Source organism: Pseudomonas sp. BF-R-26, assembly GCF_019947395.1.
Taxonomy (GTDB): Bacteria; Pseudomonadota; Gammaproteobacteria; order Pseudomonadales; family Pseudomonadaceae; genus Aquipseudomonas; species Aquipseudomonas farris.
The window spans coordinates 172,175-229,318 of the sequence record NZ_JAGYGK010000004.1; the positions used below are offsets into that span (position 1 = coordinate 172,175).

Consider the following 57,144-nt stretch of genomic DNA (forward strand, 5'->3'; position numbering starts at 1 on the left):
TGATCAGGGCAATCACCAGGCCCACGAAAGAGGCCTTCCAGACTTGAGTATAAAACTCGGCCTGCATGTCATCGATGTATACGCCCGAACCGATCACCCAACCCCAAGGCTCGAACAGTTTCACGTAGGAGGTTTTTTCCACCGGCGCACTGGCGCCCGGTTTTGGCCAGCGATAGTCGACCATGCCGGCACCCTTGGCCTTGGCGATGGCGACCATCTCGTTGAACAGCGCAAAACCGTCCGGGTCGCGGATCGTCGAGAGATTCTGGCCTTCAAGTTTCGGATTGGTCGGGTGCATGACCATGATGGGCGTCAGATCGTTGATCCAGAAATAATCGTTCTGATCGTAGCGCAAACCGCGCACGGCGGTCAGTGCCTGCTTTTGCGCGGCGTCGCGGGTGAGGGTGCCGGCAGTTTCCAGGCCGTGATAGTAGGTGAGGATGCCACTGGCAGTCTGCACCACGTGCTGGGTCTTTTGGGCCTTGGCCTGATAGAGGTCGTCGTGAATCTGCTTGAGCATCAACACGCCCAACGTCAATAGCATCACCACGGCCACGATCAAGATGAGCCACAAGCGTCGGCTGATCGACACACTGCGCAAGCTGTTCATAACGCTGTTACTCCGGTTTCTTGTTCTTGTAATAAACGATCGCCAGCATCCAACCACACTTTGCCGATCGGGCCTATGCGACTCAGGTCCTATTACGCGGCAGCATAAATGAGGCGTGTCTGATAGGATTTCGGCCCCGCAAGGAAAAACCTGAGCCCAAGTCTTTTTTCACGCAATTTTTACGGTTTTGCGTGGATCTTGTGCGCGCGGGGATTCAGCTAAGGTTGATCGCAGTTAACGCTTATAAATTATTAACGGAGCATGCCTGGGGGCATTGCTTCTTGGGGGATTGATGGATCTTTGGACGGCCTTTCAGGCATTGATTTTAGGCGTTGTAGAAGGGCTGACGGAGTTCTTGCCCATTTCCAGTACCGGGCACCAGATTATTGTGGCGGACTTGCTCAACTTTGGGGGCGAGCGGGCCATGGCCTTCAATATCATCATTCAGCTCGGCGCGATCCTGGCGGTGGTCTGGGAGTTTCGCCGCAAGATCTTCGACGTGGTCATCGGTTTGCCGACACAACCCAGCGCTCGACGCTTTACCGCGAACCTGTTGATTGCCTTCTTGCCGGCCGTGGTATTGGGGGTGATTTTCGCCGACTTGATTCACGAGTACCTGTTCAACCCGATTACCGTGGCCACCGCATTGGTCGTGGGCGGTATCGTCATGTTGTGGGCCGAACGCCGTCAGCATGAAGTGCATGCTGAAAGCGTCGATGACATCACCTGGAAAGACGCCTTGAAAGTCGGCTTTGCCCAGTGCCTGGCGATGATTCCGGGGACCTCGCGTTCCGGCTCGACGATCATTGGCGGTTTGCTGTTCGGGTTGTCGCGCAAGACGGCCACCGAGTTCTCGTTCTTCCTCGCCATGCCAACCATGGTCGGCGCGGCGGTGTACTCGGGCTACAAATACCGCAATCTGTTTGTGCCGGCTGATTTTCCGGTATTCGCCATTGGCTTCGTTACTGCGTTTATCTTTGCGATGATTGCCGTTCGGGCTCTGCTGATATTCATTGCCAGCCACAGCTACGCGACATTCGCCTGGTATCGCATTGCGTTCGGTCTGGTGATCCTGGCCACTTGGCAATTCGGCTGGGTCGACTGGACAGCGGTCAAACCATGAGTGACTCCGCCGCACGCAACAACCCCGGGCGCAAGTCCGGGGGAGCCATTCAAAACCTGCGGCTGAAACTGCTGGCGTTCGCTGTGCTGTGCGCAGTGCCATTGTTTGGCTCGATGTCGCTGTGGCTGCGCGGGGTGTCGGTGATTCCCCTGGCGGCCTACGGCATCGTCAGCGTGCTGGCGTTTTTCCTGTACTGGAGCGACAAGCACAAGGCCCGCGCCGACAGTTGGCGCACTCCGGAGAACGTCTTGCATGCGGTGGAGCTGGCGGGCGGTTGGCCGGGCGCTTTGCTGGCCCAGCAAGCGTTTCGGCACAAGACCCGCAAAGTCTCGTTTCAGTTGGTGTTCTGGCTCATCGTGCTGATGCATCAGGTGTTCTGGATCGATCAGCTGTTTCTTGGCGCTAACCTGTTTGCGTTGTTTTAACTCACTTTAAAGCAGCAAGCCGACCTGCGTGCGCTTGGGCAATTTGCTCACCACCAATTGGTGGGAACGTTGCAGCAAGCCTTGAAGCTCTTCGGTGCCCAGCGGGTAGGGCGTTTCCATGATGACCCACTGGGCCCGGGCCAGATACGGCGCCGGGTGAATGCCCGGCCGGTCGCAATGGCCCAGGAACAGGTCCTTGTCGACCTTGAAAGCCAGGGACTGTCCCCGCAGGTTCTGCAAAGCGAACATCTTGTTCCCGGCAATCGAAAACACCCGCACGCCACCCCACTTGTAATCCTCCCGCGCACCGGGCAGTGCCAGGCAGAATTGCGCGACGTCCTCTTCGCTCATTAGTCCCGCTTTCATAACAGTCTGTCCCCACAAGCATTGAATGATTCGATCAAATGGTCGATCCAGGCGCGTACTGCCGGCATCACCCCGCGTCGATGGGGGTAGACCGCTTGCAGCCAGCCGCCCGGCAATGACCAGTCGGGTAGCAGTTGCACCAGCTCGCCGTTTTTTAGCTCTTGCTCGCAATGCATCATGGGCAGCATGGTAAAACCCTGGCCACTGAGGGTGCACGCTTTGCGCACAATGAAATCGTCGATCCCCAATCGCGCTTCCAGGCTCAGATCATAGCTTTTGCCCTGTTGATCAAGCATGCGGATGTGCACCATGCGGTCGGCTTCCAGAGCGCCGAGCACGGGCAGGTTTTTCAGGTCTTCAGGATGATTTATTTCACGGCCGAGCAAAAAAGCGGGGCTGGCAACCATCAGCATCTGAGCCTGACGCAGGCGGCGGGTGACCAGCAATGGATCTTCATCACCCAGATCCCGCACTCTCAAGGCGACGTCGACGCCCTCGTTGATCAGGTCAACCCGTCGGTTGAGCAACATCATCTCCAGCTGAACCTGAGGGAATTTCTCCAGGAAGTTACTGATCACCCCGGGCAGGATTTCGTGGGCCAATCCGACGGGGCACGACACTCGCAAGCGCCCCCGGGGCTCGCTGGACATGCTGGCCACCGCTTCGTCGGCCATCTCGGCCTCCAGCAGCATCGCCTGACAATGGCGCAAGTAACGCTCGCCCACGGCGGTCAGGTTGAGTTGGCGGGTGGTGCGTTGCAGCAGGCGTGCGCCCAGGCGTTCTTCCAGCTCGGCGATGCGTCGCGACAACCGCGATTTGGGAATCCCCATCAAACGCCCGGCCGCCGCGAAACCACCGGCTTCGACCACCTTGGCGAAGTAGTAGAGGTCGTTGAGATCTTGCATGGTTTAAGCTCGACTGTTCTATCAGTGGGACAAACTATCGCATTGTTGCCGACTAATCATCTATTGGTTTCGTCGGTAGGATTGTCTCCATCAGATCGCCCGGTGGCGATCCTCACCTTGGAGATCCCACATGAAATTACTGCATATCGATTCGAGCATTCTGGGTGACAACTCGGCTTCCCGTCAGCTGAGCGGCGAAGTCGTCAAAACCTGGCAAGCCGCCGAGCCTGGCGTTGTGGTGACTTACCGCGACCTGGCTGCCGATGCCATCAGCCATTTCTCCGCCACCACCCTGGTCGCTGCCGGCACCGCCGCTGAGCTGCGCAACGCCGCACAACAGCACGAAGCCGATCTGAGCGCGCAGGCGTTGGCCGAATTCATCGCCGCCGATGCCGTCGTGATTGCCGCGCCGATGTACAACTTCACCATCCCGACCCAACTCAAGGCCTGGATCGACCGCATCGCCGTGGCCGGTCAGACTTTCCGCTACACCGAAGCCGGCCCTGAAGGCCTGTGCGGCGGCAAGAAAGTCGTGATCGTCTCGACTGCCGGTGGTCTGCATGCCGGTCAAGCAACCGGTGTTGCGCACGAAGATTATTTGAAAGTGCTGTTCGGCTTCCTCGGCATCACCGACATCGAGTTCGTCCGCGCCCATGGCCTGTCCTACGGTGATGAAGTGCGCACCAAAGCCATGAGCGACGCTCAGGCGCACATCAGCGAGCAATTGTTCGCTGCCGCGTAAGGCTTGCGTAAAGTCGTAAACAGCTCGGGCAATACCCCTGAAACTCTGTATTCTGGTCATCGTGATGGCCAGGTACGGAGTTTTTTGTTTCTGGCGGTTATCAGTTTCTGGCCCAGGTTATGCAGTCGAGGGTTAACATCTGCGGTCAGGTAATAAGGTGGGGCATCCCATGGTGCGTCTTTGTGCAACGCTACTGATTTGTCTGCTAGGCAGTCTGAGTTTGGTGCACGCCGCTTCTGCGCCGCATCCTCACTGGAGCGTCGGTTTCCATGAGATGACCTTCCTTGATCCGCTGGACTTGCAGCCGATGCGTGCCATCGCCTTTTACCCGTCCAGTGAAAAGGAACATTCCAGTACGCTCGAGGGCTACTCGGTCGAAGCCGGTGAAGACACCAAAGTCGCCATCGGGCGTTTCCCGATGCTGATGCTGTCCCACGGCAACACCGGAACTCCGCTGGCCCTGCACGACCTCGCCACCTCATTGGCACGCAAGGGCTTTGTGGTGGTGGCGGTGATCCATCCCGGCGACAACTCCAAGGACCACAGCCGCCTCGGCACCTTGAGCAACCTTTATGGTCGGCCGATCCAGATTTCCGAAGCCATTACCGCGACACTCAGCGACCGGATGCTCGCGCCCTTCGTCAATGCCGAGCAGGTCGGGGTGATTGGCTATTCGGCGGGCGGTGAGACCGCGTTGATCCTGTCCGGTGCCACCCCGGATCTGGATCGCCTGCGCCGTTATTGCCAGGAGCGCCCGGATGATCACGATGCCTGCAACACGCAAGGCGAACTGATCGTCGATCGTGATGATTTGCAGCCAGTGGCAGACCCGCGCGTGCATGCCTTGCTGCTGATGGCGCCGCTGAGCCTGAAGTTCGGCCGCCATACCCTGGCCGATGTGCATGTGCCGGTGCTGCTGTACAGCGGTGATGGCGACAAGCTGGTGGCGTTCGACAAAAACGCCGCAGCGCTTGCGCGCAAACTGCCGACCGCACCGGACTTCAAATTGCTGGCCGGGGCTGGGCACTTCGTGTTCCTGGCGCCGTGCAACGAAGAACAGATCGCCGCCATGCCGGCGCTGTGCACCGATGCCGACGGCGTCGACCGCAAGGACATTCATCGCAACATGATTTCCGAAGCAGGACGGTTCTTCGCCCATGCCTTGGGCAAACCCACCCGCGCCGGCATGCAGACAGCGGATCAATAATGTGGGAGCGAGCCTGCTCGCGATAGCGGTTTGACTGGCGACTGATTTGTTGAGTGTCCTGCCGCCATCGCGAGCAGGGGATTGCAGGTGTCAGGCCATCGCCCGGCGTTTCAGCAGCAGGGTCAAACCGAGTCCGGTTATCGACAACAACGCCGCACTAAAGAAAATCCACGAATACCCCAGATTCAACGCCACTGCGCCCATCAGCGGCCCGGCAATCGCCAGCGCCAGATCGAAAAACACCGCATAAGCACTCAATCCCGCTCCGCGACTGGAATTGGGCACTTGCTTGATCGCTTCCACTCCCAGCGCCGGATACACCAGCGACAGGCCGAACCCGGTCAGCCCCGCGCCGATCAAGGCATAACCCGTCGAGGGCGCCAGCCACAGCAGGACCAGCCCGACGGTTTCAATGGTCATGCAGGCAATGGCGGAGGTGAAGCCGCCGAAACGGCTGATGCTGGAGATGAACAACAGTCGCGCCAGAATGAAACAGACCCCGAATACCGTCAGGCAATAAGCCGCGCCGGTCCAGCCAAGGCTGACGTAATACAGGGTAATAAAAGTGGTGAGTGTGCCGTAACCGATGGACGCCAGGCTCAGGCTCGCGCCGAAGGGCGCAATTCGCCCGAACACCGCCCAGAACGGCAGGCGCTCGCCGCGAATCACCGGCACCGAAGGTTTGTTGCGGATCAACAGCAGCGCCAGCAGGGCCAGTAACGACAGCGCGATCCCGAGGCTGGCGAACCCCAGTTCAGCGACCATCACCACGCCCAGCGGCGCGCCGATAGCGATGGCGCCGTATGAGGCGATGCCGTTCCAGGAAATCGAACGCGCCGTGTGCTCGGCACCGACCTGGCCCATGCACCAACTGATTGTGCCTACTCCGATCAACCCCTGAGCGATGCCCAGCAACAAGCGGCCAGCGATCAGGATGATCAGGCTCAACAACGGCACACTTTGCAGCAGGGTCGACAGCAATGTCAGCACGCCGCTCAATGCAATCCCCGACAACCCGTAAACAATCGCCCGTTTTGTGCCAATGCTGTCAGACATGCGGCCGGCCATGGGCCGACTGAGCAGGGTAGCCAGGTATTGGGAGCCAATGGTCAGCCCCGCCACGATGGCGCTGAACCCCAACTGCTCATGGACATACCCCGGCAACACCGCAATTGGCAGGCCAATGCAGAGGAAGGCAATAAAGGTATAGAAAACGATGGAGACGATCTGCAGGGTGATCGCCATTGAGCTTTGCGGAGGCAGTTGCTGCACAGACATGAGAGCTCGTTCGCGGGCGGCGGTAGGAGAACTGCATCATGGCGTGGGAGGGGAATAAAAGGAAGCAGGCTAACTATGTGGATTGCAGGTCAGCATAGGCCTTCAGCATTTACATCGCCTGCTCGCGATGGTCTCAGCACCAAGACGTTTTGGATTTGAAATAAAAAAAGCCCCGTCACAAGGACAGGGCTTTTCACTTGAAGCTTGCAGCCGTCTTACATCAAAACACCCTGACTACGCAGGTAGTCGTCATAGGTGCCGCTGAAGTCGATCACGCCATCGGCGCTCAACTCGATGATGCGGGTGGCCAGGGACGATACGAACTCACGGTCGTGGCTGACGAAGATCAGCGTGCCCGGGTAGTTCTCCAGCGCCAGGTTCAGCGCCTCGATGGATTCCATGTCCAAGTGGTTGGTCGGTTCGTCCATGATCAGCACGTTCGGCTTTTGCAGAATCAGCTTGCCGAACAGCATGCGACCTTGCTCACCACCGGAGATGACCTTGACCGACTTGAGGATCTCGTCGTTGGAGAACAGCATGCGACCGAGGGTGCCGCGAACGATTTGCTCGCCACCTTGGGTCCATTGGCCCATCCAGTCGAACAGGTTGCAGTCGTCTTCGAAGTCGTGAGCGTGATCCTGGGCGTAGTAGCCCAGCTCCGCGGCATCGGTCCATTTCACGGTACCGGCATCCGGAGTCAATTCGTTGACCAGGGTACGCAGCAGGGTGGTTTTACCGATACCGTTCGGGCCGATGATCGCCACGCGCTCGCCGGCTTCAACCTGGAAGCTGAAGTCCTTGAACAGCGGCTTGCCGTCGAAGCCTTTGGCCATGCGCTCGACGATGACCGCCTGACGGTGCAGCTTCTTGGTTTGTTCGAAACGGATGAACGGGCTCACACGGCTCGAAGGCTTGACTTCGGCCAGCTGGATCTTGTCGATCGCCTTGGCGCGGGAGGTCGCTTGCTTGGCTTTCGAGGCGTTGGCCGAGAAGCGGCTGACGAACGATTGCAGCTCGGAAATCTGCGCCTTCTTCTTGGCGTTGTCCGACAGCAGTTGCTCGCGGGACTGGGTCGCCACGGTCATGTACTCGTCGTAGTTGCCCGGGAACAGGCGCAGCTCGCCGTAGTCCAGGTCAGCCATGTGGGTGCACACGCTGTTCAGGAAGTGACGGTCGTGGGAGATGATGATCATCAGGCTGGAGCGCTGGGTCAGAATGTTTTCCAGCCAGCGGATGGTGTTGATGTCCAGGTGGTTGGTCGGTTCGTCGAGCAACAGCACTTCAGGATCGGAGAACAGTGCCTGCGCCAGCAATACGCGCAGTTTCCAGCCCGGGGACACTTCGCTCATCGGGCCGAAGTGCTGCTCGATGCCGATACCCAGGCCCAGCAACAGCTCGCCGGCACGGGATTCGGCGGTGTAGCCGTCCATTTCAGCGAATTCGGTTTCCAGCTCGGCCACGGCCATGCCGTCTTCTTCGGTCATTTCCGGCAGCGAGTAGATGCGGTCGCGCTCGGCCTTGACCTTCCACAGCTCTTCGTGACCCATGATCACGGTGTCGATCACGGTAAATTCTTCGTAGGCGAACTGGTCCTGGCGCAATTTACCCAGACGCACGTTCGGCTCGAGCATGACCTGGCCGCCGGACGGCTCGAGGTCGTTACCGAGGATTTTCATGAAGGTCGACTTGCCGCAACCGTTGGCACCGATCAGGCCGTAGCGGTTACCGGCGCCGAATTTGACCGAAACGTTTTCGAATAGCGGCTTGGCGCCGAACTGCATCGTGATGTTAGCTGTGGAGATCAATTACTTTACCTATCAATGGGTTGCGAGCTGCGCATTTGGCGCTTGGGCCATTCCTGGGACATTCTGGAGATTCACTCCATCTCTCCCCAGTCACCGCTAGAGTTCAACCAGCGCGCATAAGTCGAGAGCAGCATCTGGACGCTGTGTCCAAGCTGTTGGGCAAAAAGGCGGGATTCATGCCAGACATTGCGCATATTGTCGCATAAGTGTGACGGCAGTTGTACGGTGGGCGATAACGTGTCGCACGCTTCTTTGAGGTTCGGCCACGGTTTGTGCAGAACCGGGGTCTGTCTGAGGAGGGCTCATCCTGGATAGGCCGGGAAACTCAGAGGCCACCTCAATGTTATTTTTGTTCAGTGTTGTGTTCGGGACACTTGGCGTGGCTCTGGGTAAAGTCAGCACCGCTTGCCCGGCCTCGTGTGTTTCAGATGGATTGCTGAATGGCCAGCACTTGGTCAGGGTGGGCACCAATTCAGACTCGTCTCTCCATGCCATGCGTGACAGCAGAAGGTGGGGAGGGGGCTATTCTTCTTCGTCAGGGGCCGGATTTCCGGGCGCGCTGGCGTTTCCTTGTCATGACCGCTAACCATCACCTGATCGATAGCGGCTCGCAGATACTCCCATGACCCAAGGCGCGCTTCTTACCCGCCATCTCCCGCTGTGAGTGGATAAATGGGTTACGCTGGAAAGCAGGCAACGTGAGAACGCAAACAGTCTCTCATCATGGATGGGATCAAAATGAAACTGATTTTGGTGATGCTTGTTGTTGGTCTGTTGGCTTGGAAGCTTTCCCCTGAACTACAGTCCTGGGCTGCGGTTCAACTATCGAATCCCAAAGAAGTCTCTAAAGAAGTCTCTATAGTCGTGACTGCGCCGAAGCCTGTTTCAGCGCCATTCAAATGTGATGGGCGAAAATATTGTTCGCAGATGACCTCGTGCGCAGAGGCCAAAAACTTTCTGAAAAATTGCCCAGGAATGAAAATGGACGGCGACAACGACGCAATCCCCTGTGAGTCGCAGTGGTGCCAATGACTATTTGTCGCTCAGCGGGAAAGTCTGGCTTTGCCGCACGTTGAACGGCGTGCGACAAGCCGGCGACTGACCAGGTCGAGACTCAGAGCAAGTAGCCAGCGGCTTGTCCGAGATGGTTGTCCTGCCCTCCAGTAATGAGGTGCAGTGGAATGTGTTGTTGTTCATCGATAGATGGGATTTCGAAACTTCCCACTATTTGAAGGTGCCGCTCATTCAGTCCGGTCGACTCTTCTTCTTTTGCCTTAGCCATTCTCGCGTGGTTCGCTGCGATTTCATTGAGAGTTGACACGTTACATCTCCGGTGACTGACCAAGCGTATCGCTGGAGTCCTTAAGTGTTAATTTAATTGCCGCCGCGTCAGAATTACGTCGTTCCGGGGCTGCTACGTCCGACCGGTGCAAAGCCTACGCCAGACATGTTGCGTATTCCGCACCAGATTTTCATATGCGACGAATGGTGGCGTGGCAGGTGGCTACTATCGGGTGGGCGGTTCGCGTTACTGTGCATTCCCATGTTGGGTCGTCGGCGCTTTGGCGGTATCCGTGGACACATTTTCACAGTTGAAGGTTAACTATTAGTTACAAAGTGTGGCTAAAATGCCATCTTTCGACCCCATGCCGACCGCCGGCATTGACTCAAGAACGCGCCATCGGGACCCAGTTTGTTCATTTCTGACGTGTGACGATTTTCGTGAAACTTATCATTGCCGCTATTTATGTCATCTCCATCGCGTATGTTCACTTGCGCGGTAAGGTGCGCCACAAATTTGGCCGTCAACTGAGCGACCACTCGACGTTTCTGGCACCGATCAATTGCTTCCTTTATCTGTTTTCGAAAACACCCAATAAGCCTTATCTCAATCCGGCAGACTTTCCCGACTTGAGCCCTTTGCAGGCTCATTGGGAAGAGATTCGCGCCGAAGGCCTGAATCTGCTCAAGGCTGGGGAGATCAAGCGTTCAAATCAGTACGACGACGTTGGTTTCAACTCGTTTTTCAAAAGTGGCTGGAAACGTTTCTATCTCAAATGGTACGGCGACAGTCACCCGTCGGCCGCAAAGCTCTGCCCGCGCACGACTGAACTGGTGCAAAGCATCGGCTCGATCAAGGCCGCGATGTTCGCCGAACTGCCACCGGGTTCGAAACTGGTCCGTCACCGCGATCCGTATGCCGGTTCGTACCGTTATCACTTGGGGCTGGAAACGCCGAACGATGCCGGTTGCTACATTAACGTCGACGGTGAGAATTATCATTGGCGTGATGGCGAAGCGGTGATGTTTGATGAGACCTTCATTCATTACGCCGAAAACACGACTGAGCAGAACCGCATCATCCTGTTCTGTGACATTGAGCGGCCGATGAAGTATCGCTGGGCGACGGCGTTCAACCGCTGGTTCAGCCGCACGGTGATGGCGGCTGCGGGAGCGCCGAACGATGCCGGCGACAAGGTCGGTGGTATCAACCGCTTGTTCGCCAAAATCTACAAGATTCGCCTGCGCGGCAAAGCGCTCAAGAAGCGTAACCGCACTCGCTACTACCTGGAGAAGTGGGCGATTTTTGGTGGGTTGCTGGCGATTTTTGTTTTGATCTGAGTTTTGCGTTGTGGCGCATGATTCCATCGCGGGCAAGCCCGCTCCCACAGTATCCGAGTCGAATACAAATTCAGCGAACGCCGCCGAACCTGTGGGAGCGGGCTTGCCCGCGAAGAGGCCTGTATTTTCACTGCATAATTTAGGAATGCTACTGTGATCGGTCAGCCACTAGACCGTTTCGTAGGTTTTTTCTCTGCAGTAGATTTGGCTTTGGTGGCCGGTTTACTGGTCGCTTTACCGCTACCCTTGCCACCAAGACTGCGTTTGAGCAGTTCGGTCAGATCGATAACATCCGCCGTCTTGCGCTCCTCTTCACCGGTAACGGTTTCGACATCTTCGATCTTGCCTTCATTCGCCTTCTTCTCCACCAGCGCCATGATCTTGTCTTCAAAGCTGTCGCGGTACTCCTCGGGTGTCCAGTCGGCACTCATGTCCTCCACCAGCCGTTTGGCCATCTCCAGCTCACCTTTGGCCAGATCCGGCTTGGTCACTTCACTGCCCAGTTCCAGTTGATCAAGGCTGCGCACTTCGGCGGGCCAGCGCAGCATCACCAGCACCATGGCTGATTCCAGCGGCATGAGGGCCGCCAAGTGCTGGCGCGAATGCAACACAACGCGAGCCAGGGCGACCTTGTCGGTTTTACTGAGGGTTTCGCGCAACAGCGCATAGACCTTGCCGCCGCGTTTGTCCGGCGCCAGGTAGTAGGGCGTGTCGATGTTTTGCAGGGGGATCTGCTCACTGCCGACAAAGGCAAAAATGTCGATGGTTTGGGTCGACAGTGGATGAGCCGAGCGAATCTCCTCTTCACTGAGCACCACGTAACGTCCCTTTTCGTACTCGATTCCCTTGACGATGTGCTCTTGGGTGACTTCCTTGCCGGTGACCTTGTTGATGCGCTTGTAGCCGACCGGGTCCATGCTGCGGCGGTCGAGCCAGTTGAAATCGATCCCGCGCGAAGACGTCGCCGAAACCAGCGCCACGGGGATGTGCACCAGACCGAAACTGATTGCGCCTTTCCAGATTGCCCGTGCCATCGTCGTGATCTCGTCGATTGATGTTCTGGTGACCTGTGGCCAAGGGCAAAAGTTTCAGCCAGCGGCGGCCCGGTCCTGCGGGCGGATCGGCGGTGCGGTTAACTCGTGTTACATCTTGTGGAGGAGGTTTTAGTTAACAAATCCGAACCCTGGGCGTAGCGTGGCTTCATTCATCCATGAAGCGTGGCACGCTCATTTAGAGAGGTCCTCATGAACCGATGTGTGCTCGGCGTCATCGCGATGGCATTGAGTGGCGTGCTAAGTCCTTTGGCTCTGGCAGACGCCGCATCGCCGTCCTCGCCCTTGCTGCTGGCGCAGAACCTGCCGGGCAGCACCAACAACAATCCCTACAACAGCCCGATTCGCCGGGCCAATCCCAACAGCATGCAAGGCACCCAGCCGAGCATCCCGGTGATTCGCGGCCCAAACACGGTGCCTGTGCCACGACCGCCAACGCTGGATAACGGTGGGATCGGCAACCGCTATCCGCAAGATCGACCGGCGCCCACCAGCCAACCGAAGTTCATTCCCAATCCACCGCCCCGGGACTCGAACCGCAACTACCGTTGAACGGCAGGACAGAGGTCTTGCCAGCCATTTTGACGACAAAAGGAATCGTGCATGTTGCGTAAAACCCTCTTGGCCACCTTCTGCGCCAGCGCGTTGTTGACAGCCACTGCGCCCGTTTTCGCGGCGCCGACACAGGATATAAAAAGTGAGCAGGGCACCCTTGAGCTCACGCCGATCGTTAAAGGCCTGGAGCATCCTTGGGCGCTGGCGTTTCTGCCCGACCGCCAAGGGATGCTGGTGACCGAGCGGCCTGGCAACCTGCGGCTGGTCAGCGCAGACGGCAAACTCTCGGGTCCGCTCAATGGCGTGCCTCAGGTCTGGGCCAAGGGGCAGGGCGGATTGCTCGACGTGGTGTTGTCACCCGATTTCAAGCAAGACCGCATGGTCTATCTGTCTTACGCCGAAGGGGGCGGTGAAGGCGGCAAGGCCGGCACGGCGGTTGGCCGCGGACGGTTGTCGGAAGACCTGACGGCGATCAAGGATTTCCGGGTGATCTTCCGTCAGGAGCCCAAGCTCTCGGTCGGCAATCACTTCGGCTCGCGACTGGTGTTCGACCGCGACGGTTATCTGTTCATCACCTTGGGCGAGAACAACGACCGGCCCACGGCGCAGGATCTCGACAAACTGCAAGGCAAGATCGTGCGGCTCTACCCGGACGGCAAAGTGCCGAAGGACAATCCTTTTGTCGGGCAAAAAGGCGTTCGCCCGGAAATCTGGTCCTACGGCCAACGCAACCCGCAAGGCGCGGCCCTCAACCCCTGGAGCGGCACACTCTGGGAAAACGAGCACGGCCCTCGGGGCGGCGACGAGATCAACATCATTGAACGAGGCAAAAATTACGGCTGGCCGATGGCAACCCACGGCATCAACTATTCCGGCCTGCCGATCCCGGAAGCCAAAGGCGAAACCGCCGAAGGCACTGTGGGCCCGCACCATGTCTGGGAAAAATCCCCGGGCCTGAGCGGCATGGCCTTCTACGATAGCGATCGCTTCAAGGCCTGGCGGCACAACGTATTTATCGGGGCGCTGGTGAGTCAGGAGCTGATTCGCCTGCAGTTCGAAGGCGACAAAGTTGTTCACGAAGAGCGGTTGTTGGGTGAGCTCAATAAACGAATTCGCGATGTGCGGCAGGGGCCGGATGGTTATTTGTATGTACTGACCGATGAAGATGACGGGGGGCTGTACAAGCTTGGCCTGAAGTAACTAACCCCCCTGTAGCAGCTGGCGAAGCCTGCGTTCGGCTGCGCAGCAGTCGTCAATCCTGGCCTCGGTCTACCTGAGCCACCGCGGTGGATGATTTTACGACTGCTGCGCAGCCGAACGCAGGCTTCGCCAGCTGCTACAGGGGGGGTCACCGGGGAGCATAGAGAATCACCGCCGCCCGCAGCTTGCCTCGCCCAAAACTGCACATTTTGTCGAATTCCCCATGGCTGACCGGCAAGTGCTGGCAGTCCATCGGCTGACGATGCTGGCTGTGATCCACATCCGGATCGTGCAAGTAGACGAACTCTTCATCGCAATCGGTGACGATCACCCAATGCGGTGCCTTGGAACGGGTCAGGCGATAGCTGCTGATCAATACCAGCGGTTGTCCGCCATCGTGCAGTAACCGTGGCAGATCCAGTGGTCCGCCGATCATTCGCTCCACGTCGGTGGCTTGCAACTGCGCCGTGAACTCCTCGTGTACCAGGCGCATTACGTCTTTTTTATGCGCATCGCGCACACCGTCGAGGAACAGCGGCCCGGCCATGCTCAGCTGCAGTCGCACCCGAAAGCCACGCCGCCACGCTGCCAGCGCCAGGCCTTGAGGGCTGCAGCCACCGTGGCCAGACGTCATGAACACCGTGGTCGCCTCGCGCCAGATTTGCAGCTCTTCGCCACGCTCCAGCGCTCGATCGTCTTGCAGCGCGCCCATGGCCATCAGCAGGCAGGCCGGGCCACAGGTGAACTCGGTGGTCTGCGGGTAGTAAGGCACCTTGATGTTGCGTGAATCGCGGTGCTGGAGGATACGTTTTTCCAATCGCAGCGCGTCGGCATGGTCCTGGTAATAGTCGTGAATCAGCGCGAAACGCCGATAGCCGTTGCGCTCATACAGAGCAATCGCCGACGGATTGTCGATGCGCACTTCCAGCCGCAGGTAGGCGCAATCATGCTCAATGGCGCAGGCCTCGACACGTTCGAGCAATTGCTTGCCCAGTCCACTGCCGCGAGCATCAAGGACTATCGCAATCGAGTACAGGCGCGCCAATGAAGTACCCCGGTGAAACAGCACCACCGCATAGCCCACTAATTGCTCGCCACGTTGGGCCACCAGCAGTTGCCCGTGAGCCCGAGTGATCATCCATTGAAAACTGCGACTGTTGAGCCGGTCCGTGGTGAAACATTGCTGTTCAAGTGCCAGCAGTGCCGGTATGTCTTCAACTATCGCCAAGCGAAAAACAGGATTCATTTGACCGCCGTAAAAGTTGCGTAACGAAACGGGACTTTCGAAAAAGTTCGTGCTTAATAGGAAAGGTCTTGTTCTTCAATGGATCAATCACTATGTCAGCGGTACAAGGTCATTGGCGCGAAGTATCTGAGCAAACGTTACCCACAGCAATAACTTCTGCAAACTATTTAAATGGCGCGATCAGAACTTCCAGCCAGTTGATGATCATCGTCGAACGCAAGGAAGACTGGGCCTCCTACTTCCCCAGTGAAGACATCGTCACCGCCCAGGAATACCTCGAACAGACCCGTGACAACGAGCAGGGCAAGCGGGTTCAGGTGATCAACCTGTGCCGCAGCTACAAGTACCTCGGGCACGGTTATTACTGCTCGCTGCTGGCAGAAGCGCGGGGGCACAAGGTTATTCCGTCGGTGCGGACCATCAGCGAACTGACCCGAAAATCCCTGTATGGCCTGGCCCTGGATGATCTGGATAAAACCCTGGAAAAGGCCCTCAGCAATCACCTTTACAGCGATACCGAAGGGTTTACCCTGACACTGTACTTCGGAAAAACCACTATCGAGCCATTACAGGATCTGGCTCGACAATTGTTCGAAGCCTTTCCTTGTCCGATATTGCTAGTTGAGTTTCGTCGAACTAACGGTTGGCACATCGAAGGTGTAAAGTTTGGCACCTTGCATAAGTTGCGTGACGATCAGGAAGATCAGTTCGCTAATGCGCTCGACAGTTTCAGTCGCAAGATCTGGCGCATGCCGCGCTCCAGGCGATTGGCCCGTTATGACCTGGCCATTCTGCACGATCCGCAAGAAGCATTGCCGCCCTCCAATCCCAAGGCTTTGGACAACTTCATCAGGGTCGGCAGGACACTAGGCATCGACGTCGAGTTGATTGAACGCAAGGACTACGCACGAATCGCCGAATACGACGGGCTCCTGATCCGCGAGACAACGAGCGTCGATAACCACACCTACCGCTTCGCCAAAAAAGCCGAGAGCGAAGGTTTAGTGGTGATGGATGACCCGGCGTCGATCCTGCGCTGCACCAACAAGGTTTATCTGACTGATTTGCTCAAGAGCCATCAGCTGGGTATGCCCGCCACTGAAATCCTCTACAAGGAACGACCGGAAGATTTCGAGCGGGTAGGCGAGCGTCTGGGATTTCCACTGGTGCTGAAGATACCCGACGGTTGTTTCTCAAAGGGCGTCATCAAGGTCGAAAGCCAGCAAGCCTTGCTCGAGGCGACTGCCGAACTGTTCGAGCACTCGGTGTTGCTGCTCGCCCAGGAATTCTTCTACACCGAATACGACTGGCGCATTGGCGTGCTCAACCGCAAACCGATCTTTGCCTGCCAGTACTTCATGTCCAAGGGCCATTGGCAGATCTACAACCACAAAGCCAAAGGCCAGGACATCAACGGCGAATGCCGCACCCTGGCGGTTCACGAAGCGCCGCGAGCGGTGGTTGAACTGGCGGTGAAAACCGCGAATCTCATTGGCGACGGCCTCTACGGCGTCGACCTCAAGCAGTCCGGCGACAAAGTGGTGGTGATCGAAGTCAACGACAACCCGAACATGGACGCCGGCATCGAAGACGCCTACTTGCAGGACGATTTGTATTCCTTGGTGCTGGAAGAGTTTGTCCGTCGGCTGGAGCTCAAGCGCCGCGGCCAGGCCTGGTGAGCGGCCGATGATCAAGAGCTTTGATCTGAGCCACGGCGGCTTGCAAGCGGTCGAACGGCTAGACGCCGAGGTGATGCTATTCAGTAACCCCGATGCGGCCGAACGGGATCTGTTGCACAGCCATTTCAAGCTCGATGAACACGCTCTGGCCTCGGCCCTGGACCCCGACGAGGTGTCGCGCATCGAGTTTCACCCCGACAACCTGTTCCTGATCTGGAAGCGCCCGGAAAACTACTCCGGCGGCGGCAGCCTGGCCTTCGAGGTGTCGTCCTGCGGCTTGCTGTTTTCCCCAGGGCGTCTGCTGGTTATCGCCACCGACGACTCGCCGCTCAGCGGCCTCGGCACGCGGCAGTCACTGAAGACGCCACTGGATGTGTTGCTCGACCTGTTGTTCAACAACATTCACCACTATCTGGGGCACCTCAAGGTGATCAAGATGGTTGCCCGGGAGTTGCAGCAGAAATTCAATGCCTCGATGCAGAACCAGCATCTGATCCAGATGTTCAACCTCAGCGAAAGCCTGATCTATTACATCAACGCCATTCACAGCAACGGCGCGGTCCTGACCCGGCTGCGTAATCATGCGGCAAAGGAACACTTCAGCGTTGAAGCCATTGGTTTGATTGACGATCTGATCATCGAAAACAACCAGTGCTACAAACAGGCGGAAATCTACTCCACGGTGTTCTCCGGGCTGATCGATGCGCGGGGCAATCTGATGAACAACAGCATGAATAACCTGCTGCGCAAACTGACGTTGATCAACGTGGTGTTTCTGCCGTTGAACCTGATTGCGAGCATTGGCGGCATGTCCGAGTTCAGCATGATGACCGCCGGCACGCCGTGGTGGATTTCCTATCCGTTGTTTCTGACGGTGATGATGCTGGGGGCGGGAGTGATGGTGATTGGCCTCAAGCGCCTGGCGAGGTGACTTCGGCGGCTGTCAGATCGCCTTCGCGAGCAGGCTCGCTCCCACATTTTGATCTGGGGAGCCCAACTTTCGAGTCCGGCACAGCCCCCTGTGGGAGCGAGCCTGCTCGCGATAGCCATCTCAAAATCAGACCAAATCCGGATCATGCTTGTTGAGTGGCATCGATGGAGTTCTTGCGGCGTTGAAGCCCCCGCACCACCAGGTACAACAACGGCCCGACAGACACAAAAATCGCCGTCACCAACAGATAGGGAACCACCGACAACCCCGACTGCCCACGCTTGCGCGCATCCTTGTACATCCAGATACCGGCAAGCGTCGCCAACAGGTACAAATCGATCACCACCTGCGCGGTATCTGGCCGCGACATCAGGCTGATGCCGAAGTCGAGCAACGACTGCTCGGCCTGCAGCATCACCGAAACGGTGTAGCCGGCGAAAGCGATCAAGGCAATGAGGGGCAGGGCGACAGACTTCATGGTTTCCTTCCTTGGGACAATGAGCAGATCGCCAGCCTACAGCGGCCCTTGAAAATTGGCCATTGACTTGCCATCAGCGTCCGGCTAATTTCCAGCCATGACTTCCACCGTATTGCGCTGCCAGCCAAGCATTATTACCGCCATTCCTTATTTGGCGGGCTAGCTCACGACTGCAGCACCCAACCCGCCCTAGAGGCGGGTTTTTACTTTCTGTCTCTTGGGTTTGAGCTTACCGGGCACACGCAACCGGTGTAGGAGCTGCCGAAGGCTGCGATCTTTTGATCTTGAAACGCAAAGATCGCAGCCTTCGGCAGCTCCTACGCCGACCGCGTAAACCCGGATACCGTAAAGGAGACGACCATGAGCAGCACCCCCGCCCAGCAGAGCTTGCTTGAGCACTACGTGAAAAAAATCCTCGCCGCGCCGGTTTATGAACTCGCCGTGCGCACGCCATTGCAAGCGGCACCAGCCTTGTCCGAGGCATGGAGCAATCAGATCCTGCTCAAGCGCGAAGACTTGCAACCGACGTTTTCCTTCAAGATCCGCGGTGCCTACAACAAACTGGTGAACCTGAGCGACGAACAGAAAGCTCGTGGCGTGATCACGGCCTCGGCAGGCAATCATGCCCAAGGCGTAGCGTTGGCGGCCCGTGAGTTGGGGATTGCCGCAACCATTGTCATGCCCTGCACGACACCGGAATTGAAGGTGCACGGGGTTCGCAGCCGAGGTGCCGATGCAGTGCTGCATGGCGAGAGTTTTCCGTTTGCCCTGGAGTACGCGCTGAGCCTGGCACGGCAAACCGGTGGCACCTTTGTCTCGCCCTTCGACGATCCGGACGTGATCGCGGGGCAGGGCACCGTCGCCATGGAAATCCTACGGCAACACCAAGGGCCGCTGGACGCGATCTTCGTTCCGGTGGGCGGAGGTGGCTTGATCGCCGGGATTGCCGCATACGTCAAATACCTGCGTCCTGAAGTCCGCATCATCGGCGTCGAGTCGGAACATTCCGCCTGCTTGCAGGCTGCATTACAGGCCGGCGAACGGGTGGTGCTGCCAACCGTCGGCACCTTCGCCGATGGCGTGGCCGTTGCAGAGATCGGCGCCCATGGTTTCGAGGTCTGCCGGTTCTGCGTCGATGAGGTAATGACCGTCAGCAACGACGAACTCTGCGCCGCCATCAAGAACATCTACGACGATACCCGCTCGATCACCGAACCTTCCGGCGCACTGGCCGTGGCCGGGATCAAGCAGTACGTGGCACGAACCGGCGCCCGGGGTCAGACCCTGGTGGCCATTGATTCCGGAGCGAACATCAATTTCGACAGTTTGCGGCACGTGGCGGAGCGCGCCGCGTTGAGCGGCGCCCCGGCGTGAGGGACGGGCCGGTTATTCCTGAACAGCTTTCTCGACATGACTCGACGCCGACCAGATCCGGTAGCGTACTTCGACGTCCTTGGGCACGTAGAGAACGATTGGCAGCTTGCTGTTGTAGCGCAGCCTGAAACCGTCACCGACCACCGGCACGAAGTCCTTTTTGCTCTTGCCATCCGGGCAGGCCATGAGCGTGCTCATCGGGCCGGTGACTTTTTCCAGCCGGTAATACGGGTAACCCCAGCCCTCAAGGTTTTTTTCCTCAAGCCTGCCGCCCAGGTGCTGACGGTTGCAGTCCACGGTCAGAGTCTTGCCGGCCAGAATCTCGACCTGATAGCCGTCTTCCTGGTGTTGCGGGGCGAGGTGAATGACCTGGCGGGTAAAACCGCTCTCAGGCTTGGGATATGGCGCGACGTTTTCGAGGGTTGCGGCGTGGGCTACGGACGACAAAACGGCAACTATCAGCCCGACGGTCGTGTTAAGCGGCAAAGCACCCATGATGCCTCCTTGCGTGTGTGTGGGGTCAGCGGATACTGAATGGATGGGCCGCATTCTTACTACCGTCCTCAGTCAATGCAAATCCGAGATCGGGGGGATGCAAAATGCAGCGTTGGAAACAGTCCTTTCTTGCATTTTGCACGAGTCGCTTTATAGCCACCCCCGCCAATCCTTGATTCGCCGACGAGGTGCAGAGCGAAATTCTGGGCATGTTTTATGCTGAAGCTGTCTTGAGCTGACCGCGATCCCTGTTGAGTCAGCGCTGAAACAAGAAAACGGTCGGACGTTGGAACGATGAAACCCGCACGGACGAAAAGAACGGGCGATCTGAGCTCCGAGCGACATTGATTTTTGATTGGCAATCTCACAATACCGAGAGGGTGGCCATGTTTCTTTCTGCCTTGGAACTACGCAATATCGTTGAAAGCAGTTTTCTTCCGAAACGCTGCCAATGCACGCTGTCGCCGGACCTGTCGATGACCGTCAAGGTGTATTCGGACAGCGAGACTGACCATCTCGACCTGTTCGTCACCGGCATAGATGCCCATCACCTCAACGGGTGTCGGGAAATCAATAATCTGATAGCCGAGTTACGCACCGACCTTGCGCACAATGCGCACAGCCAGCTGTTGCACCCGACGTCAAAAGCCCATTAACCGGCGTTTTCACCCAGTTCGAGCGACACGCGCCGGGTCTGGATAAACCCCAGGCCCAGCGCCAATTCCACCAGGATCGCCAGTAAAATACCCGGCCCTGCATGACCATTGAGCCATTCGCCGAGGCCCAGCGCTGCCAAACCGAAACACCCCACCATAAAGCCGTTGCACATCGCGCTTCGCGCCGCCGAGGGCGGTGCCTGCCGTGCGAGATAGAACATCACCCCTAATGCGCCGAACAGCACCGCACTGCGCCTGGCGATAACACCCGACGCGGACGAATACTCGATACTCCAGATCGCCAGCAACCATTGCGGCATCAAACCCCAGACCAGCGCCAGCAGAAAACAAAGGGCGGCGGTGAATGTCGACAGCGTGCGAAACGAGAACTGCATGGCGAATCCTTTCGGCAGTGAGGGAGACGCCGAAGCATAGCGTCAGAACCCTCACAAGCCTACCGCCAAACACCGAATCAGAATCTTCTGTCAGTTCTGATAACTGCACGCGTCAGAAAGTTTTCGGTACGTAATTTCCGCAGGCTTACCCGACTTGTCGATGTACTTCATGTTAGCCGTCACGACTTGGCATTCCAGCGTCGATGGCTCAGTCAGGGAAACGACTTTGCCCACATGAAGCGGCATGCCGTAGTGATAGGGCACTGCCTGGGAGGACGACGTATCGTTGGCCTGAGCGAAACCTGCGAACGCGGTGCAGGCAAGGGCGGTAGTTATCAGTAGTGTTCGCATGTTCATGATGCTTCTCCAGTGCAGAGGGAAGGTCAGTTCGACTGAAGAACGTCGAACCTGCCGCACTGGGCGTCAGAGAAAGCTGAGGGCGTGCGGTCCAGTAAAGTTTTGGACCGTGGGGTTAAGCGATGGTTAACCGGGTTGTATGCCGCCTGTCGTGAGGTAACGCTGTTCACTTAAGCAATTTCAGCCGCGACGCATTCTTTGTAGCAGCTGCCGAAGGCTGCGTTCGGCTGCGTAGCAGTCGTGAATCCGGCTGTAGTGGTGTACCTGACGCAGCGCAATGGCTGATTTTACGACTGCTTCGCAGCCGAACGCAGGCTTCGCCAGCTGCTACAGATCGCATTGCTTAAGTGAACAGTATTACCTGTCGTGAGGAGGTTTCTGACAGAGGTTTCATGTAGGTAAAAAAAAACTGAGGGAGGTTCGGCTGGTTCCTACAAGCTTGGGCGCCTTGTCGTCTTTCGCCGACCTGCAACCAGCGTTTACTGTTTGGCATCGCTGCAAAATCAGCGAACAGGTTTGGTCACCTGATATCCCGCATACATATGTGCCATCATTCGCCCTACGGACATCTTTGTCTTCGTTGTGCGTTGTTATGGCGGCTGTGTGCTGGACGCCTTCGGGCGAGCCGATTTGCGGGTTATCGGTTGACCAAGCCTGTACACAGTCCGCCTCCATCGTTTGGTCACGGTGCTGGCGGTTACTTAACTAACGTTTGAGTAATTCTTATGCCAACGTTCAACCCGTTTCCTGTTCGCTATCGTTCAATCAAAAGCAGCATTACCGACTCAAATCCCTTGGTGATCGACACAGAAGCCAATCCCCAAGATATCCTCGAATCCGCTCTCCAGCGCATCCGGGCCTCCAGCCAGTTACTTGAAACGCTCCACTGCCTATGCTTCAAGCACGGCGATGTTCAGGACATTCCGCACATTACCCACGCGCTTTACCTGCTGACTCAGGATGGTTGCGATCTGTTGCAGGTTGCACAGCAACGGATGATGGGATGGAAAGCCCCAGCCTGACGCCGTACCTTTAAGCCTGCCTCCTGTGGGGTAGGCTTTGAAGCTAGATGTCCGACGGTGATGCACTCGATGGGATGAAGCGCTCATTTCAGGCGTAAAACCTTGAACCCATGAGTATCTGGCGGAGCATCAACACTACCAGCTTCCTCTGGTTGCCCTTTTCCTACGAAATAGTCATAGACCAGAAACTTTCCCGAGACCTCGTTCCCGATATTTGGAATGACCAGCCGCATTTGCTCTTGTCCAAGATAAAGCCAGCGGGGCAGGGACTTCTCTGCAAAATCGATTCGTTCGATCGAATGACTGACGGGGTTTTTGCGTAAAACAACACCTTTCAAGTATGGCGAGCCGTAGTTGAGTGCAAATATAAAACTGGAGGAAACACACTTTGCCAGGACCACCTGCCCGACAAAGTCGGTATCGGGCATGTCTGTAAATGCAGTTTGTGTTTTCTGATCGAGCTCAAGAAATAAGCGCTGGCCCTCTGCGGTTGACTCGGCCAGTAAAGACACCTGTGTCCCATCAGACAAAGGGCAATGGAGAATTGACTTGGGCGGCTCCGCACAAGCGTTCCCTATTGACAGAATAGTGATTAAATACAGCCATGCGCTTTTCACTTTATATTATCCCTGAGTACCTGCATTGAGTCGGGACTGGCTGCGAGTTTGGCGGCACAGGCACTTATTTTTTTATAATAAACCCCGTTGGAAAGGCCTCGGTACTTTTTGTAGGCCTCTTCAATTGAGCTGGATATATCTATCCAGTACTGCATGTACTCGGTGCCGATCTGTATGTTTGTTGCTTCGTCAAAGAGCTTTCCCGCAGCGTAAAGCCGTTGCCCTTCATCAAAAGTGTCTTTGGTTTGCTTGTCGCTTGGCATATGACCAAGCTCTTTCTTTTTTCGATATTTAAATACTTGCTTTACGCCTGCCAGCTGAACTTGCATAAGCCCGCGCGCGTCTTGTTTGGCTCCTGCGTGAGCGTCAAAGCGGGACTCCATGTAGATTTGGCAAATGATAGTGTTTGTATCAATCGAGGACTTGTTGTTGGCTTCAACCAGCTTCCTGATTTCCTTCAAACGCTTACTGTCATCTACCACGACTGAAGCCGGGGTTTTATCGGTTACCGGAGTCAACGCTTTTTGGCTTGTGGCCAAAGGTTTCAATTTAGGCATATCAAGCGTCCCATCCTGGATTGATAGGGGGGATGTCGTCATACACCTCAATCACAGCCATTTCCGCTTCTGCACTTTTTATTTTTCCAGTTCTTCCTTCATCATTGGTACGTCCCGCCAGGCTCTTGCCCGAAGAGGTTTTGATGACATAAGGAAAATTTTTCAACGGTAAACCCGTGTTTTGATCAGTAATCAAGAAATCCAAGTCATGGTCTGTTTTCTCGAGAACTGTTTTTCGTTCTAAAAGTTGACCGGCGCTCGCGATTGCAGCTGCTAACGGGATCAATGGACCTAATGCCTGGGTACCTGAACCCGCTCCCGGCCCACCACCAGAATTCACCTTCACCTCAGCCCCACTAATCGTCACGCCCCCCGCATCAATCTTCACAAAGCTCCCACCAGCCTTGGCTGTGAGCTCCATGCCACCCTCAACCACCACTTTCTCCCCAGCATGGTAGTGAATCTCCTGACCCGCCTCGACAAACTGCGCAGTCCCCACCTTCAGGTGCTGAGTCACGCCGACAGTGAGGTGATCATCAGCCCGCGCTTCGGTCTTGCGGTCGAGATGGGTAACGCGATGTTCTTCGACCTTGAACTCGCTAAACGCATTGGCCTCGACCGTGTCATGCCGCTCATTGCCGACACGAATTTTCTGGTCGTGCTCGATGTTTTCATCCCAGTCGCGCTGGGCGTGCAGGTAGATCTGTTCCGCGCCTTTCTTGTCTTCGATACGAAACTCGTTGTAACCCTTGCCGCCCGGTGAGCTGAGGGTTTTGAAGGTGCTGCGGGTTTTGTTCGCCGGCAGGTCGTAGGGGACGACGTTTCCCTTGTGGTACAGGCAGCCGGTGATCAGCGGTTGGTCCGGGTCGCCTTCAAGGAAGGTGACGAGCACTTCCATGCCGATTCGCGGGATGGCGATGCCGCCGTAGGCGTTGCCGGCCCAGCCGGTGGCGACGCGCAGCCAGCAGCTGCTGGTGTCGTTGCCCTGGCCGTCGCGGTCCCAGTGGAACTGCACTTTGACGCGGCCGTATTGGTCGCAGTGGATTTCTTCCCCCGGCGGGCCGGTGACGATGGCGGTCTGGCTGCCCAATACTTTGGGTTTCGGGTGTTCGAGGGCAGGGCGGTAATGCGCGTCCCACGGGGTGGCGAGGAAACGGTTGCGGTAGCCCTGCTGGAAGTCATCTTTATTGTCGGTGACGTCGCTGGTGATGTTCTCGCCGAGCACTTGTGGCTGCTTGCCTTCGTGGACGATTTCCAGCAGCAGCCAGAGGTCGTTCCACTCGGCGCGCGGGTGTTCGCTCAGGGCCATGAAGTGGCCGCTGACCAGGGTCGGTTCATCGCCTTTGCCGTCGGCCAGTCGGTAGTCACTGCGATGGCGTTCCAGGGCGCGGGTTGCCAGTTGCTTGCCGCGCGCGCGGTCGGTGAAGTGGCCGGGGTAGTCGTAGTCTTCGAGGTCCGGGGCGAATTCGCTTTTGGCGGTGCCTTCAGGAAGGATTCGTGGTTTTTCGAAGTCGTAGTCGCGGCGGCTGACGCGGGTGGTGCGGGTTTCCAGGCGCAGATTGAAGCGCTTGATCACCGGTTTCTTGGCGGCCATGCCGGAGTCTTGCTGGTAGCTCACCGGCGCGAGTTTGCGGAACACCGTCTGGTCATCGCCGAACACCAGTTTGTGGCCGCTGGTCGAGTGCTGGAAGTGGAAGTGAATGCCTTCCTCTTCGCACAGGCGCTGGATGAAGTGCAGGTCGGATTCGTCGTATTGCACGCAGTACACGCGCTCGGGGTAGATCGCGCCGAGCTGGAAGCTGTAGGCGTCGGCCAGAATGCCTCGCGCCTCAAGCACCTGGGCGATGATCTTCGGCACAGTTAAATGCTGGAAAATCTGCTGGTCGTGGTTGTGCCGCAAGTAGGCCAGTTGCGGCACCAGGCTGATGCTGTAGCGGGTCAGACTTTTGCCGGAATCGCCTTGCTCGATGCGGTAGACCAGGCCATGGATTTTGCCCTGGCCGGTGGCGCCAAAGGTCAGGCAACCGGGCTTGTGCAGCAGCTCTTCGAGTTTCAGGTCGGGGCGGGCGCTGACCAGTTCGATGTCGAAACAGAACGGCTGGTTGAGGGCTTCGCGGCCGACGAAGCTGAGGACCTGCAGGTCGACGGAAACGCCTTCGAGCGTGAGGGAGATATGGGTTGCGTTTGCGTCCAGCATGCCTTGATTTCCGTCCTTTGAAAAAGCAGGAGCGGATGGTGCAGCATTAAAGTGCCATTATCAAGGTTGAAATGCCGTAGGGCCGGGGGCTGACGGGTATCAGGCTTTCCCCTATAGCCGAGGTTTTGCGCAATGAATACGGGTATTTTTCGAGGCGATTGGCCGTCGCACCAAATACAAATAAAGGAAGGCCCCACAGGGTGGGGCCTTCCTTGTTACTCAGCCAAGAAATTCAAAGCGATTGCAAGGAAATGGTCGCGCTCTGAGAGTCTTGCTGGCTGTCAGCATCCATCCACACCCATTGCGTGCCGTCGCCTTGCAGATTATTGGTGATGCTCTGAATCTGCGAATAAACGATCTTTACGTTCCCAGCCGCACCCGCAGTAGGCCCAATGTTGGTGACCTGATTGGCAAGGAGGCCGTTTGAAGTCTCATTGACGACAAACACGGTCGCTTGCGCCTCACGGAGCTGGCAGGAGAGGAACTGTGTAATGGTGCTGGTAATCGTCAGGTTCATCCATTTCGAGGGGGGTACCGCATAGTAACGGGTGTACTTGTTGAACGGGTGCTGCTCACCATCGGCCGGCAGCGGATAATTGGTCAGCCCCGATGTATTGGTCGGCATGCTGACACTTCCCAGCCAGATTTCGACCTGGGAGTTACCGGCGTTGCTGGGCAGTGAAACCGAAACGGTTTGAGTATCGGTGCCCGAGACAAAACCCAACGATGCCAGGCCTGCATTGGCCGTGGTGCCAGGCACGGTGATCGGTACGGGCGGCTGGCTGTTGCTCCAGTTCACGGAGACAGTCGAATTGGTGTCATTTTGAGCCGAGTTGTAGATGAAGATGCCATAAAGCTGGCCGGGGCTAAGCGCGGTACAGGTGGCTGTATCTCCTGCGGTGAGAGTAATGCGTTGTCCGCCGTTCCAGTTAATTTGGGCAGCTGAGATAGCGACACTTTCCATGTTGGAGTTCCTTTTCCTGTTGTGGGGGTATAAGGATGAGCGCACAGCAATAATCCTTACCTGAGCTGTGCGTGGAAAAGATATTAGTTGAAGGCGTGTAGTGGTCAAGTAACTGGCTGGTTGTTTTTAATTAAACCAATATTGCGTTCAGCGGCAGTTTTATTTTGCCGGCATAAACATACAAGGGCTGTCTGTTTTATTGATTTAATTCAATAGGATGGGGGTTGTATGCGAGCAAATACAGTGCTGTCTGACAGATGGGGAGGTTAAAGGCTTACAAAGTTAATATGTCGCTGGTGTTGTGTGGTTATTTTGTTTTGAGCTTGTGGTAAGCGTAAATTGCTATAACTATTCTTGTTGAGGTAAAGAATATAAAGCTGTCAATGGCCGCTTGTCTTTTGATTGGGCTGATACAACTTTAAATCGAAATAAAAATATATCTAAAAAATATAAAAGACTGTCTGTTGTTTCGGTCCACCGACAGGTCCTGAAATCAGGGCCTGTCGTAGTAGAGGAGGCGGGGAGCGCCGATGTCAGCCCAACTGTCGCCGATACGGCAAATCCGGCCCGGTCTTGCTGCAGGTCAACGCCGCAGCGCTCACTGCAAACCTGAGCATCGCGTCAATTTGCTCGCGACTCAGCTGTTGCAGACCTCCAACCGAATCCAGTTGTTGCTCGGTCAACCAGGTAATCAACGCTGCCTGAAACGTATCGCCAGCCCCCACGGTGTCGGCAATTTTCACCGAACAGGCCGGCACCGACCACGAACCGTGGGCACGGCTGAACACCGTTGCGCCTTCGCCGCCTCGGGTGAGGAACACCAACTGACAGCGATGCTCCAGCCAGCCTTCGATTACGCGCTGAGGATCTTGCTCGGGGTACAGCAGACTCAAATCTTCGTCGCTGACCTTGATCAGATCCGCCAGCTCCACCAGCGTGGCAATCCGCGAGCGCCACAACTCGATGTTCGGCTCGGGATTCAGGCGCACGTTCGGGTCGAGGCTGATCAGGCGTTTGCCGCTTTCCCGTTGCACCAATGCCAATAACGTATCGGCAATCGGTTGCACCACCAGCGAGAACGAGCCGACGTGCAACCCGCGCACTTCAGGGCCCAACTCTGGCAGATGCGCCAGGCTCAACTGCCGATCAGCGCAGCCTTCGCCACGAAAGCTGTAATGGGGCGAGCCATTGGCACCGACCGCGACCATCGCCAAGGTAGTCGGTGCGGCAAAGTCCACGAGGTAGTCCGGGCACACACCTTCATCCTGCAGCACTCGCTGCAAACGGCGGCCGAGGTAATCGGTCGACAGCCCGCCGAACAGCGCGGCGTCCACGCCCAAACGGCGCAAACCTACGGCCACGTTGAACGGCGAGCCGCCGGCAATTGCCTTGAAATTCACTTTGGATGCCAGGCCACTGGCATCATCTTCGCTGAAGAAATCGAACAGCGCTTCGCCACACACCAAATACATAATTGCTCGCTCTTTAAAGGGTTGCGACATGCTGTTGATAGCGTTCGTAGGCCTGCTGACAGGCCGCCACATTTTCTGTAATCGGTAAGGTTTCACTGGCCAGATCGAGCTTCACGCAGCGCTCGCACAAGTCCGCCAGGCTGTCTTCGTGACCGTTTGCCCAGGATTTGCACCACGCCGCCTGAATCGCTGCGCCGAGGGCCGCGGCCTCGCTTTGTTCGGTACAAATCACTGGCGTATTCATGATGTCAGCAACGATCTGTCGCCACACCGGACTCTTCGAGCCGCCGCCGATCAGGCAGATGCAGCGGCTTTGTAAGCCATTCTGGCGCAACAAGTCTAGCCCGTAACGTAAACCGAAGGTGGTGCCTTCCACCACGGCGCGGCACAGGTTGGCCCGGGTCAGGTTGGTCATGGTCAGCCCCAGCAGGCTGCCGCTGGCATGGGGCAGGGCGGGGACGCGTTCGCCATTGAGGAACGGCAGCATGCACACGCCGTCGGCACCGATCGGCGCTTGCGCGACCAAGGCGTTGAACGCTTCGATATCCAGTTCGAACAACTCGCGAATCGCGCCGGTCGCGTTGGTCAGGTTCATCGTGCAGATCAATGGCAGCCAGCCGCCGCTGGAGGAGCAGAACGTCGCGACCGAGGCATCCGGGCTGACGTTCGCTTGTTCGGCATAGGCGTAAACCGTTCCCGAGGAGCCGAGGCTCATGGTGATCGCGCCGGGCTTTATATTGCCGGTGCCGATGGCGCCCATCATGTTGTCGCCGCCACCGCTGGAGACCAGCGCCTTGGGGTTGATGCCGAGGTGCTCGGCGATACTCGGCAGGATCGTGCCGACCGGTTGGTGGGCGTCGATCAATTCCGGGAGCGCGGCTTGCAGGCGTCCGGTCGGGTCGATGTCGCGCAGCAGTTGCAAGTCCCACTGGCGGGTTCGCACGTTGAAATAACCGGTGCCCGAGGCATCGCCATACTCGCTGCAACTGCGGCCGGTGAGCCAGAAGTTGAGGTAGTCATGGGGCAGCAGGATGCGGGCGATTCGGGCGAATACCTCCGGGTGTTGTTCTTTGCTCCAGAGCAGCTTGGACACGGTGTAACCCGGCGCGATGACGATGCCGAGGCGTTCCAGTGAGCCTTTTTCGCCGCCCAGATGGGCGAGCAAACGGTCGTTCTCCGGCGTGGACTCGGTGTCGCACCAGAGCTTGGCCGGGCGCAGCACCTGGCCGCGATCGTCGAGCAGCACCAGGCCATGTTGCTGGCCGGAAACGCCGATGCCGAGGATCGCCTGACCGTCTACATTTGCTGCGAGCAATGCGCGGTGGGTGGCCAGGGTAAAGGCTTCCAGCCATTGAGCGGTGTCTTGCTCGCGACGACCATTGGCGCCGCTGATTAGGCTGTGGGCGGCGGCGCCCTGACCGAGGACCTGACCGCTGTGCGCGTCGAGGACAATGGCTTTGGTGCCTTGGGTGCCGCAGTCGATGCCGAGGAAAAGTTGTTGGTTTGCCATGGAAGATCCTTGGATCGTCAGGTCGATAACAATGCCCATTTAACATTTATGTTGTTTGTCAGTCCGCCATCGCGGGCAAGCCCGCTCCCACAGTGGTCTGGGGTGGAACACAGATCTGTGACCAACCTCGATCCCTGTGGGAGCGGGCTTGCTCGCGAAGACGGCAGCAGGTTCACCACCATTCTTACGCCAGCACCCGCTCCAGCGTCCGCGTCACCCCAACATCCCGCAAGCTGTTACAGCACCACTCGAACGCTGCCACAAACTCGGCTGAACGCGGAATCGCCGTCCCGAAAATCTCCTCAACCTCCAACATTCGTTGAGTGATCAACACATCATCGGCCACCAGCGCCTGACAGAACGCCGCCCGCGGATCCGGAATTGCATAGGTCTGGCCATTCTCATCCACGCCTTTGAGGTACAGCGCCCACGCCGCCACCACCAGCGCCGCACGCTTGGTCTCCTGGCCATCGGCAATCAAGCGGTTGATGGTCGGCACGGTGAACTTCGGAAACTTCGACGAGCCATCCGAACACACTCGCTCCAGCTGATCGGCAATCGCCTGGTTGGAGAAGCGCGCCACCAGGGTGTTTTTGTACTCGGTCAGGTCGATCCCCGGCACCGGCGCCAGTTGCGGCGTCACGTCCAGGTCCATGTAGGCGCGCATGTAGCGCACGAACAGCGGGTCATTCATGGTTTCGTGAACGAAGCGGTAACCCTTCAAAAAGCCCAGATAGGTCAGAGCCAGATGGCTGCCGTTGAGCAGTTTGATCTTCATCTCTTCGTAAGGCGTGACGTCGTCGGTGAACTGCACGCCGACCTTTTCCCAGGCCGGGCGGCCGTTGACGAATTTGTCTTCCAGCACCCATTGCACAAACGGTTCGCAGACCACCGGCCAGGCATCATCGACGGCATGTTTGTCGGCCAGTTGCAGACGATGCTCGGTGCTGGTCATCGGCGTGATGCGGTCGACCATGGCGTTGGGAAAGCTGACATGGCGCTCGATCCAGTCGCGCAGATCGGCATCGCGCAGGGCGGCGAATGCCAGCAGGGCTTTACGGGTCACGGCGCCGTTGTGCGGGAGGTTATCGCAAGACATCAGCGTGAACGCGGGAGTACCGGTTGCGCGCCGTTTGGCCAGTGCGGCGCAGAGGAAACCGAACACGGTTTTCGGTGCGTTCGGGTGGGCCAGATCATGCTGGATCTGCGGCAGGTGCGCCATGAACTCGCCGTTGCTGTCGTCGATGCAATAGCCGCCTTCGGTGATGGTCAGCGAGACGATGCGGATGTCTGGATCGGCGAGTTTGTCGATCAGCGCCTCGGCACTGTCTTCGGCCAGCAGCATGTCGCGGATGGCTCCGATGACCCGCACTTCGGCGTCATCGGCGTCGCCCAGTTCGAACAGGGTAAACAGATAGTCCTGTTCTTTGAGATCGTCCCGGGCACGGCGGTCCTCGGCGCGCAGACCGACTCCGCAGATGGCCCAGTCCAGCGCTTCGCCGGTATTCATCAAGGCATCGGTGTAATACGCCTGATGCGCACGGTGGAAACCGCCGACGCCAATGTGCGCGATGCCTTGGCGGGTATCGCTCAGGGTGTAGGCGGGCAGGGCCACCTCGGGGGCGAGGCGGTTGAGGTTCTGTTTATTCAGTTTCATCGCATGCTCTCGAATCAGGCTGCGGCGCGCAGTGGGCGGGTCAGCGCCACGCCGTCGGCATCGAATAAATGGCAGTGTTCAGCATCCAGGTGCAGGCTCAGGGATTCGCCATAACGGCTGGCCAGATCGCCGCGAACGCGCATGGTCAGCGCTTCGCCGGACGACGTCAGAACATGGCAGAAAGTGTCGCTGCCCAAGCGTTCGCTGACATCGGCAGTCACTTGCAAGGTGCAGTCACCGGGTTGCGCCAGCTGCAGATGTTCCGGACGAATCCCTAAGGTCACCGCGCCGCCGACACTCAGGTTGGTACCACTCAGGGGCAAGGTGATGCGGGTGCCGGCGTCCAGCAGCACTTCGCAGCTTTGGCCGTTGACGCGGGTGACTTTGCCCTTGAGGAAGCCCATTTTCGGCGTGCCGAGGAAGCCTGCGACAAACAGGTTGGCCGGCTGGTGATACAGGTCCAGTGGCGAACCGACTTGCTCGATCTTGCCGCCATTGAGGACGACGACTTTGTCGGCCATGGTCATGGCTTCGACCTGGTCGTGGGTCACGTAGATCATCGTGGCTTGCAGTTCTTTGTGCAGGCGCAACAGTTCCAGGCGCATCTGCACCCGCAGGGCGGCGTCGAGGTTGGACAGCGGTTCGTCGAACAGGAAGATTTTCGGGTTGCGCACGATCGCCCGGCCGATCGCCACGCGTTGACGCTGACCACCGGACAGTTGCTTCGGCTTGCGCTCCAGCATCGGCCCGAGTTCAAGGATGCGCGCCGCTTCGCCGACTTTTTTCTCGACTTCGGCTTTCGCCACACCGGCCAGGTCGAGAGCGAACGACATGTTTTTGCGCACGCTCATGTGCGGGTACAGGGCGTAGGTCTGGAACACCATCGCCAGGTCGCGCTTGGCCGGGCTGACTTCGGTGATGTCGCGGCCATCCAGTTCGATGGTGCCGCCGCTGACCTCTTCAAGACCCGCGATCAACCGCAGCAGGGTGGATTTACCGCAGCCCGACGGGCCGACGAACACCACGAATTCCTTGTCATTCACTTCGAGGTCGATGCCTTTGATGATGGAAAAACCTTCGAAGCCTTTTTGCAGATTTTTGATTTTCAGGTTGGCCATGATGGCGCTCCTTTGTGCTTATTCTTTGAGGGCTATTTCACGGCACCGAACGACAGGCCGCGGACCAATTGTTTCTGGCTGATCCAGCCGAAGATCAGGATCGGTGCACAGGCCAGGGTCGACACTGCCGACAACTTGGCCCAGAACAAACCTTCAGGACTCGAGTACGAGGCGATCAACGCGGTCAGTGGCGCGGCCTGCGACGAGGTCAGGTTCAGCGACCAGAACGCCTCGTTCCAGCACAGGATCAGCGACAGCAAAACCGTGGAAGCCAGGCCGCCCTTGGCGATTGGTAGCAGCACCCGGACCATTTCCTGCCACAGCGTTGCGCCATCCAGGCGTGCGGCTTCGAGGATGTCTTTGGGGATGTCTTTGAAGTAGGTGTAAATCATCCAGACCACAATCGGCAGGTTGATCAGCGTGTAGATCACGATCAGCGCGATTCGCGTGTCCAGCAGGCCGAAACTCTTGGCCAGCAGGTAGATCGGCATCAGCACGCCCACCGGCGGCAGCATCTTGGTCGAGAGCATCCACAGCAGCGTGCCTTTGGTGCGCTGGGTTTCGTAGAACGCCATCGAGTAGGCCGCCGGCACCGCGATCAGCAGGCACAACGCAGTGGCACTGAAGGAAATCACCACCGAGTTCCAGGCAAAGCTGAAGTAGTCACTGCGCTCGTTGATGTGCAGGTAGTTCTCCAGCGTCGGCGTGAAGATGAACTGCGGCGGCGTGGCGAACGCATCGATTTCGGTTTTAAAACTGGTCAGCACCATCCAGAAGATCGGGAAGAAAATCAGGATCGCGATGGCCCAGGCCAGAGTGCCGAGCAGCAGGCTTTGCAGGCGGCGGGATTGTTGAAGAGTCATGGCGCAGGCCTCAGGCTTTGTCTGTCAGGTTTTTGCCGATCATTCGCACCAGCACGATGGCCGCGACGTTGGCAATCAACACCGCGATCAAACCACCGGCTGACGCCATGCCGACGTCGAACTGCACCAGCGCCTGGTTGTAGATCAGGTAGGCGAGGTTGGTCGAGGCGTAGCCGGGGCCACCGTTGGTGGTGGTGAAGATTTCGGCAAATACCGAGAGCAGGAAGATGGTTTCAATCATCACCACCACCGCGATTGGCCGGGCCAGGTGCGGCAGGGTCAGGTGCCAGAAAATCGCGATGGGACCGGCACCGTCCAGGCGTGCGGCTTCTTTCTGTTCCTGATCGAGGGACTGCATGGCGGTCATCAGGATCAGGATCGCGAAGGGCAGCCATTGCCACGAGACAATGATAATGATCGACAGCAGCGGGTAGTGCGCCAGCCAGTCCACCGGCTGCGCGCCGAACAGCTTCCAGATGTAGGCGAGAATCCCCGAGACCGGGTGAAAGATCAGGTTTTTCCAGATCAGCGCACCGACGGTGGGCATGATGAAGAACGGCGAGATCAACATCACCCGCACGATGCCGCGACCGAGAAACTCACTGGCCTCCAGCAACGCGCTGATCAACACGCCGAACACCACGCTGATCAGCAGCACGCTGCCCACCAGTAACAGGGTGTTGGTGGCGCCGGGCAGGAAGCCCGAGTCGCTCAGAAAGTAGCTGAAGTTCTCCAGCCCCACGAACTGGTTTTCACCGGGGTAGAGCAGGTTGTAGCGAATCATTGAAAAGTAAACGGTCATGCCCAGCGGCACGATCATCCACAGCAGCAACAACGCTACCGAGGGGCTGACCAGAAACCAGCCGGGGTTGGTCAACCGGCTTTTACGCACCGGTTGGGGGATGTCCATGTGAGCTTTGACAGTTGAAATATTCATGGCGATAGAACCGATTAAGTGCAGACATGTTCAGGACAGTAGGTATTCCCAACATCGACGCTAAACCTGTGGGAGCGGGCTTGCCCGCGAAGAGGCCGGTACACCAGACACATCTTCATGACTGATCCATCGCTATCGCGGGCAAGCCCGCTCCCACAGGGTAAGGGGATGGTTACTTGGGATAACCGGCGCGCTTCATCTCACGTTCGGTGGTTGACTGGGCGGCGGTCAGGGCCTGGTCGACCGTGGTCTGGCCGATCAGCGCTGCCGAGAACAGCTTGCCGACCTGGGTTCCCACGGCCTGGAACTCAGGAATGGTTACCAACTGGATGCCGACATAGGGCACGGGCTTGATGGACGGTTTACTCGGGTCCGCGGCCTTCAGCGATTCCAGCGTCACCTTGGCGAACGGCGCGGCATTCATGTAGGCCTCGGTGTAGGTCGAGGCGCGAGTGCCTGGCGGCACGTTGGCGATACCGTCTTTTTCCGCGACCAGCGCACCGTACTCCTTGGAGGTGGCCCAGGCGCTGAACGTTTTCGCCGCGTCCTTGGCCTTGGAACTGGTCGGGATGGCCAGCGCCCAGGAATACAACCAGGCCGAACCTTTGTCGGTGGTTTCATGCGGTGCGTAGGTGAAGCCGACATGATCGCTGACCTTGCTTTGGGTCTTGTCGGTGACGAATGAACCGGCGACGCTGGCATCGACCCAGATCGCACACTTGCCGCTGTTGAACAGCGCCAGGTTTTCGTTGAAACCGTTGCTCGACGCGCCCGGCGGGCCGGACTTCTTCATGGTGTCGACGTAGAAGTTCAGCGCGTTCTTCCACTCAGGTCCGGTGAATTCCGGCTGCCATTTCTCATCGAACCAGCGTGCGCCGTAAGCATTGGCGACGGTGGTGATCAGCGCCATGTTCTCGCCCCAGCCAGCCTTGCCGCGCAGGCAGATGCCGTACTGTTCTTTGTCTTTATTGGTGAGTTTGCTGGCAAATTCGCTGATCTGAGTCCAGGTAGGGCGTTCGGGCATGGTCAGCCCGGCGTCCTTGAACAGGTCGGTGCGGTAATAGGTGATGGAGCTTTCCGCGTAGAACGGCAGAGCATAAAGCGAGCCCTTGACCGAAAGGCCTTCACGGACCGAAGGGAATACGTCGTCGAGGGCGTAGGTGGCCGGCAAGTCCTTCATCGGTTCCAGCCAACCCTTGGCACCCCAGAGCGCGGCTTCGTACATGCCGATGGTCAACACATCGAACTGTCCGCCCTGGGTGGCGATGTCGGTGGTCAGGCGTTGGCGCAGGACGTTTTCTTCGAGCACCACCCAATTGAGCTTGATGTCCGGATGCTCGGCCTCGAAGGTTTTCGAGAGTTTTTGCATGCGGATCATGTCGCTGTTGTTGACGGTGGCAATGGTCAGGGTCTGGGCGCCGAGGCTGACGCTACTGAGGGTCATGCAGGTGAGAGCAAGCAGAGCTTTTACAGAAGGTTGCATCATGCACTCCTTTTCTGCACCCGGCGGGTTACAGAAGGACAGTTATTGTTTTTGTGTCTTCCGAAGGGCAGGAAGAATGTGCACTGATTACAGCCTTCAAACGATGGGCTGACAAATCATCCATCGCACTGTGACCGATACTTTTTTGCACTGGGGTTCAATGCGAGAAGCGCAGAGGACGGTGTTTTAGCGGTTAACCCCGATTGAATCCGTACAGGTTTATACGGCCGAAAATCAAAAGATCGCAGCCTTCGGCAGCTCCTGCAGGGATCGCGTGATTCTGTAGGAACTGCCGAAGGCTGCGATCTTTTGATCTTGCTTTTAACCGTGGTTTTGCTCAGTCAAACGCTGCACCGCCAACCGCCGGTAGTGCGACGGCGTCATGCCCTTGAGCTGCTGGAAACGCCGGTTGAAATTGGAAATATTATTGAAGCCCGATTCGAAACACACATCGGTCACCGTTTTGTCGCCATCGGCCAGCAGCTCACAGGATTTACTGATACGTAGGCGATTGACGAATTCGATGAAGCAGCGCCCGGTGGCCTGTTTGAACACTCGGCTGAAGTAGGTCGGCTTCAGACCCAGGTGCTCGGCGACTTCTTCCAGCGGCAGTTCCCGGGCGTAATGGGTAAAGATGTAATCCACCGCCCGGTTGGTGCGGTCGATATTGTGCTCATCGGCCAATTGCGGCGTCGTGGCACCGGACAGCAATTGATAGTCATCGGACGCCGCCAGCAACTCCAGCAGAATGAAAAAATGCCCGAGCCGGGTCATGCCCTTGGTATCAGCGATGCGCTGCATCAAGGTCATGGCCTGGCGGATCGTGCGCTTGCAGCGAAACTCGATGCCGTACTGAGCGCGCTCCAGCAAAGGTGCAAGCGTCTTGAGTTCGGCGAACACCTGATGGCCGCTTTCAAACAGTTCGTCAGTGAAATTGACCAGCATGTCGCGTTTGGGCACCACTTCGTCTTCGGCGACCTGGCTGATCCAGTTGTGTGGCAGGTTGGGGCCGGTCAGGAACAGTGTTTCCGGGTAGAAGTTACCGATGTAGTCACCGATGAATACCTTGCCGGAGCTGGCGACGATCAGGTGCAGTTCGTACTCCTTGTGGAAATGCCAGCGCACCAAAGGGCAGGGGAAGCCGTGCTGACGATAGATGATGGACAACCCGTTATGGTCGTCCATCAATTCGTAGGAAGGATCGGTAACTCTGGCTGGTCGGCTCATATCAGGGCACTTTTATTGTTATCGCCCGTTGATCATGCCTCTTTCCAGGCTCACTGTGCCAGCCCGCGACGCTGACCGTTCAGGCCCGCTCATGCAACGAACGGCCATACACGGCTTTCATGCTGGAGGCGGTCCAGCAGCAACGGACAATCTCGCACTCGTCGAAAAAGTCGATGTTGATGATGCTGCAACGGGTTACCCAGTCGCGCGTTGTACTGAACCAGTCATTGATTTGGCTTTTTATGTGCTGCGGGCCGCCCAATAGCGAATAGGTGGTCGCCGACAGCGACCAGAGAAACGTCTCGTAGGGCGCATCTTCAAGGGTCGTAGCGATATGGCTACGTAGCTCGCTGGTATCAGTGAATGTTTGTTCGAGCCACTTGTGCGGTATGCGCTGCCAGAAGTATTTACTGTCCAGCCCTGACGCGCCTTGGGCCGCCATGACGATGCGACGCAGTGAACTGGTGCGCTTGAGTTCACCCACAGTTTTCAATGCGTCGCTGTGCGGGATGATTCGCAGCCCAAGGCGACGCACCAGCACATCGTTGAGTTTCCGATAGTCGAAAGGTTTGCCCGCGATTCCGAGTTGATGAAAGTCCAGCACGATGAATTCATCCGGATTTCGATCGAGGAAGGTCGATACCGCATCGATCAGTTCATCGAGGATCCGATGGGACTGAAACCCATTGTGATGAAAGTAAAACACCGGCTCTACGGGGCCGAATGTGTAGCCGAGCCGCAGATCGAAAGCTCGCGCGCCATTGGCCAGTTGCCAGGCAAATGAATCGTTCTGGCAGGTTGTCCAGTTGCCGACCATCACTTCATAGTTGGGTGCTTTTTTGTCCATGCCGGCATTGTGCGTGCCGGGCCAGACAATGTCGGTCAGCTTCAACCGATCGATATCCAGTACGTTGCTCATCCATTTCTGTTTGTCGAACGTGATGGTGGTGCTGTGGGTCATGACAGTTCCTTGTCGTTGACCTCGTCCCATCCGTGGGACGAAGAAGTCATGTGTCGGATGTGACGGTGTGCCACATCCGTATTATTCGCCTCAGTTAAAGGCTTTCATGACCCAGCATAGAAGTGCGTGGCAGTATTGCCAGGCACGGAAATGTTTGCACAAATATAGCTATTTAGTGGCGCGATGGTTATTAGATTCTCTTGCTGGCTTTTTTCAGGTTTGCCGTTCGGCAGTAAGAAACGATTTTCGAATCTTTAATAAAGTCGAAGTTGATAATGTTGCATGTTTCTGCCCATTCACTTTTTTCTGGATCAAACCATAAATCAAGATGTTCAAGGATTCTTTTAGGGCCGCCCACGCTGTAACAGGTTGCGGAAAGCGACCAAAGCTCCCACTGACCTGGCAGGTTGTTCATTACAGTGGCGATGTAATTATGCAGGTCGTCGGTATTGACTAGATTTTGGTTGACCCATTTATGTTCGATTTTTCCGCAAAACCTTTTGTAGTCCAGGTCATTGTGCCTTGGGGCGGCGACCAATACTCGTTGTAATGGACTGATTTCCTTGAGTTGACCCAGGCTCAGATGCCGGTTTGCGGCAGGTATCATTTGATCGCCGAGATGTTTCAGCATCATGTCGTTGAAGTATTTGAAGTCAAAGGTTTCCTTGCCGTGTTTCAGTTCATGAAAAGCCAGGACGATGAATTCATTGTGGCTTCTCACAAGAAACGCTTTGATGTCGCTTACAAGATCTTCCAACGTGCGAGAAGAGAGATAGTCGCCATGTTGGCAACGGAATTTTCCGAGTCCCGCCGAGTCTGCGTGGTAAACCAATCGGACATCGAGCGCCCGAGCACCGCGGCTCAGTTGGGAAAAAAACGGGACGTCCTGACACGCCAGATAGTTGGGGCCTGGAAGAAGCGCGTAGGACGCTTCCCGGTCACAGCCTGCATTATGGGTGCCCGGCAGTGTCAACTCACGAAGCGACAAGGTGTCAATGGCCGGTGTGGCGGCCATCCAGTTATAATTCTCGTAGTTGTTTGAAGTGTTGTTGTCCATTAATGCATCCTTGCATCTAATTAATAGAAGGAGCGCCACTTGTTGTAAGGTGGTCGGAGTGGCGCTTGCAGGATGTTTATAATTATTTAAGTTCTATTCGCCAAGGGTCAGTTTGATGCGAGGTGTGTGATTGGTGATGTTCTTGTTGTGTTTGCTGGATGAAGTCCGGCTTTTATTGAATACGGTTTTTTGCTTCAATCCACTGTGCCATGTATTGAGTGCTTTTGTGATGATGATGGCGCAACATGCTGCCGGTGAAGTTATCCCTTCTAAGTTGTGCCAGGTGTTGCTGGCAATACAACAACTTCTCGATCAGTGCCGGGCCATGTGTCGACGACTTATAACGCTCGGCTAATAACATCTGCCCATTGGATTGGGCGCTCATCCAAAGGTCTTTGTCTTTGTAAAGACGAACCGCACAATCGGCGAACTCACGCGCAGTTCGGGTCACGGCGCCCGGCCACGGCTGTTCGCGGTGCATCGCTTCTGCGCCAATCGGGGTGGTGACATTAGGCGTGCCGCACAGCATGGCGTCGACGATTTTGCCTTTGATACCCGCACCGAAGCGCAACGGTGCCAGGCACACCCGGGCTGCAGACATGACTTGCAAGGCATCTTCTGCCCAGTTCATCACATGAAACCCTTGGGCCGCATTGTGCAGGGCGGTGGCTTTGGGCGGCGTATAGGCGCCATAGATATGCAGTTGCGCCTCTGGCAACTGCGCACGGATCAGCGGCCAAATCGTGGTTTTCATCCAGAGCACGGCGTCCCAGTTGGGGGCGTGGCGGAAGTTACCGATGCTCAGGAAATGCGCACGGTCTTCAAAGGCTGGCGACGCGGTGGTCAGCGGTTCGACCATCAATGGGCACCAGTGCAGCAGTTGTTGCGGCAATCCGAACTGCTCGACCAACAATTCAATCTCCACTTCGGAGATCATCAGGTTCAAGTCGCAGCGATACAGGGCGGCGATCTCCCGTTTCGCCAGATCGGTGTCCGCCATGAGCTCGAACTCTTCACGCAATGCCGGGGCGAATAACTCGCTGAAATCGTTGGCGTCGTCACTGGCCTTCAAGCGCTCTTTGAGGCGCTGATGCCGCGCATGTCGCAGGCTTTGCAGATCGGAGGTCTCCAGCACGCGCAAGGCGTCGGGGGAGTGTTTCTCTACTCGCCAGCCGAACTGCTCCTCCATCATGAACTGGTCGAACAGCACGATATCCGGTGCCAGTTCACTGACAAAGGTGTCGAAACTGCTGTTATTCAACTCGATTGGCACTTCGCGAATGCCCAACGCGGTCAGGTCCGCACGGTGCTCACCGGTGCCGGCCGGGCTGCTGAAGGTGATGTCCCAGCCTTGCTGCAGGAACGTATCGAGAATTTGCATCACATGCCCACTGGCCGCAGAAGAGCGGGGCTCGGGCCAGACGTAACCAATCACCAGGACTTTGGTTGCGCGGGGCTGACTCATTGACGGGTATTCCTTGAAACGGGTAGGGAGCGGAGAAAATCGGGGTGCGAGAAAAGTCAGGCCTGGACGAGTATGCCTTTGACCTTGTCCCGCAACTGATCAATGGAAAACGGCTTGCCGATGAGATACATGCCGTCAGGCACCTCGATGCTTTCGGCATAGCCGCTGGCGAACAGAATCGGCAATTCGGGACGCAGCATGCGCGCCTGCTTCGCCAATTCCCGACCGTCCATGACCGGCAACCCCACATCCGTCATCAGTAAGTCGATGTACTGGTCTTCGTCGTTGAGAAACTCCAGGGCCTGCTCGCTGCCATCGGCCTCAAGTACCCGGAATTGCAGTTCCTCCAGCACATCGACGATCAACGTGCGCACGATGGCATCGTCTTCGACGACTAGAATGGTGGAGGCATCAGTGGACATAGTGGGGCTCTCAAAGGTTGAATTCGCGGTTGCCGGTCGATCGAAACCGCCGGGTTCTTGCATGAGTAAGTGACGAATCACGACAAGTTCCCGACGCGCTACAAAAACAATAGCCGCACAAGAACCGCACAGAATAGCCGCTCCTTTGTCCCAGAGCAGCTAAATGCAGGCTTTTGCCGCAAAACATGTCAGAAAAATGGATGAGCTCGGCCGTTTTGGGGCAGACTCGATGCTTTTCAACAGTATGACAAGGCTTCCCCATGACCTCTGCGTCCTCGGTTGATGAGCAACGATTCCGTAAACTCTTGAGCCGCAACGTCAGCCTGCCATTGGGTATGGGCATTATCAGCGCGGTTTTCTTCGTTTCGCTGATCAGCTACCTGCTGTCGGTGATCCAGTGGGTCCAGCACACCGACCGGGTGATCAATAATGCCAATGAAGCGATAAAGCTGACCGTCGATCTGGAAACCGGCATGCGCGGGTTCCTGCTTAGCGGCGACGAACATTTCCTTGATCCCTATGAGACGGCCAAGCCGAGAATCGCCGTCGCTCTCAATACCTTGCTCGAATTGACCGTCGACAATCCGGTCCAGACTGATCGTCTGCGCCGGCTCCAGGCCTTGCAGACGGAATGGGCTAATTACGCGCAATCGATGATCGATTTGCAACGCGCCAGCGGTGACTACCGTGGCGCCGTCAAGGCCGGACGCGGCAAGCGTCTGACCGATGAGATCCGCAAGCAATTCGAAAATGTCATCGATCTGGAACAGCAGTTGCGCGCCACTCGCAACGAGGAAGTGCGCCAAACCACGATTTGGAGCATCGCCCTTTATCTGCTGTTCGTGGCCGGTATCAGCGGATTGCTGGCCTACATTGGCCGTCGGGACTTGCTCAAACTGTCCCAAAGCTACAGCGCCAACCTCGCCGGGCAACAGGCCAGTGCCCGGCGCCTGGAACAGCAAGCCTGGTTACGCAACGGTCAGACCGAACTGGCCGAGCAAGTCTTGGGGCAGTTATCCCTCAATCTGTTGGGGCGCAACATTCTGCAGTTCTGCGCCCAATATTTAGGGACGGCTGTCGCGGCGATCTATGTCCGTGAGGATCATGGTGGCCTGAAACGCATCGCGTCTTACGGTTTCTCCCGGGAACAGGAAGCGCTTGAGCAGCAGATCTACAGTGGCGAAGGGATAATTGGCCAAGTGGCGCAACAGGGGCGCTTGATTCGTCTTGATGACGTACCGGGCGACTACTTCAAAGTCAGCTCCGGCCTGGGCGAAGGTTTGCCGCACAGCGTGCTGGTGGTGCCGACCAGCGACGACGATCGGGTCAACGGTGTGATCGAACTGGGGTTCCTGCGCACGCTGACCGATCGCGATGTTGAACTGCTCGAATTGATTGCCGGCAACATCGGTACCTCGATCGAGGCCGCCCGCTATCGCCAGCGCTTGCAGGAAGTGCTGGCCGAAGCCCAGCAACTCAACGAAGAGCTGCAAGTTCAGCAAGAAGAACTCAAGACCGCCAACGAAGAGCTGGAAGAGCAGTCGCGGATTCTCAAGGAATCCCAGGGCCACCTGGAAACCCAGCAGGTAGCGCTGGAGCAAACCAACGAACAACTCGCCAGGCAGGGGGAGATCCTGGTCGCGCAACGCGATGCCATGGACCTGAAGAACACTGAACTGAATCTGGCTCAAGTTGAGCTCGAAGCGCGCGCCGAAGAGTTGCAGCGCTCCAGCACGTACAAATCCGAATTCCTTGCCAACATGTCCCACGAGCTGCGCACGCCGCTGAACAGTTCGTTGATTCTGGCCAAACTGCTGGCGGAAAACCCGCAGGAAAACCTCAGCGCCGAGCAGGTCAAGTTCGCCGATTCGATCTACTCCGCCGGCAATGACTTGCTTAACCTGATCAACGATATTCTCGACATTTCCAAGGTCGAGGCCGGCAAGCTTGAGGTGCGTCCGGAGAACACCAATGTTGCGCGTCTGGTGGAAGGCCTGCGTGGCATGTTCCAGCCGATGGCCGCGGACAAGAAACTGGATTTCCAGGTGCAATTGCAGGCCGATGCACCGCTGACGCTGTTCACCGACCGCCAGCGGCTGGAGCAAGTGATCAAGAACCTGCTGTCCAACGCGGTGAAGTTCACCGAAAAGGGCACGGTCAACCTGAGCGTCGCTGCTCAGCCAGACAATGGCATCGCCTTTATCGTCCGCGATTCCGGTATCGGTATTGCGCCGGATCAGCAGGAAAGCATTTTCGAAGCCTTCCGTCAGGCCGATGGCACCTCCAATCGTCGTTACGGCGGCACCGGCCTGGGCTTGTCGATCTCTCGTGATCTGGCCACGTTATTGGGCGGCTCCATCAGTGTGACCAGCATGCCTGGGCAGGGTAGTGTGTTCACCCTGGTGTTGCCGCAGCACTATGTCGAGCCGGGCGACGCGCCTGTCGAGACGATGAAAGCCACGCCGGTGGTCATGCCGAAAAGTGCCGTGGTTACTGCGCCTGTGCCGCGGATTGCCGACGTCGACATTCCGCGTTTCGACGATGATCGCAACAAGGCGCCATTCGCCACTCGCTGCATTCTGGTGGTGGAGGATGAGCCGAACTTTGCGCACATCCTCTACGACCTGGCCCATGAATTGGGTTATCAGTGCCTGGTAGCCCACGGCGCCGACGAAGGCTACGACCTGGCCGGGCAGTTCATCCCTGATGCGATTCTGTTGGACATGCGCTTGCCGGATCATTCCGGGCTGACGGTATTGCAGCGCCTGAAAGAACATGCCGAAACCCGGCACATCCCGGTGCACGTGATTTCGGTCGAAGACCGCGTCGAAGCCGCCATGCACATGGGCGCCATCGGTTATGCGGTCAAGCCGACCACGCGTGAGGAACTCAAGGATGTGTTTGCCCGCCTCGAAGCCAAACTGACGCAGAAGGTCAAACGGGTGTTGCTGGTCGAAGATGACGATGTGCAGCGTGACAGCATCGCCCGACTGATTGGTGACGAGGACATCGAAATCACCGCTGTCGGCCTGGCGCAGGATGCGCTCGACTTGCTGCGCAGCACGATTTTCGATTGCATGATTATCGACCTGAAGCTGCCGGACATGCTCGGCAACGACTTGCTCAAACGTATGTCCACCGAAGATATCTGCTCGTTCCCGCCGGTGATCGTCTATACCGGACGTAACCTGACCCGGGACGAAGAGGCCGAGCTGCGCAAGTATTCGCGCTCGATCATCATCAAGGGCGCGCGCTCGCCCGAGCGGTTACTAGACGAAGTGACACTCTTTCTACACAAAGTCGAATCCCGGTTGTCCCAGGAACGCCAGACGATGCTCAAGACCGCCCGCAGTCGCGACAAGGTTTTCGAGGGACGTAAAGTGCTGCTGGTGGACGACGATGTACGCAACATCTTTGCCCTCACCAGCGCGCTGGAGCAGAAGGGCGCAATCGTGGTCATTGGCCGTAACGGCCGTGAAGCGATCGAGAAATTGAATGAAGTCGAGGACATCGATCTGGTGCTGATGGACGTGATGATGCCGGAGATGGATGGTTTCGAAGCCACCCTCGAAATCCGCAAGGACCCGCGCTGGCGCAAGCTGCCGATCATTGCAGTGACGGCGAAGGCCATGAAGGACGATCAGGAGCGCTGCTTACACGCCGGCGCCAACGACTACCTGGCCAAGCCCATCGATCTGGATCGTCTGTTCTCGTTGATTCGTGTGTGGTTACCGAAGATGGAACGCATCTAGTGGAGCGCAACACCGAAATCGAATTGCGCTTGTTGATTGAGGCGATCTACCTCAAGTACAGCTACGATTTTCGCGATTACTCCACCGCGTCGATCAAACGCCGGGTCAATCATGCCTTGAGTCAGTTTGAGTGCAAGACCATCTCGTCGCTGCAGGAGAAGGTTCTGCACGACCCGACCGCATTCATGCAATTGCTGCAATTGCTGACGATCCCGGTCAGCGAAATGTTCCGAGACCCTTCGCACTTCCTGGCGCTGCGTCAGGAAGTGGTGCCACTGCTCAAGACTTATCCGTCGATCAAGGTCTGGATCGCCGGTTGCAGCACCGGCGAAGAGGTCTATTCGATGGCGATTCTGCTGCGCGAAGAAGGCCTGCTGGATCGCACCATCATCTATGCCACCGACATCAACCCGCGCTCGCTGGATAAAGCCAGGCAGGGGATTTTTTCCCTGGAGAATGTTCGGGCCTACACTCACAACTACCAGCAGGCTGGTGGTCAGCGTTCATTCGCCGATTACTACACGGCGGCCTATGGCTACGCCATTTTCGACAAGAGCCTGTGCGACAACGTGACCTTCGCCGATCACAGCCTGGCCACCGACAGCGTGTTCTCGGAAACTCAATTAATTTCGTGTCGTAATGTATTGATTTACTTCAACAAAAAACTACAGCATCGCGCGTTCGGCTTGTTTCATGAATCCCTGTGTCATCGGGGTTTTCTGGCACTGGGCAGTAAGGAAACCCTGGATTTCTCGGCTTATGGCAATCAGTTTGAAGCATTGGTCAAACCAGAACGGATATACCGCAAATCATGAATAGGGCAGTGCTGGATACTCATAGGCTGGATCTTCGCGGCATCAGCCATCTGCTTGTCGAGCTGGAAGGAGTCGCATGTTAAGTAGCATCCAGGCCAAATTACTGATCGTCGACGACCTGCCGGAAAACCTTCTGGCGCTCGAAGCATTGATCAGGCGCGAAGATCGTATCGTCTACAAAGCCCTGTCCGCCGACGAAGCCTTGTCGCTGTTGCTGCAGCATGAATTCGCGATGGCCATTCTCGATGTGCAGATGCCCGGCATGAACGGCTTCGAGCTGGCCGAGTTGATGCGCGGCACGGAAAAAACCAGAAACATCCCGATTGTGTTCGTCAGTGCCGCCGGTCGCGAGCTTAATTACGCGTTCAAGGGCTATGAAAGCGGTGCGGTAGACTTCTTGCACAAGCCGCTGGATGTTCACGCGGTCAAGAGCAAGGTCAATGTCTTCGTCGACCTGTATCGCCAGAGCAAAGCGATGAAGCATCAGGTCGAAGCGCTGGAGCACAGTCGCCGGGAGCAGGAGGCGCTGCTCAAACAGTTGCAGAATACCCAGAATGAGCTGGAGCAAGCGGTGCGCATGCGGGATGACTTCATGTCCATCGTGGCGCACGAAGTCCGTACGCCGCTCAACGGCCTGATTCTCGAAACCCAGTTGCGCAAAATGCACTTGGCCCGGGATAACGCCGCAGCCTTCACCCTGGACAAGATGCACGCCATGGTCGACCGCGATGAGCGGCAGATCAAAAGCCTGATTCGCCTGATCGAAGACATGCTCGATGTGTCGCGGATCCGTACTGGCAAGCTGTCGATTCGCCCCAGTCGGTTTGACCTGGTGCAACTGGTGAACAACCTTCTGCAAAACTTTGCACCGCAGGTCGAGGCCGCGGAGTCGTCGGTTACCTTGACGGCCGAGCAGCCCGTGTTGGGCCACTGGGACGAGTTCCGTATCGAACAAGTGATTTCCAACTTGTTGACCAATGCGCTGCGTTATGGCGCCAAGAGCCAGATCGACGTACGCGTGTACAATCAGCACGGGCAAGCGTGGGTTGAGGTTCAGGATCGCGGTATCGGGATCAGTGAAGAGAATCAGCAGCGCATTTTTCAGCAGTTCGAACGGGTTTCCGCCAAGGCCGTTGTAGCAGGGCTGGGCCTGGGGCTGTTTATTTCGGAGCAGATTGTCGCCGCCCACGGTGGCTCCATCACCGTCGAGAGCCGGATTGGCGAAGGCGCCTTGTTTCGCGTTTGTCTGCCGCTGCAGGAAAACAGCCCGATAAACGCAACCTCTGAGTGACCACACGGTCGTATCAGCAGCTATTGACCGAACAAAGGCTTTCCATGAGTGAAGATGCACAAGATGTGGTACTGATCGTCGAGGATGACCCTTCGATCTTGATGGTGCTGTCTGCTTATTTGTCGGGTGAGGGTTACCGGGTGCTGCAAGCCGAAAACGGCGAGCAGGCCTTTGAAATTCTAGCGAGCAAACCGCATCTGGACATGATGATCACCGACTTCCGCTTGCCGGGGGGAATCTCTGGCGTGCAGATCGCCGAACCCGCCGTGAAATTGCGACCGGAGCTCAAGGTCATCTTCATCAGCGGCTATCCGCAGGAAATTCGCGAGACCGACAGCCCGATCACCCGCAAGGCGCCGATCCTGGCCAAGCCGTTCGATCTGGATGTGTTGCAACAGATCATGCAAGACATGCTGTCCTGAAGGCAGCTATATCGCTGACCAGCGGGCCCCTGTAGGAGCTGCCGAAGGCTGCGATCTTTTGATCTTTTTGCGCTCGCGCGACGGCCCCGGATCAAAAGATCGCAGCCTGCGGCAGCGCCTACACAAGAATCCTTCAGATTCTGATCATCTCCCGCACCTTCGCCGTCAACAAATCGAAGGTGAACGGCTTGGTGATCATTTGCATGCCTGGATCAAGAAAGCCACCGCGCACAGCGGCATGTTCGGCATACCCGGTGATGAACAATACCTTGAGATCAGGCCGATACTGCCGGCCGATTTCCGCCAGTTGCCGGCCGTTCATGCCCGGTAGCCCCACGTCGCTGATCAACAGGTCGATTCGCTGACCGGAGTCGAGAATCGGCACGGCGCTGTCAGCATCGCCGGCTTCAACGAAGGCGTAGCCCAATTCACTCAATACGGCGCTGACCAGGACTCGCACGGCGGGATCGTCTTCGACGATAAGCACGGTTTCGCCATTCCGGGCGTAAGGAGCGTGTTGGGCATCGACTTGGGTGTCCTGGAGCAGTTCTCCGCTGAAACGCGGCAAAAACAGACTGACCTTGGTGCCTTTTCCGACTTCACTGTGAATGCTGACGTGGCCGCCAGACTGTTTGCTGAAACCGTAAATCATCGACAAGCCCAGGCCCGTGCCCTGGCCGATGGGTTTGGTCGTGAAGAAAGGATCAAAGGCTCGGTTGATGGTGCTTTGCGGCATGCCGCAACCGGTATCGGTGACGCTCAGGACGATGTAATCGCCCGGTTGCAGATTGCTGTGTGCCTCGGTAAACCCCGTATCCAGATGCTGATTGGAGGTTTTGACCAGCAGCTTTCCGCCGTCGGGCATGGCGTCCCGGGCGTTTAGCACCAGATTGAGCAGGGCGCTTTCGAGTTGGTTGGGGTCGGCCTCGGCCACCCACAGTTGCTCGTCCAGCTGCATTTCAAGGTGAATGCTTTCATTGATGCTGCGCTGCAACAGTTCACCCATGGACACCACCAGGGTGTTCATCTGCACGGGTTTTGAATCCAGCGACTGGCGTCGGGAAAACGCCAGCAGACGATGCGTCAGGCCCGCCGCGCGGTTGGCTGAGGTCACCCCAAGATCGATCAGGCTGTCCAGGTCCTCGGTGCGTCCCCGGGCCAGGCGTCGACGCAGCAGCTCCAGGCTGCCGATGATGCCGGTGAGCATGTTGTTGAAGTCGTGGGCAATACCGCCGGTGAGTTGGCCGACCGCTTCCATTTTCTGCGACTGCCTGAGCACCTCTTCATTGTGGCGCAGTTGCGCGGTGCGTTCCTCGACCTGTTGCTCGAGGGTTTCCAGGGTGTTTTGCAGACGCAGTTCGCTTTGGCTCAGATCAATCAACCGGTCCCTGGCTTCATACTGCCGTCGTCGCCCGCGCAACGCTGTGGTGACCAGACTGATCAGCGTGACCGGATGAAACGGCCGCTCGAGAAAGGTCACGTTGCCCAGTTGCAGCCCGAGTCGCGATGCAGGGTTCTGCTCCGGGCCACCGTGGTGGGTCAGCAGTACGATCGGCAGATCCGACCACGCCGGTTGCTGCTCGATCAGGCCCAGCAGCGGTTCAAGGTTTGCGCCCAATAAGGCCTCGGAAGCAATCACCAGCAGGCCGGCACCCAGCGACAGTTCATTGCACAACGTGCCCAGATCGCGGGTGATGATCCCATCGAACCCTGCCTCGTTGAGCATCATCAGCGCAATCTGGCTGTCGCGTCCCAACGGCGCAAGAATGATCGCACGCTCGGACATTGCCTCCACGGCCGTCACTGGACATCTTCCTCAAGCAGCGGCTTGCTCGCGCCCAGGTAAGTGGGCACTCCACGCAATACACCCTGGAATGCATCCAGTGGTTCACCGATGGTCATGCCCTGGCTGCTGATGCGGTACTCGCGAATGGTTGATTCGTGGCTGCCGGTACGTTTCTTGATGATCGAGATCGCTCGGCGAACCTTGCCCAGGGCTTCGAAGTAGCGCAACAGGATGACCGTGTCGGCCAGATAGGTAATGTCGACGGGGGCCTGCATGTCACCGACCAGTCCATGTTGGGCGACGGTCATGAATGTCGCGGCGCCTTGGCGATTGAGGTACAGCAGCAACTCATGCATGTGCAGCACCAGGGCATTTTCTTCGGGCATTGCCGCCTGATAGCCGTTGATACTGTCGATCACCACGGTTTTGATATTGCCCTCATCGACACAACGACGAACCCGGTAGGAGAATTCGCCGGGGGACAATTCGGCGGCGTCCACTTGCTCGATCAGCAGGTTGCCGGTGTCTTCCAGGGCCTTCAGGTCGATGCCGATGTTTTTCATCCGCTCGAACAGCAGCCCCAGCTCTTCATCGAAGATGAACAATGCAGCCTTTTCGCCACGGGCCACCGCCGCAGCGGCGAAGACCATTGAGATTAGCGATTTGCCGGTACCCGCCGGGCCGAGGATCAGGGTGCTGGAGCCCGTCTCGATACCGCCACCGAGCAGGGCATCCATTTGCGCGATGCCACTGGTCAACTGCTGGCGGATATAACGCCCGCGATGTTCGGCCGCCACCAAGCGTGGGAATACATGCACGCCGTCACCCATAATGGTGAAGTCATGGAAACCGCCCCGGTACTTCTGACCGCGATACTTCACCACGCGGATCCGCCGACGTTCGGCACCGTAGTTAGGCGTCAATTCTTCGAGACGAATTACCCCGTGAGCCACGCTGTGCACGGTTTTGTCGAGAGCTTCGGTGGTCAGGTCATCCAGCAGCAGCACCGTGGCTTCGTAGCGCACGAAGTAATGCTTGATCGCCAGAATCTGCCGGCGGTAGCGCAAAGAGCTTTGGGCCAACAGGCGGATTTCGGACAGACTGTCGACCACGACGCGGGTCGGTTTGACCCGTTCGACTGCTTCGAAAATCTGTTTGGTGGCTTCGCCCAGTTCCAGGTCCGAGGAATACAGCAGACTCTGCTGATGCTCGGCATTGAGCAGGCTTTCCGGCGGCGTCAGCTCGAAGATGTGGATGTTCTCATTCAGCTCCCAGCCGTGGGATAACGCCCCTTGGCGCAGCTCTCGCTCGGTTTCCGACAGGGTGATGTATAACGAGCGTTCGCCGGCACGGGCGCCAGCCAACAGAAAATGCAATGCGACGGTGGTTTTGCCGGTACCGGGTTCACCCTCCAGCAAGAACACATGGCCGCGGGACAATCCACCGGCCAGGATGTCATCCAGACCTTCAATGCCGGTGGCGGCTTTTGCACTGATCAACTCGTTAGATGTAGACAAGAAATGCCCTCTCATGACTAGGGGAAGCGAGGCAGCAGGCTGGGAGCGCCTGAGTGGACTGCCTGATCACTTGACCTTTCGCCGAGACGGCGGTTCAACCTTTTCTTGCTCTGATTTGTAGCAGCTGCCGAAGGCTGCGTTCGGGGGGCGCAGCGCCCGCCGGTCAATCGATGACGAGCGCTACACACTCGAACGCAGCCTTCGGCAGCTGCTACAGAGCGATCGTTTACAGACCTTGCTGCAACGCCGGATCGTCGGGGTTTAGCTGTTCCAGTTGTGCCAGCAATATCTGCACGTTCTGCAACTGTCCGCTTTCCTTCCAGTAGTTGATCAGCAGCACGCGCGCCTTGCGATCGGCCGGGTGGCGCTGGACGATTTCCTGCAACTGGTTCTGCGCCGCCTCCAGCTCCTGCTCACCGTGCAGCGTGGTGGCCAGGTCGTAGCGGTAATCCTTGTTGTCCGGCTCAAGCTCCACGGCTTTGGACAGCCCGAGCAGGGCGAACTCACTTTGCCCGTGATGCAGCAACCAAAGCCCCAGCGCATGCTGCAGGTAGGCCGAGTCAGGCTGGGCCTTTAACTGTTTCGCCAACAATTGCCTGGCGGCATCGCTTTGGCCCTGTTTATCCAGCACTTCGATCTGCATCACCAGTGCCGGCAGGTTGCCGGGCGCCAGTTGCAACGTGCGCTCCAAGGCCTGCTGCGCTTCCTTCAGCTCGGCATTGTGCAAGTGCAGGCGCGCCAGTTGGTATTGGGTTTCGGCGCTTTCCGGCTGCCCCTTGAGAAGCTGCTCCCAAGCATCGATGGCTTGCTCCAAGGGGCCGAAGTACAACCCCAGTTCATCCGGCGTCAGACCCAATAAGGCATTGACCGCCGCAAACCGGACGCTCGGATCGCTGTCATCGAGCAAGGGCCCCAGCAACAGGCTGCGCTGCCCACTGGGCACCAGCCCATTGATGCTTTTGATCGCTGCGATGCGCACATCCGCCGATGGATGTTGCAAGTCCGCATCCGCCAGTTTCAGGGCTTGCGGGCTTGGGTAGTTGGGCAGTTCGGCGTGCAGCCAGACACGGCGCTTGGTCGACAGGTCAGGGCGGCCCAATTGCTGATAAAGCACCCGCGCCGCTCCCGGTTGACCCGCGCGTGCCTGGGCCAGCGCTTCGCTGTAGCCATGCTTGATCGCCGCCGGCACCACGGGCGTCGTGCTACGCAAGAAAAACCAGGCGAGGGCGAGGGCAAACAATACGCAGAGGCTGATGAGCAAGTAGCGGCGGGACTGAGGCATGCAGGAATCCGGGAGCTGGCAGGCTTTTGCAAAGCCACCAGCTTCGGTCAGGCCGGGCTGTGAGTCAAACCCAAGCTTGATTCAGCAGGTAGTCGTCGGCGAATTTGCCTACAGGTATTGTCGACACTGAAACCTGTCGAGGCACTGAAGCAATGACTACGCTTGCTGGAGATGACTTAATGAGCGCTCTCATGCAACCGCTGCTTCAATATTTCAAGGCGATACTCAACCCCGGACGAGAGGTGCTGCTGTTCGCCCTGAGGACCATTGTGGCCGGGCTACTGACGTTGTACCTGGCCTTCCTGTTCGACCTTGAGCAGCCCAAGTGGTCGATCATGGCGGTGGTCATCGTCAGCCAGCCGTTGGGCGGCATGGCCCTGGCCCGAAGTTTCGGTCAGGTCATCGGCACCACGTTAGGAGCGGTGGTGGCGGTGTTGATCATGGCGATCTTCCCCCAGGCGCCCCTGCCTTTCATCCTCACCCTGGCCTTGTGGTTGGCATTCTGTACCGCCGGCGGCACCTTGTTGCGCTACACCAGCTCCCAGGCATTTGTGCTGAGCGGGTACACGGCGGTGGTCGTGGCGCTGCTGGCGGTACCCGATCAGGAAGGCACGTTCCTGCTAGCCGTCACTCGTGTGACCGAAACGCTTTTGGCGGTGGCTTGCGTGTGCGTGGTCAGCCTTCTCACGGCGCGACCGGAAGCTGTGGCGCGGGATTACTTCGCCAAGATCGATCAGGTCATCAAGCTGCTCGCGACCCACGCTGCTGCCGTCATCCGAACCGAAGAAAGCGAGGCCGATTTCCATCGGCGGCAGATGCAACTGCTCGGCGCAATCAGTGCTCTGGAGGGAGTACGTCGGCATTTATATTACGATGCGCCGCGGTTGCGCAGCGCCAATGGTCTGGTGCAACTGCTGGGCAATCAGCTGGTGCTGCTGACTTCGCGGTTGACGGCCTTGCGTCACCAGCGGCAACTGCTCACCGAACGCTGGGAAGGCGCGTTGCCGGAAGAGATACAACGTTTGCGCGCCGAAGAACTGGCGTTTCTCGATGAATTGGCCCTGCAAGGGCGTTCATTGTCGAGCGAGGCACGGCACCATTTCGCCGCGCTGCAACAGCGTTTCGATGACCAGGCCTACAAGGCCGAACAACTCACCGAGACGATGCCTGCCACCCTGCGTTCATTGGCTTGGGCACTGCGTTGGGAGCAGGCACGGATGCTAGAGCAACTGGCGCAGATTCTGGAGCTAAGCGACGCGATCCAGGAAGGGCGTGAAGCCAGTTGCGTGTTCCGTGGCCAGGAAAATCCGCTGCATCTGGATTTCACCTTGGCGGCAATGAATGCAATCCGGGCATTTTTCGCGTTGCTGGTGGCCGGGTTGATCTGGATCGAGACCGCTTGGGATGGGGCCCGTGGCGGGATGATTGTGGTGGGGATTCTCTGTTCGCTGATGGCGACTTTTCCACGGCCGTTGCTGGCCGCGCAAAGCTTTGCCAAAGGGCTGGGTCTGGCCTTGGTGGTGTCGGCGCTCTATCTGTTCATGCTGATACCGATGATTAGTAACTTCGAGTTACTCGCCTTGTTGCTTGCCCCATTGCTGTATGCCGTCGCGGTGGGGTTGGCCAGCCCGCCAACCACTGGCACAGGCATCGGTCTTGGGCTAACGACAATACTGTTGTTGGGCCCGCAAAACACAGGAAGCGGCCAAAACAGCGCTATTCAGTGGTTCGAGTTTGCCGGTGCGTATATCAGCGCCTCCGCGCTGGCGCTCAGTGTCTATGCCTTGATCTTCCCGTTCAGGCCCGTTTTACGGATACGTCGGCTGTTCAATGAAAACTGCGAGCAGGTCTACGCTTTGCTGAAGACGCCGGCCACCGATGAACAACAATTTGCGTTTGAAAGCCGTATGGTCGATCGCCTGACCATGATGTTGGGATTATTGCCGGCGACCAACGACAAGCACTCCATAGAGCTGTTCGAAGTCAGCCTTGGCTGCATGGCACTGGGTGTGGCCTTGAACCAGCTCAGGCAACAGGGGCAAAGCAACACGTTACTGAGTACAGACCAGCAAAACCGTTTGCTGGCTGCCGTGCGTGAGACAGGCCGATTGATCGCCGGGCGGCCCGGGATTGACCTTGAGCAGCTGCTCGGCAACTTGCGTGTCTTGGGCGATGAAATGGATGACTTGCATTTAGACGTTCATGAACACCTGTGGTCGGTTTTCAGAATGCGCGTGGCGTTGTTGATCGTGGTGTCGTTTCTGGAGCGACATCGCCAATACTTTCAACCCGTCCAAACGGAAGGAGAGCCAGCCCTTGCCCATTGATTTTGAATTGGGTGGTGTCTACTTGCCGCCGATTGCCCAGGCGTTACTGCTGGCCCTGCCGATCTTCCTGCTGCTGGACTGGATCTTGCGCCGTTTTGGCGTGCTGCGTTTTGTCTGGCACGAGGCCTTGTTCGAAGGCGCGTTATACGCCTGCGTTTGCGCGACGCTGATTCTGGTGATGGGAGCTTGATGCCTTGAAGAAGATCCTCGCCCGACTCGTGACTGTGGCAGTGGTATTGCTGGCCTTCGTGCTTGGCTGGTTCGCCTGGGAACATTACACCCGCGCGCCCTGGACTCGGGACGCGCGGGTTCGCGCCGATGTGGTGACGTTGTCCGCCGATGTCTCGGGGCGCATCGTCAGCCTGAGTGTTCAAGACAACCAGCATGTTACGAAAGGCCAGTTGCTGCTGGAGATCGACCCGGCTCGTTATACGCTGGCAGTGGAGCATGCCAAGCGCGCGGTGGAAGTCGCAAAAGCCACGCTGGGCCAGTCCGAAGCGACGATTGTCGCCAGCGAAGCAATGCTCAGGCAGCGTCAGAGTGAAGAGCATCGCCGGCGAACCCTCAAACAGCGTTTCGCGATCTCCGGCGAAGAATGGGAGAAATCCAGTACCGAAGTGGCGGTGGCGCAGGCGGAGCTGTTGCGCAATCAGGCCAATCTGGGCCTGGCCCAGGCCAACGTGCAACTGGCGATCGCTGCATTGACCCAGGCCGAACTGGACTTGCAGCGCACGCGGGTCGCAGCGCCTGTCAGCGGTTACGTGACCAACCTGCTGACTCGCCAGGGCGATTACGCCACTGCCGGAGGGGCGTTGTTGGCACTGGTAGACAGCGACTCGTTTTATATCAGCGGCTACTTTGAAGAAACAAAGCTGCCGCGAATCGAGGAGGGCGACCGGGTCAGGGTCGAGTTGATGAGCGGCGAGACCTTCGGCGGCACCGTGCAAAGCATCGCTTTTGCTATCGCCGACCGCGAGAACTCCCCCGGCAGTCGCCTGCTAGCCAGCATCAACCCCAGTTACACCTGGGTCAAGCTGGCGCAAAGGGTGCCGGTGCGGATTCAGATCGATGCTGACTATGTCGCTAAAAACCGTCTGAGGGCCGGGACCACGGCCACCGTGACAGTCCTGGAAAGCCGCGAGACTCAAGAACACCGCTAACCCTGTGGGAGCGGGCTTGCCCGCGATGGCGGTGGGTCAGCCAACATCAACGCTGAATGTGCAATCGTCATCGCGGGCAAGCCCGCTCCCACAGGGGATGTGGTGGATTCAACAAGCGTGCATGACAAAAAAAAGCCCCGCGACCGAATGAGGCGCGGGGCAAAGAAGTTGGTTGGTTGCGGCCAACCAAAGGAGCTCTTTAAAACGTTACTTGCTGGCGACCGTCTCTGGTTGCCAGCCGCCGCCGAGAGCTTTGTAGATGGCGACAATGCCGCGATACAAATCGACTTCAGCCTGGGCCTGGGTGTCTTCGGCTGCCAGGCGCTCGCGTTGAGCATCGAGCAGCACGAGGAAGTCCACGGTGCCTTCGCGGTAGCGAATGTCGGCGAGATCGGCAGCGGCGCGGCTTGATTCGCTTTGACGAATCAGCGAGATCAGGCGCTGCTGACGTTTACCGTAATCGCTGAAGGCGTTTTCCGACTCTTCCAGCGCCAACAGGACTTGCTGCTCGTAGGTCGCCAGGGCGCCTTCGGCTTCAGCATCGGCACCACGCAAACGGGCGCGCACGCTGCCCAGGTCGAACGCCGCCCAGGTAATGCTTGGGCCCAGTGCCCAGGCGTTGGCCGCCGAGGAACCGATCTGCGAACCGCGCCCGGCAGTGAAGCCGAGGAAGCCGCTGAGGCTGACCCGTGGGAACAAATCAGCCTTGGCCACGCCAATACGGGCGGTGGCGGCCGCCAGTTGGCGTTCGGCGCTGCGGATGTCTGGACGCCGTTGCAGCAGTTCGCCCGGATCACCGATCGGCAGGGCCTTGGCGATCGCCGGCAAGTCTTTTGGACTCAGGTCGACGGTTAGCTTGTCCGGACGCTCACCCAGCAGGGTGGCGATGCGGTTGCGCTGACGCACCTGTTCGGCCTGCAGTTGCGGCACGCTGGCTTCCACAGAGGCCAGACGCGCATCGGCGCGAACCACGTCCAGCTGATCGCCGACACCGGCATCACGCAGGCTTTCGGTGATCTTGCGCGATTCCTGCTGGTTGTTCAGGTTGGCCAGGGCGATCTTTTCCCGCAACTGCGCACCGCGCAGTTGGCCGTAGGCGTCCACCAGTTCGGCAATCATGGTGACTTGCAGTTGGTAAAGATCGGCTTCGGCGGCCTGCTGTTCGGCGTCGCTGGATTCCAGGTTGCGCTGGATGCGACCGAACAAGTCCAGTTCCCAGGCCATGTCCAGCCCTAGGTCATAGCGTTCACTGCTGACGCGTTTAGTGGTCTGGCCGGGAATCTGTCCTTTGGCCAAATCACTGCTCGCGCGGCTGGTGATGGTCGGCATGGCGTCGTTGCTGACGTCATCGCGAATCGCCCGGGCCGCTTTCCAGCGGGCGAAGGCCACGCGCAAATCACGGTTGCCTTGCAAGGATTGCGTCACCAGCTGGTTGAGGGTCGGATCCTCGAACTGCTGCCACCAGATGCCTTCGAAACGGGCGCGGTCAAAATTCTTCTGACCGGCGCTGCCATCGGTGGCGGCCGTGATGTTGGCCGCCTCCGTCGCTGGGGTTTTGTAATCCGGGCCAACGGCGCAGGCACTCAGGGCCAGTACCAGAAGGCTCGGCAGGAAGGCTTTCAGGCTCATTGTTGCGCCTCCACTTGCTTTTCCAATTTCAGCGCCTTGGCCGCTTTGCGCGCTTCACCGCGCTCCACAAAGTTACGAATCAGTACGTAGAACACCGGCGTCAGCAACAGACCGAAGAAGGTCACCCCGAGCA

Annotated in this window: 51 protein-coding genes and 3 pseudogenes (2 of these 54 only partly in view); 20 read left to right on the top strand and 34 right to left on the bottom strand. The window is 57.7% G+C overall.

The window, feature by feature from the left end; all coding sequences use genetic code 11:
- Positions 1-610, bottom strand: a pseudogene (locus KGB18_RS29975) (cache domain-containing protein) (its annotated part extends 119 nt beyond the left edge of the window); the annotation flags it as partial.
- Between the two features lie 292 nt (positions 611-902).
- Between KGB18_RS29975 and KGB18_RS06800 the strand changes: the two are divergent.
- Together KGB18_RS06800 and KGB18_RS06805 are read left to right on the top strand one after the other, a co-directional pair.
- Entirely contained in the window at positions 903-1,733 is an 831-nt protein-coding gene (locus KGB18_RS06800; RefSeq protein ID WP_030130296.1) for an undecaprenyl-diphosphate phosphatase, read from the top strand.
- The gene (locus tag KGB18_RS06805) at positions 1,730-2,158 is read left to right on the top strand and encodes a DUF1294 domain-containing protein (protein WP_123722874.1); all 429 of its coding nucleotides are present in this window, start codon (positions 1,730-1,732) and stop codon (positions 2,156-2,158) included. Before KGB18_RS06800 ends, KGB18_RS06805 begins: the two co-directional genes overlap by 4 nt.
- Before the next feature lie 6 nt (positions 2,159-2,164).
- Here the strand turns inward: KGB18_RS06805 and KGB18_RS06810 are convergent, their stop codons facing one another.
- Together KGB18_RS06810 and KGB18_RS06815 are read right to left on the bottom strand one after the other, a co-directional pair.
- Positions 2,165-2,524: an MmcQ/YjbR family DNA-binding protein gene (locus tag KGB18_RS06810; RefSeq protein WP_095054908.1), complete on the bottom strand. Its 360-nt coding sequence runs from the start codon at positions 2,522-2,524 to the stop codon at positions 2,165-2,167.
- On the bottom strand, positions 2,521-3,429 hold the full coding sequence (locus KGB18_RS06815) for a LysR substrate-binding domain-containing protein (RefSeq protein WP_123722873.1): 909 nt from the start codon (positions 3,427-3,429) through the stop codon (positions 2,521-2,523). The genes KGB18_RS06810 and KGB18_RS06815 overlap by 4 nt, the downstream gene beginning before the upstream one ends.
- Before the next feature lie 130 nt (positions 3,430-3,559).
- Here KGB18_RS06815 and KGB18_RS06820 point away from each other — a divergent pair, with 130 nt between their 5' ends.
- Both KGB18_RS06820 and KGB18_RS06825 read left to right on the top strand, forming a co-directional pair.
- Positions 3,560-4,171: an FMN-dependent NADH-azoreductase gene (locus KGB18_RS06820; protein WP_223569576.1), complete on the top strand. Its 612-nt coding sequence runs from the start codon at positions 3,560-3,562 to the stop codon at positions 4,169-4,171.
- Positions 4,172-4,340: 169 nt separating this feature from the next.
- Positions 4,341-5,378 carry an alpha/beta hydrolase family protein gene (locus KGB18_RS06825; protein ID WP_123722871.1) on the top strand — a complete coding sequence of 346 codons (1,038 nt, stop codon included), beginning with the start codon at positions 4,341-4,343 and terminating at the stop codon, positions 5,376-5,378.
- Between the two features lie 90 nt (positions 5,379-5,468).
- Here the strand turns inward: KGB18_RS06825 and KGB18_RS06830 are convergent, their stop codons facing one another.
- The 3 genes and pseudogenes from KGB18_RS06830 to KGB18_RS06840 form a co-directional block, all read right to left on the bottom strand.
- Positions 5,469-6,656, bottom strand: coding sequence for an MFS transporter (locus KGB18_RS06830; RefSeq protein ID WP_052963369.1), 1,188 nt, complete (start codon positions 6,654-6,656; stop codon positions 5,469-5,471).
- A 215-nt stretch (positions 6,657-6,871) separates the two neighbouring features.
- The gene (locus KGB18_RS06835) at positions 6,872-8,461 is read right to left on the bottom strand and encodes an ABC-F family ATPase (protein WP_123722870.1); all 1,590 of its coding nucleotides are present in this window, start codon (positions 8,459-8,461) and stop codon (positions 6,872-6,874) included.
- Between the two features lie 71 nt (positions 8,462-8,532).
- Positions 8,533-8,757 (bottom strand): annotated as a pseudogene (locus tag KGB18_RS06840) (site-specific integrase); the annotation flags it as partial.
- Positions 8,758-9,199: 442 nt separating this feature from the next.
- On the opposite strand from KGB18_RS06840, the gene KGB18_RS06845 reads away from it, so the two are divergent.
- Complete coding sequence (locus KGB18_RS06845) at positions 9,200-9,493, top strand: excalibur calcium-binding domain-containing protein (RefSeq protein WP_038983425.1); 294 nt, start codon at positions 9,200-9,202, stop codon at positions 9,491-9,493.
- 82 nt (positions 9,494-9,575) lie between these two features.
- On the opposite strand, the gene KGB18_RS06850 is transcribed toward KGB18_RS06845, so the two are convergent.
- The gene (locus KGB18_RS06850) at positions 9,576-9,782 is read right to left on the bottom strand and encodes a hypothetical protein (protein ID WP_032836318.1); all 207 of its coding nucleotides are present in this window, start codon (positions 9,780-9,782) and stop codon (positions 9,576-9,578) included.
- Positions 9,783-10,183: 401 nt separating this feature from the next.
- Here KGB18_RS06850 and lpxO point away from each other — a divergent pair, with 401 nt between their 5' ends.
- On the top strand, positions 10,184-11,083 hold the full coding sequence (gene lpxO, locus KGB18_RS06855) for a lipid A hydroxylase LpxO (RefSeq protein WP_123722922.1): 900 nt from the start codon (positions 10,184-10,186) through the stop codon (positions 11,081-11,083).
- A gap of 161 nt (positions 11,084-11,244) precedes the next feature.
- On the opposite strand, the gene KGB18_RS06860 is transcribed toward lpxO, so the two are convergent.
- Entirely contained in the window at positions 11,245-12,117 is an 873-nt protein-coding gene (locus tag KGB18_RS06860; RefSeq protein WP_201060369.1) for a Ku protein, read from the bottom strand.
- A gap of 210 nt (positions 12,118-12,327) precedes the next feature.
- Between KGB18_RS06860 and KGB18_RS06865 the strand changes: the two genes are divergently transcribed.
- A complete protein-coding gene (locus KGB18_RS06865; RefSeq protein ID WP_123722868.1) occupies positions 12,328-12,687 on the top strand; it encodes a hypothetical protein in 360 nt (119 codons plus the stop codon).
- A gap of 51 nt (positions 12,688-12,738) precedes the next feature.
- Positions 12,739-13,890, top strand: a complete 1,152-nt coding sequence (locus KGB18_RS06870; RefSeq protein ID WP_223569577.1) for a PQQ-dependent sugar dehydrogenase — start codon at positions 12,739-12,741, stop codon at positions 13,888-13,890.
- A 148-nt stretch (positions 13,891-14,038) separates the two neighbouring features.
- Here KGB18_RS06870 and KGB18_RS06875 read toward each other — a convergent pair whose 3' ends face one another.
- The gene (locus KGB18_RS06875) at positions 14,039-15,136 is read right to left on the bottom strand and encodes a GNAT family N-acetyltransferase/peptidase C39 family protein (RefSeq protein ID WP_223569578.1); all 1,098 of its coding nucleotides are present in this window, start codon (positions 15,134-15,136) and stop codon (positions 14,039-14,041) included.
- A gap of 200 nt (positions 15,137-15,336) precedes the next feature.
- On the opposite strand from KGB18_RS06875, the gene KGB18_RS06880 reads away from it, so the two are divergent.
- Positions 15,337-16,815, top strand: coding sequence for a RimK family protein (locus KGB18_RS06880; RefSeq protein WP_223569579.1), 1,479 nt, complete (start codon positions 15,337-15,339; stop codon positions 16,813-16,815).
- Positions 16,816-16,822: 7 nt separating this feature from the next.
- Positions 16,823-17,746 carry a magnesium transporter CorA family protein gene (locus tag KGB18_RS06885; protein ID WP_123722864.1) on the top strand — a complete coding sequence of 308 codons (924 nt, stop codon included), beginning with the start codon at positions 16,823-16,825 and terminating at the stop codon, positions 17,744-17,746.
- A 142-nt stretch (positions 17,747-17,888) separates the two neighbouring features.
- On the opposite strand, the gene KGB18_RS06890 is transcribed toward KGB18_RS06885, so the two are convergent.
- Positions 17,889-18,224 (bottom strand): DUF2834 domain-containing protein, encoded by a 336-nt coding sequence (locus tag KGB18_RS06890; RefSeq protein WP_223569580.1) that lies wholly within the window; start codon positions 18,222-18,224, stop codon positions 17,889-17,891.
- Between the two features lie 360 nt (positions 18,225-18,584).
- Here KGB18_RS06890 and ilvA point away from each other — a divergent pair.
- Positions 18,585-19,580, top strand: a pseudogene (ilvA, locus tag KGB18_RS06895) (threonine ammonia-lyase, biosynthetic); the annotation flags it as partial.
- Between the two features lie 30 nt (positions 19,581-19,610).
- Here the strand turns inward: ilvA and eco are convergent.
- Positions 19,611-20,093 (bottom strand): serine protease inhibitor ecotin, encoded by a 483-nt coding sequence (eco, locus tag KGB18_RS06900; protein WP_123722861.1) that lies wholly within the window; start codon positions 20,091-20,093, stop codon positions 19,611-19,613.
- 386 nt (positions 20,094-20,479) lie between these two features.
- Here eco and KGB18_RS06905 point away from each other — a divergent pair, with 386 nt between their 5' ends.
- Positions 20,480-20,749: a DUF1652 domain-containing protein gene (locus tag KGB18_RS06905; RefSeq protein WP_123359563.1), complete on the top strand. Its 270-nt coding sequence runs from the start codon at positions 20,480-20,482 to the stop codon at positions 20,747-20,749.
- Here the strand turns inward: KGB18_RS06905 and KGB18_RS06910 are convergent.
- Both KGB18_RS06910 and KGB18_RS06915 read right to left on the bottom strand, forming a co-directional pair.
- Positions 20,746-21,144, bottom strand: a complete 399-nt coding sequence (locus KGB18_RS06910) for a hypothetical protein (RefSeq protein ID WP_223569582.1) — start codon at positions 21,142-21,144, stop codon at positions 20,746-20,748. The genes KGB18_RS06905 and KGB18_RS06910 overlap by 4 nt on opposite strands.
- Before the next feature lie 90 nt (positions 21,145-21,234).
- Positions 21,235-21,501, bottom strand: a complete 267-nt coding sequence (locus tag KGB18_RS06915; RefSeq protein WP_123722859.1) for a DUF2790 domain-containing protein — start codon at positions 21,499-21,501, stop codon at positions 21,235-21,237.
- 725 nt (positions 21,502-22,226) lie between these two features.
- Between KGB18_RS06915 and KGB18_RS06920 the strand changes: the two genes are divergently transcribed.
- Positions 22,227-22,523: a hypothetical protein gene (locus KGB18_RS06920; protein ID WP_223569583.1), complete on the top strand. Its 297-nt coding sequence runs from the start codon at positions 22,227-22,229 to the stop codon at positions 22,521-22,523.
- Positions 22,524-22,606: 83 nt separating this feature from the next.
- On the opposite strand, the gene KGB18_RS06925 is transcribed toward KGB18_RS06920, so the two are convergent.
- From KGB18_RS06925 to KGB18_RS07000, 16 genes are all read right to left on the bottom strand, one after another.
- Positions 22,607-23,035 (bottom strand): hypothetical protein, encoded by a 429-nt coding sequence (locus tag KGB18_RS06925; RefSeq protein WP_223569584.1) that lies wholly within the window; start codon positions 23,033-23,035, stop codon positions 22,607-22,609.
- A gap of 101 nt (positions 23,036-23,136) precedes the next feature.
- Positions 23,137-23,697, bottom strand: a complete 561-nt coding sequence (locus KGB18_RS06930; RefSeq protein ID WP_123722856.1) for a transglycosylase SLT domain-containing protein — start codon at positions 23,695-23,697, stop codon at positions 23,137-23,139.
- Position 23,698: 1 nt separating this feature from the next.
- A complete protein-coding gene (locus KGB18_RS06935; protein WP_223569585.1) occupies positions 23,699-25,894 on the bottom strand; it encodes a type VI secretion system tip protein VgrG in 2,196 nt (731 codons plus the stop codon).
- A 232-nt stretch (positions 25,895-26,126) separates the two neighbouring features.
- Positions 26,127-26,858: a hypothetical protein gene (locus KGB18_RS06940; RefSeq protein ID WP_223569586.1), complete on the bottom strand. Its 732-nt coding sequence runs from the start codon at positions 26,856-26,858 to the stop codon at positions 26,127-26,129.
- Between the two features lie 533 nt (positions 26,859-27,391).
- A complete protein-coding gene (locus KGB18_RS06945) occupies positions 27,392-28,330 on the bottom strand; it encodes a carbohydrate kinase family protein (protein ID WP_223569587.1) in 939 nt (312 codons plus the stop codon).
- 13 nt (positions 28,331-28,343) lie between these two features.
- Positions 28,344-29,840, bottom strand: a complete 1,497-nt coding sequence (gene xylB, locus KGB18_RS06950) for a xylulokinase (protein WP_223569588.1) — start codon at positions 29,838-29,840, stop codon at positions 28,344-28,346.
- Positions 29,841-30,024: 184 nt separating this feature from the next.
- A complete protein-coding gene (locus KGB18_RS06955; RefSeq protein ID WP_123722853.1) occupies positions 30,025-31,497 on the bottom strand; it encodes a mannitol dehydrogenase family protein in 1,473 nt (490 codons plus the stop codon).
- Between the two features lie 14 nt (positions 31,498-31,511).
- A complete protein-coding gene (locus tag KGB18_RS06960; RefSeq protein WP_201060377.1) occupies positions 31,512-32,615 on the bottom strand; it encodes an ABC transporter ATP-binding protein in 1,104 nt (367 codons plus the stop codon).
- A gap of 32 nt (positions 32,616-32,647) precedes the next feature.
- Positions 32,648-33,478, bottom strand: a complete 831-nt coding sequence (locus KGB18_RS06965; protein WP_007905617.1) for a carbohydrate ABC transporter permease — start codon at positions 33,476-33,478, stop codon at positions 32,648-32,650.
- Positions 33,479-33,488: 10 nt separating this feature from the next.
- A complete protein-coding gene (locus KGB18_RS06970; RefSeq protein WP_223569648.1) occupies positions 33,489-34,388 on the bottom strand; it encodes a carbohydrate ABC transporter permease in 900 nt (299 codons plus the stop codon).
- Between the two features lie 199 nt (positions 34,389-34,587).
- A complete protein-coding gene (locus KGB18_RS06975; RefSeq protein ID WP_123722850.1) occupies positions 34,588-35,898 on the bottom strand; it encodes an ABC transporter substrate-binding protein in 1,311 nt (436 codons plus the stop codon).
- A 321-nt stretch (positions 35,899-36,219) separates the two neighbouring features.
- Complete coding sequence (locus tag KGB18_RS06980; RefSeq protein WP_123722849.1) at positions 36,220-37,125, bottom strand: AraC family transcriptional regulator; 906 nt, start codon at positions 37,123-37,125, stop codon at positions 36,220-36,222.
- A gap of 79 nt (positions 37,126-37,204) precedes the next feature.
- A complete protein-coding gene (locus KGB18_RS06985) occupies positions 37,205-38,086 on the bottom strand; it encodes a phospholipase (RefSeq protein ID WP_223569589.1) in 882 nt (293 codons plus the stop codon).
- A gap of 190 nt (positions 38,087-38,276) precedes the next feature.
- The gene (locus tag KGB18_RS06990; RefSeq protein ID WP_223569590.1) at positions 38,277-39,143 is read right to left on the bottom strand and encodes a phospholipase; all 867 of its coding nucleotides are present in this window, start codon (positions 39,141-39,143) and stop codon (positions 38,277-38,279) included.
- A gap of 172 nt (positions 39,144-39,315) precedes the next feature.
- Entirely contained in the window at positions 39,316-40,608 is a 1,293-nt protein-coding gene (locus KGB18_RS06995; RefSeq protein WP_123722846.1) for a glycosyltransferase, read from the bottom strand.
- A 56-nt stretch (positions 40,609-40,664) separates the two neighbouring features.
- Positions 40,665-41,030 carry a response regulator gene (locus KGB18_RS07000; protein WP_123722845.1) on the bottom strand — a complete coding sequence of 122 codons (366 nt, stop codon included), beginning with the start codon at positions 41,028-41,030 and terminating at the stop codon, positions 40,665-40,667.
- A 260-nt stretch (positions 41,031-41,290) separates the two neighbouring features.
- Between KGB18_RS07000 and KGB18_RS07005 the strand changes: the two genes are divergently transcribed.
- From KGB18_RS07005 to KGB18_RS07020, 4 genes are all read left to right on the top strand, one after another.
- Positions 41,291-44,782: a response regulator gene (locus tag KGB18_RS07005; RefSeq protein WP_223569591.1), complete on the top strand. Its 3,492-nt coding sequence runs from the start codon at positions 41,291-41,293 to the stop codon at positions 44,780-44,782.
- Positions 44,782-45,597: a CheR family methyltransferase gene (locus KGB18_RS07010; RefSeq protein ID WP_123722843.1), complete on the top strand. Its 816-nt coding sequence runs from the start codon at positions 44,782-44,784 to the stop codon at positions 45,595-45,597. Before KGB18_RS07005 ends, KGB18_RS07010 begins: the two co-directional genes overlap by 1 nt.
- Positions 45,598-45,673: 76 nt before the next feature.
- The gene (locus KGB18_RS07015) at positions 45,674-46,888 is read left to right on the top strand and encodes a hybrid sensor histidine kinase/response regulator (protein ID WP_123722842.1); all 1,215 of its coding nucleotides are present in this window, start codon (positions 45,674-45,676) and stop codon (positions 46,886-46,888) included.
- A 44-nt stretch (positions 46,889-46,932) separates the two neighbouring features.
- Entirely contained in the window at positions 46,933-47,310 is a 378-nt protein-coding gene (locus tag KGB18_RS07020) for a response regulator (protein WP_038983388.1), read from the top strand.
- A 133-nt stretch (positions 47,311-47,443) separates the two neighbouring features.
- Here the strand turns inward: KGB18_RS07020 and KGB18_RS07025 are convergent, their stop codons facing one another.
- The 3 genes from KGB18_RS07025 to KGB18_RS07035 all read right to left on the bottom strand — a co-directional run bounded on the left by KGB18_RS07025 (position 47,444) and on the right by KGB18_RS07035 (position 51,895).
- Positions 47,444-49,114, bottom strand: a complete 1,671-nt coding sequence (locus tag KGB18_RS07025) for an ATP-binding protein (protein ID WP_223569592.1) — start codon at positions 49,112-49,114, stop codon at positions 47,444-47,446.
- Positions 49,111-50,613 (bottom strand): ATPase domain-containing protein, encoded by a 1,503-nt coding sequence (locus tag KGB18_RS07030; RefSeq protein WP_223569593.1) that lies wholly within the window; start codon positions 50,611-50,613, stop codon positions 49,111-49,113. Before KGB18_RS07030 ends, KGB18_RS07025 begins: the two co-directional genes overlap by 4 nt.
- Positions 50,614-50,839: 226 nt before the next feature.
- Entirely contained in the window at positions 50,840-51,895 is a 1,056-nt protein-coding gene (locus tag KGB18_RS07035; RefSeq protein WP_123722839.1) for a tetratricopeptide repeat protein, read from the bottom strand.
- A 179-nt stretch (positions 51,896-52,074) separates the two neighbouring features.
- Between KGB18_RS07035 and KGB18_RS07040 the strand changes: the two genes are divergently transcribed.
- From KGB18_RS07040 to KGB18_RS07050, 3 genes are read left to right on the top strand one after another with little or no spacing between them, the layout of a single operon-like run.
- The gene (locus tag KGB18_RS07040) at positions 52,075-54,222 is read left to right on the top strand and encodes an FUSC family protein (protein ID WP_123722838.1); all 2,148 of its coding nucleotides are present in this window, start codon (positions 52,075-52,077) and stop codon (positions 54,220-54,222) included.
- On the top strand, positions 54,212-54,412 hold the full coding sequence (locus tag KGB18_RS07045) for a DUF1656 domain-containing protein (protein ID WP_038983381.1): 201 nt from the start codon (positions 54,212-54,214) through the stop codon (positions 54,410-54,412). Before KGB18_RS07040 ends, KGB18_RS07045 begins: the two co-directional genes overlap by 11 nt.
- 4 nt (positions 54,413-54,416) lie before the next feature.
- Entirely contained in the window at positions 54,417-55,382 is a 966-nt protein-coding gene (locus KGB18_RS07050) for an HlyD family secretion protein (protein WP_223569594.1), read from the top strand.
- 207 nt (positions 55,383-55,589) lie between these two features.
- Here the strand turns inward: KGB18_RS07050 and KGB18_RS07055 are convergent, their stop codons facing one another.
- Positions 55,590-57,011 carry an efflux transporter outer membrane subunit gene (locus KGB18_RS07055; protein ID WP_123722836.1) on the bottom strand — a complete coding sequence of 474 codons (1,422 nt, stop codon included), beginning with the start codon at positions 57,009-57,011 and terminating at the stop codon, positions 55,590-55,592.
- Positions 57,008-57,144: the 3' end of an efflux RND transporter permease subunit gene (locus tag KGB18_RS07060; protein ID WP_201060387.1), read on the bottom strand. 3,055 nt of this gene lie beyond the right edge of the window; 137 of the gene's 3,192 nt are visible here — the last part of the coding sequence; the start codon falls outside the window, past its right edge; its stop codon occupies positions 57,008-57,010. Before KGB18_RS07060 ends, KGB18_RS07055 begins: the two co-directional genes overlap by 4 nt.

What these genes read in the sequence shown, in the direction of transcription:
- KGB18_RS06820 (WP_223569576.1), top strand. Translation starts at nt 3,560, where the DNA reads ATGAAATTACTGCATATCGATTCGAGCATTCTGGGTGACAACTCGGCT.
- KGB18_RS06830 (WP_052963369.1), bottom strand. Translation starts at nt 6,656, where the DNA reads ATGTCTGTGCAGCAACTGCCTCCGCAAAGCTCAATGGCGATCACCCTG.
- KGB18_RS07015 (WP_123722842.1), top strand. Translation starts at nt 45,674, where the DNA reads ATGTTAAGTAGCATCCAGGCCAAATTACTGATCGTCGACGACCTGCCG.
- xylB (WP_223569588.1), bottom strand. Translation starts at nt 29,840, where the DNA reads ATGGCAAACCAACAACTTTTCCTCGGCATCGACTGCGGCACCCAAGGC.
- KGB18_RS06970 (WP_223569648.1), bottom strand. Translation starts at nt 34,388, where the DNA reads ATGGACATCCCCCAACCGGTGCGTAAAAGCCGGTTGACCAACCCCGGC.
- KGB18_RS06945 (WP_223569587.1), bottom strand. Translation starts at nt 28,330, where the DNA reads ATGTATTTGGTGTGTGGCGAAGCGCTGTTCGATTTCTTCAGCGAAGAT.
- KGB18_RS06810 (WP_095054908.1), bottom strand. Translation starts at nt 2,524, where the DNA reads ATGAAAGCGGGACTAATGAGCGAAGAGGACGTCGCGCAATTCTGCCTG.
- KGB18_RS06860 (WP_201060369.1), bottom strand. Translation starts at nt 12,117, where the DNA reads ATGGCACGGGCAATCTGGAAAGGCGCAATCAGTTTCGGTCTGGTGCAC.
- KGB18_RS06975 (WP_123722850.1), bottom strand. Translation starts at nt 35,898, where the DNA reads ATGCAACCTTCTGTAAAAGCTCTGCTTGCTCTCACCTGCATGACCCTC.
- KGB18_RS06885 (WP_123722864.1), top strand. Translation starts at nt 16,823, where the DNA reads ATGATCAAGAGCTTTGATCTGAGCCACGGCGGCTTGCAAGCGGTCGAA.
- KGB18_RS06960 (WP_201060377.1), bottom strand. Translation starts at nt 32,615, where the DNA reads ATGGCCAACCTGAAAATCAAAAATCTGCAAAAAGGCTTCGAAGGTTTT.
- KGB18_RS06865 (WP_123722868.1), top strand. Translation starts at nt 12,328, where the DNA reads ATGAACCGATGTGTGCTCGGCGTCATCGCGATGGCATTGAGTGGCGTG.
- KGB18_RS06905 (WP_123359563.1), top strand. Translation starts at nt 20,480, where the DNA reads ATGTTTCTTTCTGCCTTGGAACTACGCAATATCGTTGAAAGCAGTTTT.
- eco (WP_123722861.1), bottom strand. Translation starts at nt 20,093, where the DNA reads ATGGGTGCTTTGCCGCTTAACACGACCGTCGGGCTGATAGTTGCCGTT.
- KGB18_RS06880 (WP_223569579.1), top strand. Translation starts at nt 15,337, where the DNA reads ATGATCATCGTCGAACGCAAGGAAGACTGGGCCTCCTACTTCCCCAGT.
- KGB18_RS06805 (WP_123722874.1), top strand. Translation starts at nt 1,730, where the DNA reads ATGAGTGACTCCGCCGCACGCAACAACCCCGGGCGCAAGTCCGGGGGA.
- KGB18_RS06955 (WP_123722853.1), bottom strand. Translation starts at nt 31,497, where the DNA reads ATGAAACTGAATAAACAGAACCTCAACCGCCTCGCCCCCGAGGTGGCC.
- KGB18_RS07055 (WP_123722836.1), bottom strand. Translation starts at nt 57,011, where the DNA reads ATGAGCCTGAAAGCCTTCCTGCCGAGCCTTCTGGTACTGGCCCTGAGT.
- KGB18_RS06870 (WP_223569577.1), top strand. Translation starts at nt 12,739, where the DNA reads ATGTTGCGTAAAACCCTCTTGGCCACCTTCTGCGCCAGCGCGTTGTTG.
- KGB18_RS06920 (WP_223569583.1), top strand. Translation starts at nt 22,227, where the DNA reads ATGCCAACGTTCAACCCGTTTCCTGTTCGCTATCGTTCAATCAAAAGC.
- KGB18_RS06910 (WP_223569582.1), bottom strand. Translation starts at nt 21,144, where the DNA reads ATGCAGTTCTCGTTTCGCACGCTGTCGACATTCACCGCCGCCCTTTGT.
- KGB18_RS06995 (WP_123722846.1), bottom strand. Translation starts at nt 40,608, where the DNA reads ATGAGTCAGCCCCGCGCAACCAAAGTCCTGGTGATTGGTTACGTCTGG.
- KGB18_RS06815 (WP_123722873.1), bottom strand. Translation starts at nt 3,429, where the DNA reads ATGCAAGATCTCAACGACCTCTACTACTTCGCCAAGGTGGTCGAAGCC.
- KGB18_RS06825 (WP_123722871.1), top strand. Translation starts at nt 4,341, where the DNA reads ATGGTGCGTCTTTGTGCAACGCTACTGATTTGTCTGCTAGGCAGTCTG.
- KGB18_RS07035 (WP_123722839.1), bottom strand. Translation starts at nt 51,895, where the DNA reads ATGCCTCAGTCCCGCCGCTACTTGCTCATCAGCCTCTGCGTATTGTTT.
- KGB18_RS06915 (WP_123722859.1), bottom strand. Translation starts at nt 21,501, where the DNA reads ATGAACATGCGAACACTACTGATAACTACCGCCCTTGCCTGCACCGCG.
- KGB18_RS06935 (WP_223569585.1), bottom strand. Translation starts at nt 25,894, where the DNA reads ATGCTGGACGCAAACGCAACCCATATCTCCCTCACGCTCGAAGGCGTT.
- KGB18_RS07020 (WP_038983388.1), top strand. Translation starts at nt 46,933, where the DNA reads ATGAGTGAAGATGCACAAGATGTGGTACTGATCGTCGAGGATGACCCT.
- KGB18_RS06875 (WP_223569578.1), bottom strand. Translation starts at nt 15,136, where the DNA reads ATGAATCCTGTTTTTCGCTTGGCGATAGTTGAAGACATACCGGCACTG.
- KGB18_RS06890 (WP_223569580.1), bottom strand. Translation starts at nt 18,224, where the DNA reads ATGAAGTCTGTCGCCCTGCCCCTCATTGCCTTGATCGCTTTCGCCGGC.
- KGB18_RS07000 (WP_123722845.1), bottom strand. Translation starts at nt 41,030, where the DNA reads ATGTCCACTGATGCCTCCACCATTCTAGTCGTCGAAGACGATGCCATC.
- KGB18_RS07005 (WP_223569591.1), top strand. Translation starts at nt 41,291, where the DNA reads ATGACCTCTGCGTCCTCGGTTGATGAGCAACGATTCCGTAAACTCTTG.
- KGB18_RS06980 (WP_123722849.1), bottom strand. Translation starts at nt 37,125, where the DNA reads ATGAGCCGACCAGCCAGAGTTACCGATCCTTCCTACGAATTGATGGAC.
- KGB18_RS06940 (WP_223569586.1), bottom strand. Translation starts at nt 26,858, where the DNA reads ATGGAAAGTGTCGCTATCTCAGCTGCCCAAATTAACTGGAACGGCGGA.
- KGB18_RS06965 (WP_007905617.1), bottom strand. Translation starts at nt 33,478, where the DNA reads ATGACTCTTCAACAATCCCGCCGCCTGCAAAGCCTGCTGCTCGGCACT.
- KGB18_RS07040 (WP_123722838.1), top strand. Translation starts at nt 52,075, where the DNA reads ATGAGCGCTCTCATGCAACCGCTGCTTCAATATTTCAAGGCGATACTC.
- KGB18_RS06845 (WP_038983425.1), top strand. Translation starts at nt 9,200, where the DNA reads ATGAAACTGATTTTGGTGATGCTTGTTGTTGGTCTGTTGGCTTGGAAG.
- KGB18_RS06930 (WP_123722856.1), bottom strand. Translation starts at nt 23,697, where the DNA reads ATGCCTAAATTGAAACCTTTGGCCACAAGCCAAAAAGCGTTGACTCCG.
- KGB18_RS06985 (WP_223569589.1), bottom strand. Translation starts at nt 38,086, where the DNA reads ATGACCCACAGCACCACCATCACGTTCGACAAACAGAAATGGATGAGC.
- KGB18_RS06990 (WP_223569590.1), bottom strand. Translation starts at nt 39,143, where the DNA reads ATGGACAACAACACTTCAAACAACTACGAGAATTATAACTGGATGGCC.
- KGB18_RS06800 (WP_030130296.1), top strand. Translation starts at nt 903, where the DNA reads ATGGATCTTTGGACGGCCTTTCAGGCATTGATTTTAGGCGTTGTAGAA.